General features: G+C 66.7%; 52 protein-coding genes and 2 tRNA genes (1 of these 54 cut by a window edge). 28 read left to right on the forward strand and 26 right to left on the reverse strand.

Annotated elements, in window-relative coordinates; genetic code table 11:
• Positions 1 to 227: 227 nt before the first annotated feature.
• Positions 228 to 2,399 carry a M3 family metallopeptidase gene (locus AC06E9_RS00005; protein WP_478055198.1) on the forward strand — a complete coding sequence of 724 codons (2,172 nt, stop codon included), beginning with the start codon at positions 228 to 230 and terminating at the stop codon, positions 2,397 to 2,399.
• Between the two features lie 65 nt (positions 2,400 to 2,464).
• On the opposite strand, the gene cfa is transcribed toward AC06E9_RS00005, so the two are convergent.
• From cfa to AC06E9_RS00020, 3 genes are all read right to left on the reverse strand, one after another.
• Complete coding sequence (cfa, locus tag AC06E9_RS00010; protein ID WP_478049324.1) at positions 2,465 to 3,583, reverse strand: cyclopropane fatty acyl phospholipid synthase; 1,119 nt, start codon at positions 3,581 to 3,583, stop codon at positions 2,465 to 2,467.
• Between the two features lie 14 nt (positions 3,584 to 3,597).
• The gene (locus tag AC06E9_RS00015) at positions 3,598 to 4,455 is read right to left on the reverse strand and encodes a DUF3298 and DUF4163 domain-containing protein (RefSeq protein ID WP_152152684.1); all 858 of its coding nucleotides are present in this window, start codon (positions 4,453 to 4,455) and stop codon (positions 3,598 to 3,600) included.
• A 65-nt stretch (positions 4,456 to 4,520) separates the two neighbouring features.
• Entirely contained in the window at positions 4,521 to 4,823 is a 303-nt protein-coding gene (locus AC06E9_RS00020) for a GNAT family N-acetyltransferase (RefSeq protein ID WP_121041132.1), read from the reverse strand.
• A 212-nt stretch (positions 4,824 to 5,035) separates the two neighbouring features.
• Here AC06E9_RS00020 and AC06E9_RS00025 point away from each other — a divergent pair, with 212 nt between their 5' ends.
• Positions 5,036 to 5,215 (forward strand): hypothetical protein, encoded by a 180-nt coding sequence (locus AC06E9_RS00025; RefSeq protein ID WP_121038054.1) that lies wholly within the window; start codon positions 5,036 to 5,038, stop codon positions 5,213 to 5,215.
• A gap of 110 nt (positions 5,216 to 5,325) precedes the next feature.
• Here AC06E9_RS00025 and AC06E9_RS00030 read toward each other — a convergent pair whose 3' ends face one another.
• Complete coding sequence (locus tag AC06E9_RS00030) at positions 5,326 to 5,949, reverse strand: rhomboid family intramembrane serine protease (protein WP_019182898.1); 624 nt, start codon at positions 5,947 to 5,949, stop codon at positions 5,326 to 5,328.
• Positions 5,950 to 5,956: 7 nt separating this feature from the next.
• Positions 5,957 to 7,519, reverse strand: coding sequence for a POT-type proton-dependent oligopeptide transporter (locus AC06E9_RS00035; protein ID WP_152152686.1), 1,563 nt, complete (start codon positions 7,517 to 7,519; stop codon positions 5,957 to 5,959).
• A 177-nt stretch (positions 7,520 to 7,696) separates the two neighbouring features.
• Here AC06E9_RS00035 and AC06E9_RS00040 point away from each other — a divergent pair, with 177 nt between their 5' ends.
• Positions 7,697 to 8,545, forward strand: a complete 849-nt coding sequence (locus AC06E9_RS00040; RefSeq protein ID WP_121038060.1) for an endonuclease/exonuclease/phosphatase family protein — start codon at positions 7,697 to 7,699, stop codon at positions 8,543 to 8,545.
• Between the two features lie 81 nt (positions 8,546 to 8,626).
• On the opposite strand, the gene AC06E9_RS00045 is transcribed toward AC06E9_RS00040, so the two are convergent.
• A complete protein-coding gene (locus tag AC06E9_RS00045; RefSeq protein ID WP_121038063.1) occupies positions 8,627 to 9,238 on the reverse strand; it encodes a superoxide dismutase in 612 nt (203 codons plus the stop codon).
• Positions 9,239 to 9,506: 268 nt separating this feature from the next.
• On the opposite strand from AC06E9_RS00045, the gene AC06E9_RS00050 reads away from it, so the two are divergent.
• Positions 9,507 to 9,980, forward strand: coding sequence for a guanyl-specific ribonuclease (locus AC06E9_RS00050; RefSeq protein WP_121038066.1), 474 nt, complete (start codon positions 9,507 to 9,509; stop codon positions 9,978 to 9,980).
• Complete coding sequence (locus tag AC06E9_RS00055) at positions 9,977 to 10,426, forward strand: barstar family protein (protein WP_478055199.1); 450 nt, start codon at positions 9,977 to 9,979, stop codon at positions 10,424 to 10,426. Before AC06E9_RS00050 ends, AC06E9_RS00055 begins: the two co-directional genes overlap by 4 nt.
• A gap of 105 nt (positions 10,427 to 10,531) precedes the next feature.
• Here AC06E9_RS00055 and AC06E9_RS00060 read toward each other — a convergent pair whose 3' ends face one another.
• On the reverse strand, positions 10,532 to 12,247 hold the full coding sequence (locus AC06E9_RS00060; RefSeq protein WP_478055200.1) for a hypothetical protein: 1,716 nt from the start codon (positions 12,245 to 12,247) through the stop codon (positions 10,532 to 10,534).
• 9 nt (positions 12,248 to 12,256) lie between these two features.
• Positions 12,257 to 12,856: an NfuA family Fe-S biogenesis protein gene (locus AC06E9_RS00065; protein ID WP_121038075.1), complete on the reverse strand. Its 600-nt coding sequence runs from the start codon at positions 12,854 to 12,856 to the stop codon at positions 12,257 to 12,259.
• Positions 12,857 to 12,946: 90 nt separating this feature from the next.
• On the opposite strand from AC06E9_RS00065, the gene AC06E9_RS00070 reads away from it, so the two are divergent.
• From AC06E9_RS00070 to zupT, 3 genes are all read left to right on the forward strand, one after another.
• Positions 12,947 to 13,288, forward strand: coding sequence for a 4a-hydroxytetrahydrobiopterin dehydratase (locus AC06E9_RS00070; protein WP_019182889.1), 342 nt, complete (start codon positions 12,947 to 12,949; stop codon positions 13,286 to 13,288).
• A 4-nt stretch (positions 13,289 to 13,292) separates the two neighbouring features.
• Positions 13,293 to 13,712: an energy transducer TonB gene (locus AC06E9_RS00075; protein ID WP_121038078.1), complete on the forward strand. Its 420-nt coding sequence runs from the start codon at positions 13,293 to 13,295 to the stop codon at positions 13,710 to 13,712.
• Between the two features lie 107 nt (positions 13,713 to 13,819).
• Positions 13,820 to 14,629 (forward strand): zinc transporter ZupT, encoded by an 810-nt coding sequence (gene zupT, locus AC06E9_RS00080; protein ID WP_019182887.1) that lies wholly within the window; start codon positions 13,820 to 13,822, stop codon positions 14,627 to 14,629.
• 63 nt (positions 14,630 to 14,692) lie between these two features.
• On the opposite strand, the gene AC06E9_RS00085 is transcribed toward zupT, so the two are convergent.
• On the reverse strand, positions 14,693 to 15,670 hold the full coding sequence (locus AC06E9_RS00085; RefSeq protein WP_478055201.1) for an RluA family pseudouridine synthase: 978 nt from the start codon (positions 15,668 to 15,670) through the stop codon (positions 14,693 to 14,695).
• 403 nt (positions 15,671 to 16,073) lie between these two features.
• Here AC06E9_RS00085 and AC06E9_RS00090 point away from each other — a divergent pair, with 403 nt between their 5' ends.
• Complete coding sequence (locus AC06E9_RS00090) at positions 16,074 to 19,439, forward strand: ribonuclease E/G (protein WP_478055202.1); 3,366 nt, start codon at positions 16,074 to 16,076, stop codon at positions 19,437 to 19,439.
• A 277-nt stretch (positions 19,440 to 19,716) separates the two neighbouring features.
• On the opposite strand, the gene AC06E9_RS00095 is transcribed toward AC06E9_RS00090, so the two are convergent.
• The 10 genes from AC06E9_RS00095 to AC06E9_RS00140 form a co-directional block, all read right to left on the reverse strand.
• Entirely contained in the window at positions 19,717 to 20,574 is an 858-nt protein-coding gene (locus AC06E9_RS00095) for an endonuclease/exonuclease/phosphatase family protein (RefSeq protein ID WP_458233634.1), read from the reverse strand.
• Between the two features lie 20 nt (positions 20,575 to 20,594).
• Entirely contained in the window at positions 20,595 to 23,777 is a 3,183-nt protein-coding gene (locus tag AC06E9_RS00100) for a discoidin domain-containing protein (protein ID WP_478055203.1), read from the reverse strand.
• Positions 23,774 to 24,610: a carbohydrate ABC transporter permease gene (locus AC06E9_RS00105; protein WP_019182882.1), complete on the reverse strand. Its 837-nt coding sequence runs from the start codon at positions 24,608 to 24,610 to the stop codon at positions 23,774 to 23,776. The genes AC06E9_RS00100 and AC06E9_RS00105 overlap by 4 nt, the downstream gene beginning before the upstream one ends.
• The gene (locus AC06E9_RS00110) at positions 24,607 to 25,488 is read right to left on the reverse strand and encodes a carbohydrate ABC transporter permease (protein WP_461770075.1); all 882 of its coding nucleotides are present in this window, start codon (positions 25,486 to 25,488) and stop codon (positions 24,607 to 24,609) included. Before AC06E9_RS00110 ends, AC06E9_RS00105 begins: the two co-directional genes overlap by 4 nt.
• Positions 25,485 to 26,801 carry a sugar ABC transporter substrate-binding protein gene (locus tag AC06E9_RS00115; protein ID WP_478055204.1) on the reverse strand — a complete coding sequence of 439 codons (1,317 nt, stop codon included), beginning with the start codon at positions 26,799 to 26,801 and terminating at the stop codon, positions 25,485 to 25,487. Before AC06E9_RS00115 ends, AC06E9_RS00110 begins: the two co-directional genes overlap by 4 nt.
• A 33-nt stretch (positions 26,802 to 26,834) precedes the next feature.
• On the reverse strand, positions 26,835 to 28,448 hold the full coding sequence (locus AC06E9_RS00120) for a glucoamylase family protein (RefSeq protein WP_121038093.1): 1,614 nt from the start codon (positions 28,446 to 28,448) through the stop codon (positions 26,835 to 26,837).
• 225 nt (positions 28,449 to 28,673) lie between these two features.
• Complete coding sequence (locus AC06E9_RS00125; RefSeq protein WP_478055205.1) at positions 28,674 to 31,733, reverse strand: TonB-dependent receptor; 3,060 nt, start codon at positions 31,731 to 31,733, stop codon at positions 28,674 to 28,676.
• Positions 31,734 to 31,822: 89 nt separating this feature from the next.
• Positions 31,823 to 32,860 (reverse strand): LacI family DNA-binding transcriptional regulator, encoded by a 1,038-nt coding sequence (locus AC06E9_RS00130; protein WP_121038099.1) that lies wholly within the window; start codon positions 32,858 to 32,860, stop codon positions 31,823 to 31,825.
• Between the two features lie 148 nt (positions 32,861 to 33,008).
• Positions 33,009 to 33,278, reverse strand: a complete 270-nt coding sequence (locus AC06E9_RS00135) for a BolA family protein (protein ID WP_121038102.1) — start codon at positions 33,276 to 33,278, stop codon at positions 33,009 to 33,011.
• Positions 33,275 to 33,574, reverse strand: a complete 300-nt coding sequence (locus tag AC06E9_RS00140) for a YciI family protein (RefSeq protein ID WP_478055206.1) — start codon at positions 33,572 to 33,574, stop codon at positions 33,275 to 33,277. The genes AC06E9_RS00135 and AC06E9_RS00140 overlap by 4 nt, the downstream gene beginning before the upstream one ends.
• A 346-nt stretch (positions 33,575 to 33,920) precedes the next feature.
• Between AC06E9_RS00140 and AC06E9_RS00145 the strand changes: the two genes are divergently transcribed.
• The 3 genes from AC06E9_RS00145 to AC06E9_RS00155 are packed head-to-tail and all read left to right on the forward strand — an operon-like array spanning position 33,921 to position 37,641.
• Entirely contained in the window at positions 33,921 to 34,829 is a 909-nt protein-coding gene (locus tag AC06E9_RS00145) for a segregation and condensation protein A (protein WP_121038105.1), read from the forward strand.
• Positions 34,830 to 34,844: 15 nt separating this feature from the next.
• The gene (scpB, locus tag AC06E9_RS00150; RefSeq protein WP_152152695.1) at positions 34,845 to 35,837 is read left to right on the forward strand and encodes an SMC-Scp complex subunit ScpB; all 993 of its coding nucleotides are present in this window, start codon (positions 34,845 to 34,847) and stop codon (positions 35,835 to 35,837) included.
• Complete coding sequence (locus AC06E9_RS00155; protein WP_478055207.1) at positions 35,830 to 37,641, forward strand: pseudouridine synthase; 1,812 nt, start codon at positions 35,830 to 35,832, stop codon at positions 37,639 to 37,641. The genes scpB and AC06E9_RS00155 overlap by 8 nt, the downstream gene beginning before the upstream one ends.
• A gap of 58 nt (positions 37,642 to 37,699) precedes the next feature.
• On the opposite strand, the gene AC06E9_RS00160 is transcribed toward AC06E9_RS00155, so the two are convergent.
• The 3 genes from AC06E9_RS00160 to AC06E9_RS00170 form a co-directional block, all read right to left on the reverse strand.
• Positions 37,700 to 38,134: a hypothetical protein gene (locus tag AC06E9_RS00160; RefSeq protein WP_478049333.1), complete on the reverse strand. Its 435-nt coding sequence runs from the start codon at positions 38,132 to 38,134 to the stop codon at positions 37,700 to 37,702.
• A 100-nt stretch (positions 38,135 to 38,234) separates the two neighbouring features.
• On the reverse strand, positions 38,235 to 39,041 hold the full coding sequence (locus AC06E9_RS00165) for an amidohydrolase (protein ID WP_461770329.1): 807 nt from the start codon (positions 39,039 to 39,041) through the stop codon (positions 38,235 to 38,237).
• A 17-nt stretch (positions 39,042 to 39,058) separates the two neighbouring features.
• Positions 39,059 to 40,207, reverse strand: a complete 1,149-nt coding sequence (locus AC06E9_RS00170; RefSeq protein ID WP_461770078.1) for a pyridoxal phosphate-dependent aminotransferase — start codon at positions 40,205 to 40,207, stop codon at positions 39,059 to 39,061.
• A 102-nt stretch (positions 40,208 to 40,309) separates the two neighbouring features.
• Here AC06E9_RS00170 and ccmA point away from each other — a divergent pair, with 102 nt between their 5' ends.
• The 11 genes from ccmA (at position 40,310) to AC06E9_RS00225 (ending at position 48,958) form a co-directional block, all read left to right on the forward strand.
• Entirely contained in the window at positions 40,310 to 40,939 is a 630-nt protein-coding gene (ccmA, locus tag AC06E9_RS00175) for a heme ABC exporter ATP-binding protein CcmA (RefSeq protein WP_088434712.1), read from the forward strand.
• On the forward strand, positions 40,936 to 41,631 hold the full coding sequence (ccmB, locus tag AC06E9_RS00180; RefSeq protein ID WP_121038121.1) for a heme exporter protein CcmB: 696 nt from the start codon (positions 40,936 to 40,938) through the stop codon (positions 41,629 to 41,631). The genes ccmA and ccmB overlap by 4 nt, the downstream gene beginning before the upstream one ends.
• Before the next feature lie 123 nt (positions 41,632 to 41,754).
• Positions 41,755 to 42,519, forward strand: coding sequence for a heme ABC transporter permease CcmC (ccmC, locus tag AC06E9_RS00185; RefSeq protein ID WP_121038124.1), 765 nt, complete (start codon positions 41,755 to 41,757; stop codon positions 42,517 to 42,519).
• Positions 42,516 to 42,701: a heme exporter protein CcmD gene (ccmD, locus tag AC06E9_RS00190; protein WP_019182865.1), complete on the forward strand. Its 186-nt coding sequence runs from the start codon at positions 42,516 to 42,518 to the stop codon at positions 42,699 to 42,701. The genes ccmC and ccmD overlap by 4 nt, the downstream gene beginning before the upstream one ends.
• A complete protein-coding gene (gene ccmE, locus AC06E9_RS00195; protein ID WP_121038127.1) occupies positions 42,698 to 43,159 on the forward strand; it encodes a cytochrome c maturation protein CcmE in 462 nt (153 codons plus the stop codon). Before ccmD ends, ccmE begins: the two co-directional genes overlap by 4 nt.
• Entirely contained in the window at positions 43,160 to 45,073 is a 1,914-nt protein-coding gene (locus tag AC06E9_RS00200; protein ID WP_478055208.1) for a heme lyase CcmF/NrfE family subunit, read from the forward strand.
• Positions 45,074 to 45,082: 9 nt separating this feature from the next.
• Positions 45,083 to 45,688, forward strand: coding sequence for a DsbE family thiol:disulfide interchange protein (locus tag AC06E9_RS00205; RefSeq protein ID WP_313212257.1), 606 nt, complete (start codon positions 45,083 to 45,085; stop codon positions 45,686 to 45,688).
• Complete coding sequence (locus AC06E9_RS00210; RefSeq protein WP_461770080.1) at positions 45,657 to 46,139, forward strand: cytochrome c-type biogenesis protein; 483 nt, start codon at positions 45,657 to 45,659, stop codon at positions 46,137 to 46,139. Before AC06E9_RS00205 ends, AC06E9_RS00210 begins: the two co-directional genes overlap by 32 nt.
• Positions 46,133 to 47,149: a tetratricopeptide repeat protein gene (locus tag AC06E9_RS00215; RefSeq protein ID WP_478055576.1), complete on the forward strand. Its 1,017-nt coding sequence runs from the start codon at positions 46,133 to 46,135 to the stop codon at positions 47,147 to 47,149. Before AC06E9_RS00210 ends, AC06E9_RS00215 begins: the two co-directional genes overlap by 7 nt.
• Positions 47,150 to 47,222: 73 nt before the next feature.
• The gene (gene metX, locus AC06E9_RS00220; protein ID WP_282261229.1) at positions 47,223 to 48,335 is read left to right on the forward strand and encodes a homoserine O-acetyltransferase MetX; all 1,113 of its coding nucleotides are present in this window, start codon (positions 47,223 to 47,225) and stop codon (positions 48,333 to 48,335) included.
• A gap of 8 nt (positions 48,336 to 48,343) precedes the next feature.
• Positions 48,344 to 48,958 carry a DUF1294 domain-containing protein gene (locus AC06E9_RS00225; RefSeq protein WP_478055209.1) on the forward strand — a complete coding sequence of 205 codons (615 nt, stop codon included), beginning with the start codon at positions 48,344 to 48,346 and terminating at the stop codon, positions 48,956 to 48,958.
• A gap of 52 nt (positions 48,959 to 49,010) precedes the next feature.
• Here AC06E9_RS00225 and cydC read toward each other — a convergent pair whose 3' ends face one another.
• The gene (gene cydC, locus AC06E9_RS00230; RefSeq protein ID WP_152152708.1) at positions 49,011 to 50,684 is read right to left on the reverse strand and encodes a thiol reductant ABC exporter subunit CydC; all 1,674 of its coding nucleotides are present in this window, start codon (positions 50,682 to 50,684) and stop codon (positions 49,011 to 49,013) included.
• Positions 50,681 to 52,411, reverse strand: a complete 1,731-nt coding sequence (gene cydD / locus AC06E9_RS00235) for a thiol reductant ABC exporter subunit CydD (protein ID WP_478055210.1) — start codon at positions 52,409 to 52,411, stop codon at positions 50,681 to 50,683. The genes cydC and cydD overlap by 4 nt, the downstream gene beginning before the upstream one ends.
• A 226-nt stretch (positions 52,412 to 52,637) precedes the next feature.
• Here cydD and AC06E9_RS00240 point away from each other — a divergent pair, with 226 nt between their 5' ends.
• The 5 genes from AC06E9_RS00240 to AC06E9_RS00260 all read left to right on the forward strand — a co-directional run bounded on the left by AC06E9_RS00240 (position 52,638) and on the right by AC06E9_RS00260 (position 55,882).
• Entirely contained in the window at positions 52,638 to 54,227 is a 1,590-nt protein-coding gene (locus AC06E9_RS00240; protein ID WP_478049339.1) for a cytochrome ubiquinol oxidase subunit I, read from the forward strand.
• A 15-nt stretch (positions 54,228 to 54,242) separates the two neighbouring features.
• Entirely contained in the window at positions 54,243 to 55,397 is a 1,155-nt protein-coding gene (gene cydB, locus AC06E9_RS00245) for a cytochrome d ubiquinol oxidase subunit II (protein ID WP_121038151.1), read from the forward strand.
• 30 nt (positions 55,398 to 55,427) lie between these two features.
• Positions 55,428 to 55,541, forward strand: coding sequence for a cytochrome bd-I oxidase subunit CydX (cydX, locus tag AC06E9_RS00250; RefSeq protein WP_019182852.1), 114 nt, complete (start codon positions 55,428 to 55,430; stop codon positions 55,539 to 55,541).
• 48 nt (positions 55,542 to 55,589) lie between these two features.
• Positions 55,590 to 55,666 (forward strand) — tRNA-Pro (locus AC06E9_RS00255).
• Positions 55,667 to 55,805: 139 nt separating this feature from the next.
• Positions 55,806 to 55,882: transfer RNA gene (locus AC06E9_RS00260), tRNA-Pro, on the forward strand.
• 30 nt (positions 55,883 to 55,912) lie between these two features.
• Here the strand turns inward: AC06E9_RS00260 and AC06E9_RS00265 are convergent.
• Both AC06E9_RS00265 and AC06E9_RS00270 read right to left on the reverse strand, forming a co-directional pair.
• Positions 55,913 to 56,353: a hypothetical protein gene (locus AC06E9_RS00265; protein WP_183073674.1), complete on the reverse strand. Its 441-nt coding sequence runs from the start codon at positions 56,351 to 56,353 to the stop codon at positions 55,913 to 55,915.
• 11 nt (positions 56,354 to 56,364) lie between these two features.
• Positions 56,365 to 56,587: the 3' portion of a hypothetical protein gene (locus AC06E9_RS00270; RefSeq protein ID WP_121038154.1), read on the reverse strand. It continues 164 nt past the right edge of the window; the window shows 223 of its 387 coding nt (coding positions 165–387); its start codon lies beyond the right edge, outside the window — the gene reads right to left on this strand; the stop codon is at positions 56,365 to 56,367.

Below are 56,587 nucleotides of genomic sequence, written 5' to 3' on the forward strand. Positions count from 1 at the left end.
GCCATGGATGGCGCACTACGAGCGTACATGGACGTATTCACAGCGTGCCCCGCCGGCCCCCACCCGCCCCGCGCCTCGCAGCAGCCCATCGCCGCTGTTGCTGTTGCTGTGACCGCGCCCTTTCGCAATGCCCCGGCCGTGGTCCGGCCAAAACATGCCTTTCGACACAAGCCCCTCCGCAACGGCTCGGGTTACCCTCAAAGACTTGTCTGACCGGAGAATTCCCCTTGACCACCCGTCTTGCCCTCGCCGTCGCCGTGACCCTCGGCCTTGCCCTGCCCGCCTATTCCGCCACCGCCGCCACCCCGGCCGCGACCACCGCCCAGCAGGCCAACCCGTTCTTCGCCGACAGCCCGCTGCCGCTGCACTTCCCGCAGTTCGACAAGATCAAGGACAGCGACTTCGCGCCCGCCTTCGACGCCGGCATGGCCCAGCAACTAAAGGAAGTCGACGCGATCGCCAACAACAAGGCCAAGCCGACCTTCGACAACACGATCATCGCCCTGGAAAAGAGCGGTGACACCCTGGATCGCGCCACCACCGTCTTCTTCAGCCTCGTCGGCGCCGACACCAACGACGCACGCAAGAAGCTGCAGGCCGATTACTCCGCCCGCTTCGCCGCGCACAGCGACGCCATCGCGCTGAACGGCAAGCTGTTCGCCCGCATCCAGAGCCTGTACGACGGTCGCGCCGCGCTCGGCCTCGACGCCGAAGGCGTGCGCCTGGTCGAGAAGTACTACGAGAGCTACGTCCGCGCCGGCGCCAAGCTGTCCGAAGCCGACAAGACCAAGCTGAAGGAAATGAACGCCGAACTGGCCAACCTGGGCACCACGTTCAGCCAGAACGTGCTGGCCGAAGTGAACGCCTCGGCGATCACCGTTGATGACGTCAAGGAGCTGGCCGGTCTCTCGCAGGAGCAGATCTCCGCCGCTGCCGAAGCCGCCAAGGCCCGTGGCCAGGACGGCAAGTACGTCATCACCCTGCTCAACACCACCGGCCAGCCGCCGCTGACCAACCTGGCCAACCGCGCGCTGCGCCAGAATATCTACGAAGCCTCCATCACCCGCGGCAGCCGCGGCGGCGAGTACGACAACACCGCCCTGGTCTCGCGCATCATGCAGCTGCGTGCCGACAAGGCCAAGCTGATGGGCTTTGCGAACTTCGCCGCCTACAACCTCACCAACCAGACCGCCAAGACCCCCGAAGCCGTCAACGCCATGCTCGGCCAGCTCGCCCCGGCCGCCGTCGCCAACGCCAAGCGCGAAGCCGCCGACCTGCAGGCCATGATCGACAAGGAACAGAAGGCCGCCGGCAAGCCCACCTTCAAGCTCGAAGCATGGGACTGGGCGTTCTACAGCGAGAAGGTCCGCCAAGCCAAGTACAACTTCGACGAATCCCAGCTCAAGCCGTACTTCGAAATGAAGAACGTGCTCGAAAACGGCGTCTTCCACGCCGCCCAGCTCGAATTCGGCCTGACCTTCAAGCAGCGCACCGACCTGCCGGTCTACCACGAAGACGTCACCGTCTACGACGTGTTCGATGCCGACGGCAGCCAGCTGGCGATCTTCATCTTCGACCCGTACGCACGCGCCTCCAAGCGCGGCGGTGCATGGATGAACTCGTATGTCTCGCAGTCCGAGCTGACCGGCTTCAAGCCGGTGGTCGCCAACCACCTCAACATCCCCAAGCCGCCGGCCGGCAAGCCGACCCTGCTGACCTGGGATGAAGTGACCACCACCTTCCACGAATTCGGCCATGCCCTGCACGGCATGTTCTCGAACGTGAAGTACCCCTATTTCTCGGGCACCTCGGTGCCGCGCGACTTCGTCGAGTTCCCCTCGCAGGTCAACGAGATGTGGGCCGATGATCCGGTCATCCTGAAGAACTACGCCAAGCATTACCAGAACGGCACGGCCATGCCGCAGGCCCTGCTCGACAAGGTCGTCGCTGCCGCCAAGTTCAACCAGGGCTTCGCCACCACCGAATACCTCGGTGCGGCCATGCTCGACCAGCGCTGGCACCAGATCGGCCCGGACCAGGTGCCGGCTGCCAAGGACGTGATGAAGTTCGAAGCCGAGGCCCTGGCCAAGGACGGCATCTTCTACGCGCCGGTCCCGCCGCGTTACAAGACCCCGTACTTCAGCCACATCATGGGCGGCTACTCGGCCGGCTACTACGCCTACATCTGGTCCGAAGTGCTCGATGCCAACACCCAGAAGTGGTTCCGCGAAAACGGTGGCCTGAGCCGCAAGAACGGCGACCACTTCCGCCAGACCCTGCTCTCCAAGGGCGGCAGCGTGGATGCGATGGAGCTGTTCCAGAACTTCGCCGGGCACGCCCCGCAGATCGAGCCGCTGCTCGAAAAGCGCGGCCTGACCTCGGGTGACAGCAAGAAGTAAGCGTCTGTTTCAAGGACGTGCAGTACGAAAAACGCCCGGCATTACCGGGCGTTTTTTTGTTGCCCTCACCGCGGCGCCACATACCCCCCCGGCACACCATCCGGCGACAACACCAACTGCCACAACTGCGCATGCCGGCAGCGGAAACTCGCCATCGAGCCGGCCAGATAGAACTGCCACATCCGGCGGAAGCGTTCGTCATAGCGCTGCGCATCCAGCCGTGGCCACGCCGCCTCGATATTGGCCCGCCACGCCTGCAGCGTCCGGTCGTAATCGGTGCCGAAGTTGTGCCAATCCTCCAACACGAACAGCCCCTCGAACGCCTCCGTCACCTGCGCGGCCGAGGGCAGCATCGAGTTCGGGAAAATGTACTTGGCGATCCACGGATCGGTACGATGCCGCGACAGATTGCTGCCGATCGAATGCAGCAGGAACAATCCCTCCGGCCGCAGGCAGCGCCGCGCCATCTCGAAGTAGCCGCGATAGTTCTTGTCGCCTACGTGCTCGAACATGCCCACTGACAGGATCGCGTCGAAGGACTCGTCCACCGCGTGATAGTCCTGCAGCCGGATCTCGATCGGCAGCCCCGCGCACAACTGGCGCGCATACTCCGCCTGTTCCTGCGAGATCGTCACGCCCACCCCGGACACGCCATAGCGCTCGGCCGCGAATTTCAGCGCCTCGCCCCACCCGCAGCCGATATCCAGAATGCGCTGGCCAGCGCGCAGCCCCAGCTTGCGGCAGATCAGATCGAGCTTGGCCTCCTGGGCGGCATCCAGATCCGTTGCCTGGCGCCAGTAGCCACAGCTGTAGACCAGGCGTTGGCCGAGCATCGCCTCGTACAGATCGTTGCCCAGATCGTAATGGCGCCGGCCGACCTCGAAACTGCCGGCCCCGGCCTGCAGGTTGAACACCCTCGCCTTGAGCGCATCGGCCAGATCGCGCCAGCCGTGCACGCGCTCGTCCAGATGCGCCTGCATCAGATGAAAGAGGACGTCATCCAGCGCGTGGGCATCCCACTGCCCGTCCATGTAACTCTCGCCCAGGCCCAGCGAGCCGTGGGCCATGACCCGCGCGTAGAAGCGCGGGTCGTGCACCGTGATGTCCTGCGGTTGGTCACCTTCCACGGTGATCCCCGCCTCATGCAGCAACCCTGTGACCCGTCGTTGCAGCCCAGCGTCCACATCGCCTCCGTCGATCAGCCCCGGGCGAACAACCCTGCGACATCCTGACCCACGTGCGGCACCAGCACGGCGGCCGGGACGTCCACGGTCTGCGTGCCGTCCGAGTACGGCCCTACCTGGTAGGGCGGGAACACGAAGCGTATCGCAGAGATGCGCCCGTCGGAACCGGTCAGCGGCTGGAACTGGCTGAAGTTGTCGGCACTTGGCCCGGTGCCGTCGGCGATCATCCGGCTGGCATTGCGCAGCGATTCCTGCATCTGTGCCGGCTCCATTTCATCGCCGCTCAACCGGGTCGCCACGCGCTCGCGCAGCTGGTCGGCCACGTAATCGCTGATCGCTTTCCAGCCCTTGGCATCGGCCACCAGCTTGTCGGCGGTCAGCATCTGCTGCTGCTCCGGCAGCCACACAAAGCGCGCCACCAGCGGCTCACCGTGCGCACCGCCGGTATAGCGGCTGCCATCGGCGGTCACCACCACCAGCTGCGGCGTTTCCAGCACCTTCTCGAAGGTCAGCGAAAGCTCGTAGGGCATGGTCGGCTTGTCGTTGCCCAGCCCGTCCAGCGCCTGCTGCAGCTCTGCCCGCGCACTGTCGGCATAGCCGCCCAGCGCCTTGGCCAAGCCCGGATACCGGGCGATGTCCGGCGGGTAGGTGATTCCGACCACGGCCTGCGGCGAGGTTTCGATCACATCGCGCAGCTCGACCGGTGCGTCGGGCGCCACCGCGGGCGCGACAGGTTCGGCAGCCGTGTCGACCGGCGCCGCCGGTGCTTGTGTGTCGCCGTCGTGCTTGTTGCAGCCTGCCAGCACCACCACGCCCATGGCCATGGCCAACGCGCTGGCGCGCAGCGCGCGACGGTTTCCTGCGATGTTCATCCTGAAATCCCCTTGTTGTAACCCACCATCATGATCGGCCATCCCTGAAGCATGACCCGCTGTCGTCATCGGACCAGCAGGTCGTCGTACTCCTCGTGCCGCTGCAGGAACGCCTCCGCGTAAGCGCAGGCCGGCACCACCTTGAATTTCTGTTCGCGCGCATAGCGCAGCGCCACCTTGGTCAACTCACCCGCCACGCCACGGCCGGCGATCGGCTCCGGCACCTCGGTATGGGTGATGATCATCCGCTTGCGCTTGATCTGGTAATCCAGCAGCGCCAGATGCCCTTTGACCCGGGCCTGGAAGCGGTGATTGGCCAGATCGTGCTCCACCTCGTAAGCCAGTCCGGGCGGCGTGACCGAAGCCATGAGCGGTGTCTCCTGCGGCGACTGCAGCGATAGTGCGCAGCCGGCCGCCATGATCGCGTGAAGCCTGAACAGGGGCAAGCAGCGACGTGCTGCGTCACATCCCGCCCTAAAGCCCGGCGCCCTCCGGCCGATACTGGAGTCGGACAGGGCGTGAAAGCTGGCATGGCTTTTGCGAAGACCTGCCTGTACGCACCCGCTTTCCGGAGGTCCGCATGGACAACACCGCACCTGCCCCCGCCCCCCACGGCGACGCCGATACCTCCCTGCTGGAAGGCTTGTTCCAGTTGGCCGTGAACGGCCAGACCCAGGGTTGGGAATTCGACCAGATCGACAACGAGGTCTATTCCCGCCTGCTCAGCACCTATGGCGTAGACGGAAAGAAGGCTGCCTGACGGCTGAGACGCTCACGCCTGACGGTTACCGGGCTCACGACCAACGGTCGTGAGCTACCCGCGCCAGGTACCACGTTGCAGGTACCGACCGTTGGTCGGTAGGCCCCGACTCAACCGCCGAGGCGGAAGGTCGGGTTGCTCAGCTCACGCAGGAAGTGGCTGAAGATGCTCGGCTGCATGGCCAGCATGAACAGCACACCGAAGGCCGCACCGGCCAGATGCGCGCTGTGGTTGATGCGATCGCCGCCGCGGCGGTCCATCCAGATGCTGTAGCCCACGTAGAACACCGCATAGATGATCGCCGGGGCCGGAATGAACAGCACCAGGATGATCGACCACGGCTTGATCAGGATGAAGGCGAACAACACCGCCGACACCGCGCCCGATGCCCCCAGGCTGAGGTAGTTGGGGTTCTTCTGGTTCTTCAGATAGCTCGGCAGGATCGACACCAGCAATGCACCCAGATAGAACGCCGGATAGGTCAGGTAGCTCCCGCTCAACTGCAGCATCACCTGTTCGATGAAGCCGCCGAAGAAGAACAGCGTGATCATGTTGAACGCCAGGTGCGACAGATCGGCGTGGATGAACCCGTACGTGATCAGGCGATCGTACTGACGGTTGCGGTCCACCGCCGGCGGCCACAGGATCAGGCGGTCGGCGAGCGCACGGTTCTTGAACGCCATCCACGACACGATGACGGTGATGGCGATCAGCAGCAGGTTGACTGGGGTCATGTCAGGCTCAGGCGGTGCGGTAGTTGTCGACCATACGATAGCGCTTGGCATACCAACCGAAGGCCAACGCCGCCAGGAACGCAAAGCCGGCGAAGAAGAACATCAGGAACGCCGCCTCACTCAAGCCGGTACTGGCGATCTGGTGGGTCACCGTATCGTTGCGCACCGCCGCGTTGGACAGCAGCACCCACAGGTTGCCGATGGTGGTGGTCAGGTTCCAGAAGCTCATCACCACGCCCTTCATCGCCTGCGGCGCCTGGCTGTAGGCGAACTCCAGGCCGGTGGCCGAGACCAGCACCTCACCGAAGGTGAGCAGCGCGTAGGGCAGCATCTGCCAGAAGATGGACATGACGTTGCCGCCATCCATCATCACCTGGATGCCACCGACCACGATCCAGGCCAGGCCGCTGAAGGCGATACCGGCGGTCATCCGGCGCAGCGCGGTCGGCTCGAAGCCGAAGCGGCGCAGCATCGGGTACAGCACCAGGTTGTTGAACGGGATGAGGATCATCACCAGCAGCGGGTTCAGCGCCTGCATCTGCGAGGCGGTGAACCAGCTCGGCATGGCCATCTGCTGGCCCTGCAACACCCAGGTCGAGGCCTTCTGGTCGAACAGCGAGAAGAACGGCGTGGTCAGCGCGAAGATCACCAGCACGCGCAGCACCGAGCGCACACCTTCCACGGCCTCGGCCGGATGCACTGCACGGGCGCGGTCCAGCTGGATCCAGGTGCCGCCACCGATACCGGCCAGCAGCAGGACCAGCGCGATGCACAGGCAGATCACGATGCCCAGGCTGCCCACCAGCCCCATCGAGGCCACCGCCAGCACCGCACCGAGGATCGCCAGCGTACGCCCCGGACGGCCCTTGCCCGGCACCTGCGCCGACAGCGCGGTGCGCACCACGTTGCCGAACGAATGCGGGTCCTTCGGCGGCAGCGGCACCAGCACATAGCGCTTGCGGCCCATCCAGAACACGAAGGTGGCCACGAACATCAGGATGCCCGGGATGCCGAAGGCCCACGACGGGCCCAGGTTCTTCAGTGCCAGCGGGATCAGCAGCGAGGCGAACAGCGAGCCGAAGTTGATGATCCAGTAGAAGGCATCGAACACGAGCTTGGCCAGATGCTTGTTGCTCTGGTCGAACTGATCGCCCATGAACGAGGCCACCAGCGGCTTGATGCCACCGGCGCCCAGCGCGATCAGGCCCAGGCCGACGAAGAAGCCCTGGCGGCTGTCCTCGAAGATGGCCAGGCAGGCGTGGCCGGCGCAGTAAATGAGGCTGAACCACAGGATGGTGTGGTACTTGCCGAAAAACTTGTCGGCCAGCCAGCCACCGAGCAGCGGGAAGAAATACACGCCGATCATGAAGCTGTGCATGATGTCCTTGGCCTCGCCGGCACGGCCATCGGCGGTGATCTCCTGCAGCAGCAGCGAGGTGATCAGGAACTGCACCAGGATGTTGCGCATCCCATAGAAGCTGAAGCGTTCGCAGGCCTCATTGCCGATGATGTAGGGAATCTGGCGCGGCATCTTTCCTTTGCCTGCGCTGGCGGCTGCGATATTGCTCATCCTGTGGGGCTGTCCTGCAAACACGAAAGGACCAAGATTACCGGAAGCCCCTACCCCAGCGCACGCTGCACAGCTGCATGACAGGCGGCGCCGGACATGGCAGGCAGGCCGAAAACGGCCGCGCGGGATGGCACCCATGTCACGGATCGTCGACGGCGGAAGCGTAAACTTATCGTTATGCGCACGCACATCACTGGTGGGACCCGACGTTGGACAGGCTGGATCCTGCTGCTGTTGCTGGCGGCCCCCGCCGCAGGCGCGCACGCACGCCAGGCCGAGGATGCCCTGCCCTCGCTGAAGATCGCCACGCTGGAACTGCCGACGCAGGACGATGCGCAGTGGCAGCAACGGCGGGACCAGGTGCTGCAGCTGCTCGAATCCATGCAGCCGGACGTGATCGCGGTGCAGCGCGTGCTGCAGACCCAGGGGCGTAACCCGGCCTGCTGGCTGGCCAGCCGTCTGCGCTACAGCTGCGATTTCGTCACCGCCGATCCGCCCAGCCAGCCGTTGCGCCATGGCAGCGCGATGCTGACCCGGTTGCCGGTCACCGACGACGCCGTCACCCTGCTGCACCCGCCCGGGCAGTTCAGCGCCGCCGGCATGGTGCGGATCAAGCTGCGCGAAGAGCTGATCAACATCTACGTGGCCCGGCTGCGGCCGGAGCCGGACGACGCGCAGATCCGCCGGCACCAGACCAGCGACCTGATGACCTGGATCGGCGCGACCGCCGAGGGCCTGCCCTCGCTGATCGCCGGCGATTTCTCCGCCGAGATCACCGAACTGGTGGGCAGCACGCCGGGCTTCCAGCCGGCCCGCAAGAACCCCGGCGAACGCGTGGATCCGCCCTCACTGGCCGGCGCGGCACGTGGGCACGGCCTGGACGTGCTGTTCCAGGTGAAGTATTTCGGCGGCATCCGCCAGGACAGCATCAAGCTGCCGGCCAGCGAAAGTGACCCCGCCACGATGCGTCTGGGCACCATGGCGACCCTGCGCCTGCAGACGCCGGAGAGCACCAGCGCGCCCTGACGTCGCAGGGCTCCCGGCGGCGCAACGAAAAACGGCCAGGCATCGCTGCCTGGCCGTTCTCGTTTCAGGTGACCCTGCCGATCAGGCAATGGCGTCCTGGTAACGACGCTCGACTTCATTCCAGTCGACGACGTTGAAGAACGCGCCGATGTATTCCGGGCGACGGTTCTGGTACTTCAGGTAGTACGCGTGTTCCCACACGTCCAGGGCCAGGATCGGCGTGTTGCCGTCCATCAGCGGGCTGTCCTGGTTGGCGCTGCTTTCCACCACGACCTTCTTGTCCGGGGTGACGCTCAGCCAGGCCCAGCCGCTGCCGAAGCGGGTCAGTGCGGCCTTGGTGAAGGCTTCCTTGAACTTCTCCAGGCCGCCCAGCTGCGAATCGATGGCCTTGGCCACGTCGCCCACCGGTGCACCGCCGCCGTTGGGCGACATCACGGTCCAGAACAGGGTGTGGTTGGCGTGGCCGCCGCCGTTGTTGCGCACGACGCCCTGCAGGTTTTCCGGAAGCGACTTGGTCTTCTTGACCAGTTCTTCCACCGGCAGATCGGCGAACTCGGTGCCTTCCAGCGCGGCGTTGACGTTGTTGATGTACGTCTGGTGATGCTTGGTGTGGTGGATTTCCATCGTCGCTGCGTCGATATGCGGCTCGAGCGCGTCGTAGGCGTAGGACAGCTTGGGGAGGGTATAGGCCATGTGGTTCTCCTGGTAGCTCACTCACCCGGCAAAGACCGGGCGTTGCGGAGTCGATGATGGGGATGGCCGATAAGCTTACCAAGGGCCATGTAAAGGAAACTTCGTCCTGTGCGGTCGGTCGCGTGTCCGGATCGTGACGCGACAGTGACGGTGCACGCCGGGCGAGGTGGGCTGCCTCGCAGCGCAGCACGCCTGTTCGGCTGGGCCTCACCGTGCGGGGCGATGATCGCAGTAGAGTAGTCGCCTCGCCCATCGCCCTTGGCCCCTCATGCGCAAGCCACTGCTGTTGTTGATCGCCATCGTGCTGCTGGTGGGCGGCCTGGCCGCCATCAAGCTGGCCCAACGCCCGCCGGCGCCGCAGTTCGCGCCATCGCTGACGCAGCCGGATGCCGCGCCGCCCGCCAGTGCCGCGACGTCATCACCGGCATCGGCCAAGGCAGCGCGCGATCCCCTGCCCCCGTTCCTGCCCGCCGAGGCGCGCGACACCATCGCACTGATCCAGCGCGGCGGCCCGTACCCGCACCGGCAGGACGGCAGCATTTTCAGCAACCGCGAACAGCGCCTGCCGCAGCGGCCGCGCGGCTATTACCACGAATACACGGTGGACACGCCCGGCGCCGGCAATCGCGGTGCGCGGCGCATCGTCACCGGCGGCACACCCCCTACTGGCTGGTTCTACACCGATGATCACTATGAAACGTTCCGCAGTTTCGACGTTCCACCTGCCGGGAGCTGGCAATGACGCATGACGGATTCGAGTTGGGCCTGCACGACATCAACAATGCCGGTATCTATGCGATCGGCAACGATGATGTCGCCCCCTTGTCGGCCGCGATGCGCGATGCCGGCCTGCGCGTGATCCAGATCGATCTGGACGGCTGCCACGACAAACGCACGCTGCTGATGCGCCTGGCTGCACGCCTTGATTTTCCAACCGGCTTCGGCGGCAACTGGGATGCGCTGACCGATAACCTGCGCGACCTGGCCTGGCTGCCGGCGAACGGCTATGCGCTGTTCTTCAGCGACGCCGATGCCCTGCGCAGCGATGCCGGTGCCGATTTCGACACGCTGCTGGATGTGCTCGACGAAGCCAGCCGCTACTGGAGCGACAGCAACGTGCCGTTCTGGGCGTTCGTGGCCCTGCGCGATGCAGACGTGGAACTGAACGAGGACGCCGCGACGCCGTAACCCCCTCTCCGGGCAGAGCCACGCCATGCTTTGCTGTGACGCCCCTGATGCCTGACCCCAGGGCGGCCACCCCTGGGGTGGCTCTACTGCCGATGAGGCACAGCCTCATCGGCTGCCGTTGTCTTCCTGCAGTTCTTTCTTGAACGGGATGTCCGGCGGCGGGCGGGCGATGGCCGGCTGGTCCTGCATGTTCGGATCGCTCAGGCCGCAGCCGCCACCGAACTGCAGCACGGAAATCACGCAGGAAATGGACGAACTCGTGCCTGGGATCGGAATCTCGACGGCCTTGATGCCCTTGCGTACCCACTCGGCCAGCAGCGATTCGTTGGGGGCCCAGTACTTGTCGAACGAGGTCGGCGTGTAGTCGTACGGCGGGCGCTTGAGCCATGTGCCGGACTGCGCGATGCGCTCCTTGCTCCAGCCGTCCTTATCGCCGCCCGGCGCGCCACGCTCGCTGTTTGCGCGCCCCTCCTGGCCAGGCACGCGCACGCTGCCATCGGCCTTGAACAGGCTGCCGGCATTGCCTTGGGTCGCACTCACGGCCCTGCCATTGAGGTCGGCATCCTGCGGATGATTGGCCGCACCCCAGTCGTCGGAACGGTTGGGCGTGGCCCAACTGCCCGGGGGCGCCTTGGAGGGGCTCGCCGGGGCGCGCGCTGCAGCGGACGCCGTGGACGCACTCGCAGCACTGCTGGCATTGCTCGCCGCCGCCGGTGATGGCGGTGCCGGGCGCGGGGCGGCGTTGGGCACCGCGCGCTCGCGCACGGCGACATCCGGCGTTCGACCGGACACAGCCACCTCGCGCGCGGGCAATGTGGCCACGCTCACCGCCGGCGCGCTCACCGGCCGGATCTCGCGTTCGCGCACCTGCACGTCACGTTGGGGCACGGTGGCCTCCACGCGCGGCCCGGGAATGGCCACGGTGGGTGTCGGCGCTTCGACCACGGTGACCTGCCGCTCCTGCACGCTCAGCTCGGGCGTGCGCACCTGCGGTTCGGCCGGGCGCGGCGCCGGTACGGTGGCACGCGGCGTCGGCGTCTCCACCGTGACCACGGTGCGCTCACGGACCGCAATGTCCTGCGGTTCGCGCGTCATCACACGTACTTCGGTGCGCGGGACGCTGGTCGGCGGCACCACGAAATCGGTGGTGGCCTCGGCCACCTCGGTCGCCTGGACGGGCTGCTCCACCGCGGGCGTCGCCGGCGCGGGTGGCGCCGGTTGCGGCTCGCTCGGTGGCGCCGGCGCTGCGGTCGGCTGTGGGGCCGATGCTGTCTGCGCATCGGCCTCGGCCTGCGCCATCGCCTGGGCATTGGCCATCGCCGCAGCGATCGCAGCTTCCGCCGTGGCCGGCTCGGCAGTGGCAGGTTGCGCGCCCTCTTCCTGCTGCGGCGCGCCGCGTCCAACGAACGCCACCTGCACACGCCCGCTCTCACCGCCTTGTTCCGGTTCGCTGGGCGGCCGGATCAAGGCGACCCACAGCAGCGCCAGGGCGAACAACAGATGCAACAACGCGCTGATCACCGCCGAGGTCCAGCGCATCCAGCGCTGGTCGCGCGGGGCCGGTTCCCAGCCCTGCCAGAGCAGCCGGCGCATCGCCTGCACGAAACTCAGCGCCGGCAGCCGCCCGCCGTGCCGTACCGGCTCACGCTGGGCCAGCTCGGCCAGCACTTCGCTGGCCCGGAACGGACGCGGCAACGGCGACAACGCACGCAGCCACAGGCCCCACCCATAGGGGAGGCCGGTGGTTTTTTCAAGAAAGCGCGTGTCCGGCTGGCGAGCCAGCAGCCACTCGAGGATGTCGTCAGCCCGGCGCAGTGGCACGCAGCGGGATCAGGCTGCCGTGCCGCGGGGAATGTACGGCGCGTCGCCACTGTCGTGGTCGGTCGCATCGCGCACCGCGGTGATGCCGGGCACCCGCCCCATCAGGGTCTTTTCAATGCCCTGCTTGAGCGTGACGTCGGCCATGCCGCAGCCCTGGCAGCCACCGCCGAAGCGCAGCAGCACCACGCCATCGGCCGAGACTTCCTGCACCGCGACCTTGCCGCCGTGCGAGGCCAGCTGCGGATTGACTTCATTCTCCACCACCCAGCGCACGCGCTCGACCAGCGAGGAGCCTTCGGTCGGCGCCTCGCCCTTGATCTTGGGGGCCTTGATGGTCAGCTGCTGGCTGCCGGTGGCATTGGTGACGAAGTCGATCTCGGCGCCATCGACCCAGGCCACACTGGCGGCGGCCACGTAAAGGGTGAAGCCATCGCAGTCCACCGCCCACTCATCACCCAGCAGTTCACTGGGATCAGCGAACTCCAGGCGGGCATCGGCGCGCGGGGTACCCGCATCGACGGCGGTCAGGCGCACACCCATGCCGGGCACGGCCTCACGTTCGATCAGCTTGCGGAAATAGGATTGGGCAGTGTCGGATATCTGGATCATCGGGCTATTCTAGCCAATCCCTTGTTATGCGCTCATTCGGTTTATACACCGGACCGCGCATTGTTCAGTCATCCAGATGTGGAGGAACCCATGGCCGACCTGATTCCGCTGGCGCAAGCGCACTGCGTGCCGCGCAAAGGCAGCGACCACAAGCTCGGCACCGCCCGGGTCACCGAGCTGCTGGCGCAGATTCCCGGCTGGGAGCTGGCCGAGGCCGGCCAGGCGCTGACCCGCACCTTCCGCTTCGACAACTACCACGGCACCATGGCCTTCGTGAACGCCTTGGCCTGGGTGGCCCATCGCGAGGACCACCACCCGGACCTGGGCGTGCATTACGACCGCGCCGTGGTGCGCTTCTCCACCCACGATGTGGGCGGCCTGAGCGAGAACGACTTCATCTGCGCGGCGAAAGCCTCGGCCCTGACGGAGTAAGCCCATGAAATTGCAGTACATCATGCTGTCCAGCCTTGCCCTGGCCGCCCTGGCCGGGTGCAACAAGACGCCCGCCGAACCGGCCGCCCCGGTCGCTGCGCCCACCGAGGTCGCCGCGGTCAAGACGCCCCCGCCGGAGTACCCGATCGAACTGGCCTGCCAGGGGATCGGCGGCACCAGCACCTTCAAGGTGACCATCGCCGCCGATGGCCAGCCCAGCCAGGTCCAGCTCGCCAGCGGCAGCGGCAATGCCCAGCTCGACGAGCAGGCACAGAAGGCCGTACAGGCCTGGCAGTTCAAGGCGGCCACCCGCGCCGGGCAGGCGGTCTCGACCACGATCCAGGTGCCGGTCAGCTTCAACCCGCCGCAGCCCAAGCCCGACCAGTGCTTCGCGGTCGAAGAACGGCTGCGCCGCGGCGGCTGATCGTCGCGTTGTATTGAGGTCAGCCGCCGCAAACCTCGTGCTCCCTACTTCGCGCCCCGGTGTTGTTGCCCGGGGCGCGCTGCACTTCTACAAGGACGCGTTGGCGGATGCCTGATATTTCCAGTGAAAACGTATGGATCGCCCTGGCGGTCACCCTGGCCGCCGGCCTGGCCACCGCGCTGGGCAGCCTGATGGTGCTGTTCTCGCGCCGGCCCAACCCGCGCCTGCTGGCGTTCGGGCTGGCCTTTGCCGGTGGCGCGATGGTTTTCGTCTCGCTGACCGAGATCCTCAACAAGGCGATCGACTCGTTCACCCAGGCCTATGACGCCCGGCTGGGCTTCGCCTACGGCACCGCGGCCTTCCTGGTCGGCGTGCTGCTGATCGTGGTGATCGACCACCTGATCCCGAACCCGCACGAGAGTCTGGACAAGCAGGACCCGCTGTTCCGCGACAACAACAAGGCCTACATCAAGCGGGTCGGCCTGCTGACGGCGGTGGCGATCACCGCGCATAACTTCCCCGAGGGGCTGGCAACGTTCTTCGCCACGCTGGAAAGCCCGTCGGTGGGCATGCCACTGGCCTTCGCCATCGCCATCCACAACATCCCCGAGGGCATCGCGATCGCGGTCCCGGTGTATTTCGCCACGCAGAACAAGTTCTACGCGTTCGGCGCCAGCCTGCTGTCCGGGTTGGCGGAGCCGATCGGCGCGGCGATCGGGTATGTGGCCCTGTCGGGGGTCCTCAACCACGCCACCTTCGGCTGGGTGTTCGGCATCATTTCCGGGGTGATGGTGTTCCTGGCCCTGGATGAACTGCTGCCGGCGGCCAAGCGCTACGCCAAGGGCCACGAGACCGTGTACGGCCTGGTGGCCGGCATGGGCAGCCTGGCGATCAGCCTGGTGTTGTTCAAATGGTGACGGTGCAGAGCCGGCCAGCGGCCGGCACTACCCTCCGTTCGGCACGGCGTTATCTGCCGGCGCTCACTTCAACCGGTTCAACACCTCGACCAGCTCCTCGGCGAGCGGTGCATTGATCAGGTACGGCGTCTTGCCCGCGTCCAGGGCGAACTCCAGCGAGGCCGCGTGCAGGAACAGCCGTTTCAGGCCGATCTGCTCACGAAGCCGCTTGTTGACGTCCGGATCGCCATACTTGTCGTCACCGGCCACCGGATGACCCAGATGCTGGGCATGTACGCGGATCTGGTGGGTGCGGCCGGTTTCGATGCGGACCTCACAGTACGAATGCCCGCCCTTGCGCTCCAGCACCTTGAAGTGGCTGATCGACTCCTTGCCGATCGGATTGACCTGCACGTGCCGCTCGCCGCCCTGGCGCAGACCCACGTGCAACGGGGCATCCACGGTCATGGTGCCATCGGGCATGCGGCCGGCCAGCAGGGTCAGGTAGCGCTTGCGGATGCCGGCACCGTGGTCTTCGCGCAGCAGCGCCTGCAGCTCGCTCAGCGCCGAGCGCTTCTTGGCCACGACCAGCAGGCCCGAGGTATCCCGGTCCAGCCGATGCACCAGTTCCAGGGTCTTTCCCGGACGCAGGGCGCGCAGCGTCTCGATCGCGCCGAAGCTGATGCCACTGCCGCCGTGGCTGGCCACGCCCGACGGTTTGTTCAGGGCCAGCAGCCGATCGTCTTCGAACACGATGGCATCTTCCAGCCGTTTCATGAATGCCGCGGGCGGACCCGCCTTGTCGCCTTCCTCGTTGAGACGGACCGGCGGGACCCGGACTTCGTCGCCGCCTTCGAGCTTGCGCTCGGCCTTGGCGCGGCCACCATTGACGCGGACCTGGCCACTGCGGACGAGCTTGTAGATCAGGCTGCGCGGTGCACCCTTGAGCTGGCCGAGCAGGAAGTTGTCCAGGCGTTGCCCGGCGCGGTCGGCCGGGACAGTGATGATACGTACGCTGGTCATGGCTTCAGCGGCTTTGGGGGTGGGCTCGGTAACGGTCATTGGCCTTTTATTCTGTTACACTCGGCAGGCGAGATAAGGGATTGATTTCGTTGGAAGTTGCTCTGGGCCAGAAGCCCGACTTCCCGCGATTCCGGCACAGTGCGCAGCCACCGCCCCCGGGGCGGCCATGTTAGCGGCTCACCGGCGGTCCCGGCCATCGCCGGATGTCTGACACGCATTCGCGCTGAACATGTCCCTGTGGCGCTCCAGCCTGGCTGAAAGCTGCCTCCGGCCCCGTTACACCCAAACCAAAACAAATGAAGCGCTCCCGCGGCCTGCCGTGGTGTTGTAGCGCTGGAAACCCAAACCGCCCTCCCCGCGCATGCGCGATGGGCGGTGAAGCGTGACCAGAAGCGAAACCCCATGGCGTTCCGCGCGGTAGCAGCGCGCGAGGAACGCAAGAATGAAGCGAATGCTGATCAATGCCACGCAGGCTGAAGAGCTGCGGGTAGCCATCGTGGATGGCCAGACGCTGTACGACATCGACATCGAACAGCCGTCCAAGGAACAGAAAAAGTCGAACATCTACAAGGGTCGCATCACGCGCCTTGAGCCTTCACTGGAAGCGGCCTTCGTCGAATACGGCGGTGAGCGCCATGGCTTCCTGCCGCTGAAGGAAATCTCCCGCGATTACTTCCAGGCCGGCGTCGACCACAACAAGGCCGGCATCCGCGAGCTGCTGCGTGAGGGCCAGGAAGTCGTGGTCCAGGTGGACAAGGAAGAACGCGGCAACAAGGGCGCTGCCCTGACCACGTTCATCTCGCTGGCCGGCCGCTACATGGTGCTGATGCCGAACTCGCCGAGCGCCGGTGGCGTCTCGCGTCGCATCGAGGGCGAAGACCGCGCCGCGCTGAAGGAAGCGCTGGACAAGCTGAACATCCCCGACGACATGGGCGTGATCATCCGCACCGCCGGCGTCGGCCGCGATGCCGAAGAGCTGCAGTGGGATCTGGATTACCTGCTGCAGGTCTGGAAGTCGATCGCCGAAGCGGCACTGACCAAGCCGGCATCGTTCCTGATCTACCAGGAATCGCGCCTGATCGTGCGCGCCCTGCGTGACTACCTGCGCGCCGATGTCGGCGAGATCCTGGTGGACACCGAAGAGCTGTACGAGACCGCCCAGGAGTTCATGCAGCAGGTGATGCCGCAGACCCTGCGCAAGCTCAAGCATTACAAGGACGACATCCCGCTGTTCAACCGCTTCCAGATCGAATCGCAGATCGAAGGCGCGTATGAACGCAACGTCCGCCTGCCGTCGGGCGGCTCGATCGTGGTCGACCAGACCGAAGCGCTGACCGCCATCGACGTCAACTCCTCGCGCGCCACCAAGGGCAGCGACATCGAGGACACCGCGTTCCAGACCAACCTGGAAGCGGCCGACGAAGTGGCCCGCCAGCTGCGCCTGCGCGATCTGGGCGGCCTGGTGGTCATCGACTTCATCGACATGGCCTCCAACAAGCACCAGCGCGAAGTCGAGAACCGCCTGCAGAACGCGCTCAAGTACGACCGTGCGCGCGTGCAGCTGGGCCGCATCTCGCGCTTCGGCCTGATGGAAATGAGCCGCCAGCGCCTGCGTCCGAGCCTGGGCGAATCCAGCCAGATCGTCTGCCCGCGTTGCGACGGCCATGGCCGCATGCGCAGCGTCGAGTCGCTGTCGCTCTCCATCATCCGCGTGGCTGAAGAGCATGCGATGAAGGAGAACACCGGGCAGGTGCTGGTCCAGGCCCCGGTCGAGATCGCCAACTACCTGCTCAACGAAAAGCGCAGCGCGCTGCGCGAGATCGAACAGCGCCATGACGCGCCGATCGTGATCGTCGCCGATGAGCAGTTGCACACCCCGCATTACGAAGTAACCCGCCTGCGTGAGAACGAGCTGGGCGAAGAAAGCGGCAAGCCGAGCTACCAGCGCGGTACCCCGCGCAAGCTGCCGGTGCACGCGCTGACCAAGGCCCAGCTGAACATCCCGGTCGCCCCGGTGGTGACCCAGGTCAAGCACAGCCAGCCGGCCCCGGTGCGTGACGCCCCGGAACCGGAAGCCGCACCGGCCCCGGTCGCGGCCCCCGTTGCCGCCCCGGCGGCAACCGGCGTGGTGGGTTGGCTAAAGCGCATCTTCGGTGGCGAACCGGCCCCGGCCGCCGCACCGCAGCCGAGCAACCGCTCGGGCCAGGACGGCAACCGCAACGGTCGCAACAAGGATCGCAACGGCAAAGACCGCAACGGCCGCCGCGATGAGCGTGGCGAACGTGGTGGCAACGGCAATGCGCAGGCGCAGGGCCGTGGCAAGGACCGTGGTGAGCGTGGCGAACGTGGCCCGAAGGGCGAGCGCCGTGAGGAGCGCCGCCAGGACACCGCCGCACCGGCCAATGGCAATGCGGCACAGGTGCAGGCACCCGCGCAGGGCAAGCCGCGCAACGAGCAGCAGCCGGCCAAGCCGCGCAATGAACCGCGCAATGACCAGCAGCAGCCGAAGCTGAAGCAGAAGCAGGGCCAGAACGGCCAGGCCAAGCCGCAGCAGAACGACGGCGACAAGCCGGCCATGAGCGAGAAGCCCGCGCGTCAGCCGCAGGCCGATGCACCCAAGCCGACCACCGCCGCACCGGTCGCTGCCGACGCCGCCGTGATCGCTGCGGCTGCCGTGGTCGCCACCGATGGCGCCGCGCCGGCCGCCCACGTCCAGGAAACGGCCAAGGCCGCTCCGGCCGAGGATGCACAGCTGGGCGACACCGACGCCACCGAACAGGGTGACGCGCCGGCCAATGCCGAAGACGGTACCGGCGAAGGCGCTTCGCGTCGTCGTCGTGGCCGTCGCGGTGGCCGTCGTCGTCGTCGTGGCAACGGTGAGCAGGCTGCCGGCAGCGATGGCCTGAATGGTGACGACAACGGTCTGGATGACGAGGGCGACGACCAGGACGGCGATCAGGACGGCGATACCGCCGCCCCGGCCGAGCGCCAGGTCGCCAATAACGGTCAGCCGCAGCCGGAGTTCGAGTTCGACGACGAATCCGGCAACGCGCCGGCCGCTGCCCCCGCACCTGTCCAGGCCCCGCGCCCGGCCCCGGTGGCGGCAGTGGCTGCCGCCGCTCCGGTCGCCGTGGTCAGCAGCCCGGTCGTGACCGCTGGTCATGCCGAGCCGACCCCGGCCCCGGTGGCCGAGAAGGCACCAACCCCGGTCGTCGAGAAGGCCGCTGCGCCGGCCGTCGAGCCGGTCGCTGAGAAGGCCCCGGCCTCCTACAACGACCCGGTGCCGTTCGTGGAAAGCCCGAGGCCGGCTCCGGCGGCTCCGGTTGCTGCTCCGGTGGCTCCGGCTCCGGTCGCTGCTCCGGTGGCTCCGGCCCCGGTCGCTGCTCCGGCAGCTGCTCCGGCAGCTCCGGCTCCGGTAGCTGCTCCGGCGGCGACCGCCCCGGCCCCGGTGGCTGCTCCGGCGGCTCCGGCTCCGGTTGCTGCTCCGGCGGCCCCGGTTGTTGAGGCCGCCCCGCAGGAAGTGAAGGAGCCGACCGTCGCACCGGTGCAGACCAGCATGCTGGATGCCGTCGATGCGACCCAGGCGCCGGCACAGCCGGCAGCCCCGCAAGCCCGCACCGAATCGGCCCCGGCCGGCCCGGTCGTGCACAACGGTCAGTTGTTCGGTTCGGCCGCCAGCGACACCCCGGCGGCGACCAACGCCGCCGAACAGGCCGCGCAGGCCGAAGCGCGCGAGGACATCCCCACCGATGCCCCGCAGGCCGAGGAAGGCGACAAGGCCGACCAGGAAAAGAAAGACACGCTCTGATCCTGAGTGAGTGACGCAACAAACAGACAGCGGCCTTCGGGCCGCTGTCTGCGTTTGGGGGGGGGGATGGCGCATGCAGTGGCGTGCGTCAACCGGTCATGATGGCGGCGCTGAGCGCATCCACGCATGGCGTGGATCTACACGGGCCATCGGATGCATCAAGGGTAGACCCACGCCACGCGTGGATCCTGCACGGAATACGTCAAGGGCAGATCCACGCCATGCGTGGAGGCAGCCGGTCGCGCGCTACGCCATCACCGATGACGCGGCGCGCGCCTCAGGGCGTCGTCGCGCCGGCGTTTCCGGTGGCCGGCGCGAACTGCAGCCGGGTCCACACGCCGTAATGATCCGAGGCCCAGCGGCCATCGGCGTACGGCTGGTCGAACAGGATCTTCGCCTCACGGGCAAGCAGTCGATCCTGCTGGAAGAAAATATGGTCGATGCGCGAGGGCGCGTCGTAGTAGTGCCGGTTGAGCGTGCTGACCTGGGCCAGTTCGTTGTTGACGTGCACGCTGCCGTAGCTGTCGCCGTAGTGATTGCGCAGCTCGCTCAGGTCCCCGGCGTCCACCAGCGCGTTGAAGTCACCCGCCACGACCACCGGCGCGTCGCCTGCGCTCTGCGCGATGAAGGCCAGCAGATCCGCCACCTGTTCTCCACGGATGCGGCTGCCGACCTCGTCCGAACGCTCGTTCAAATGCGTGGCATAAACATTGACCGGGCGACCGTCCACATCGATGCGCAGATGCGCCACGGTCCGGTAGTCGCCCAGCGGCGCCAGCAGATGGTCGTTGCGCGACAGCACCGGCCGCCGGGTCAGCAGGGCATTGCCGTAGCGCTTGAAACGCCCCGGCGGATCGGTCGAGACGAACTGATACTCATAGCCCAGCTTGCGCGCCAACCATGCGGCCTGGTTGCGCACATGGGGCTTCTGGATCACTTCCTGCAGCGCGATCGCATCGGGCTGCAGTGCCTGCAGTTCACGCAGGATCACCTGGCGGCGGGCCGGCCAGTTCTCGCGGTCGTGGTGAAGATTGAAGGTGACCATGGTCATCTCCTGCGCGGGCGCCGCCACGGTGCCCTGCGCCAGTGCCACCAGCGGCGCGGACGCCAGCACGGCGGCCAGTAGGCCGCGCATCATCATCGTCATCTGCCGCATTACGGTGCCTTGCGTTCCGCCCGGCGTACCGACGCCGGAATCTCGATCTCGACCTTGGCCGGCACCTGCATCACACGCAGTTCGCCGCCCACCCATTCCGCCGGCTCACCATTGACGGTGGTGGCGCCAGGCTCGCCGCTGTACGGCCACGGCAGCACCACGCCACCGGCCGGCGGCACCAGGCCGGCCGACACGGTCAGGGTGAGCTGCTTGTCGTTGCGGATCAGCGCGTAGTTGAGCTGCCCGTTCGGTGTGCGCAGGCCCTGCACGCCCACGCCCTTGCCTTCCAGCCAGCGCGACGGCACGCCCGCGGCCAGCACCAGGCTGTCGTCGATGTCGCGGCTGTAGGCGAACATGTCCAATGCCGAACGCACGAAGTCCGAGGCCACCCACGCATGTGGCAGGTCACCCAGGAAGAACGGTTTGCGCGGCGTGCGCGAGACCACTTCGGCCCACTGGTTCCACGGCTGCGGTGCACGGTCCTTGAAGAAGAACTCGGTCGCCTGCCAGGCGCGGTCACGCCAGCCCAGGCGCACGAAGGCGGCCACGTTGCGCCACTCGTACGGGGTGTAGTCCTTCCACTCGCGCTTGCCATCGCGGCGCGCTTCGAACTCGCTCCAGTAGCGCTCGAAGGTGTTGTTCAAGTACGGCTGCGGCAGGCGCCCCTGCTCGCCGGCCGGCGCCAGTGCGATGGTGGTCGAGGTGGCATCGAAATCGCCCAGTTCGGCTGAACCGGGCAGATAGTCGATCTTGTGCTGCGCGGTCGCCGCCAGCAGCGAAGCCTGCAGGTCGTCACGGAACTGATCGCGCGATTCACTGATCTGCAGCGCTTCGGCCTTGCCCAGCGTGCTGGCGATGATCGCCGCGTCCTTGTAGCCACGCAGCGCCCAGAAGTTGTCCCAGTACGAATGCATCGGCTTGGCCGAATACCCTTCGTGACTGATCGAGACCGGCATCATCCCGTAGAAGGCGGGGTTGCGCGCGCGGTTGTCTTCGGTGCGCTCGCTCAGGCGCAGCTGCTCCATGTACTGGTAGGCGCCCTGCACATGCGGCCACATCAGCTCCAGGAAGGTGGAGTCGCCGGTGTAGCGCCAGTACTCGGCGATGTTGAAGATCAACTCGCCGTGGCTGTCGTTCTCCGGCACCGGGTCACTGCCGCGCGAGTCCACGCAGCACGGCACCTTGCCATTGTCGAACTGATAGGGCGCATACCAGTTCACGTACTGGCGCACCGCATCACTGCGGCCCATCCGCAGCAGGCCTTCGGAAATCATCGCGCCATCGCGGATCCAGCTGCGCGAATACGAACGCGTGCCCGGCTGCAGGCTGGGGCCGATGCGCGAAATCAGCATGTGCGCCAACGCGGTGCGCAGCGTATCGGCCAGCGGCTTGCCAGCCGCGGGGACCTGCAGCGTCACCTGGTCCAGTTTGGTCCGCCACATCGAAGCGACCTGCTGCTGCGCCTTGGCCGCATCGAAGGCCTTGGGCATCGCCCAGTTGCCGGTCTGCGGCAGCACGATGGCGACCTCGCGGCTCTGGCCAGGCTCCAGCTTCCAGCGGTACAGCAGCGCACCCGAGGCCAGGCCGGTGCTGTCCTTCACTTCGGTGGTGCCTGGCAGCTTGCCGCTGGCCAGGTGGACCACGTCGAACTTGCTGTCGAACGCGGTGGCGAAGGCCGCGTCCGGTGCCTGTGCCGGGTACAGGCGCGGAGTGCCGTTGACGTCGACATGGGTCGGGTCGAAGGACAGGTTGTCGATCCGGCTGACGCCGCCGACGGTATTGAGGAACTGGGTCGGCGGGTTCACCTGCCATGGGCGCACGGCCAGGGCCAGGGTGTACTCGTGGGCCACCTTGTCCGGGTTGCGCAGGGTGTAACGACCGACCAGCTGCGCGTTGTCCGGCGTGCCCTGCACGAAGCCGGTCACCTGCAGGCCAGCCTTGTCGTGGGTCCAGCCGACGTTGGCGATAGGCAGGTAATCGTCCTGCAGCGCTTGGCTGGTTTTTACGTCGGCCCAGCTCAGCAGTTTGTTGTCGACCAGCACGAACGGTTCGACGCTGAAGCTGGACTTGGCCACTTCCAGCGCACCGTCTTCGCCGATCAAGGCCTGCTCGCGACCGCCATCCAACCCGAGCAGCGTCCAGTACGGCTGCTCGCCGGTGAAGCCACGTGGCACCGAACCGCGTGGCAGGTCGGCACCGACCGAGCGGACGAAATCATTCGGGGTATCGGCGAACTCGAGCGGCTTGAGCGTGATATCGCGGATACCGTAGCGCCAGCTCGGGCCGCCCTTGAGGTCGAAGCGCAGGTACCGCGCTTCCGTATCCGGCAGCGCCAGCCAGTCGCGGCCACCGCCGCCGGCGGTCACCTCGCGCAGCGTGTTCCAGTTGCGCCCATCGGCCGAGGAACGCACCACGTAACGTGTGGCCTCCAGCCCGGGCAGCCATTCGATCACCGCCCCGCCAAACTCGCGCACCTTGTGCAGGTCCAGGCTGATGGTCTGTTCGGCCACACCGCCGCTGATCCAGACCGTGTCCGGCTTGCCATCGACGATGCGGTTCTGCAGCGCGGTGGCGGTATCGGCGATCACCGAGGGGCTCAGCGAAGATGTATCGGCCGGCGGCAGGCCCTGCAGCGTGAGCCGGTCGAAACAGACCGTGCCCTTGCCACCGACCTTGCTGTAGATCGTGAACTCCATCGCAGCGCTGCGCTTGAGCGTCTTGTCCGTCTCCGGGCCCCAGGCCTTGTCGATCTGGCGCTTGCGGTACTGCACCGGCGTCCACGCCTTGGGGAACGCATAGCCGGGGCGATTGACCCACCACACGTTGTCGCCACTGGCATCGATCAGCTTGAACTGCAGATCGTTGGCGGGGGAATCGCCACGCAGCTGGAAGCCGAACTGGTAATTCTCCGGGTACTGGATGCCCAGCTCGCGGCGTATGCCGACATAGCCGGACACGTTGTGGAAGTCGTAATCCACACACAGCGCGCGGCCACCGCCACTGCCGGCCACGCTGCGCAGCGAGCCGCTGACCTGATCGGAGACGACCAGCTTCCACGGGGTCATGTCATCGAAGCTGTCCAGCACCTTGGGTGCGGGCAACACCGGCGTCGCCGGCGGTGCGGCCGAGGCCGCCAGTGACCAGACCAGACCCAGACCCACCGCGACGACGGCATGCTTCACCCTTTGACACTCCCCAGCAACAGACCTTGGATGTAATAACGCTGCAATGCCAGGAACAGCAGCAGCACCGGAACCACCGTGACCACCGCGCCGGCCATCATCATTTCAACGTCCATGATGTGCTCGCGCGAGAGCGTGGCCAGGGCCACCGGGAGAGTGTAGTGCTCCTGGTCGGTCAACACGATCAAGGGCCACATGAAATCGTTCCAGGCCGCCATGAAGGTGAAGATCGACAGGGTCACCAGCACCGGCTTGAGCATCGGCAGCACGATCTGGAAGAAGATCCGCAGCTCCCCTGCCCCGTCGATGCGGGCCGCTTCGAGCAGCTCATCCGGGATCGAACGGGCGTACTGGCGCACCAGGAAGATGCCGAACACGGTGGCCAGCGCCGGCACGATCACGCCACCGAAGTTGTTGACCAGGCCCAGCTGCTTCATCAGCAGGAACAGCGGCAGCATCGCCACCTGCGCCGGGATCACCAGTGCGGCCAGCAGCAGCTGGAAGATGCGCTCGCGGCCGGCGAAGCGCAGCTTGGCGAAGGCGTAGCCGGCCATGGTGTTGAGCAGCAGCGAGCCGAAGGTGATGGCCAGCGACACCATCAGGCTGTTGACGAAGTTGTTGGCCATCCCGGTGCGCGCGAACAACTCATGGTAGTTCGCGGTGGTCAGCGAGGACGGCAGCAGCGGCGGCGGGAAATGCGCCGCCTCGCCGGTCGGCATGAACGACACCGACAGCATCCACAACAGCGGCGCCAGGCTCAGCGCGGCAAGCACCAGCAGGCCACCATTGACCCACCAGGCATGCCAGCGCGATTGACCGATTTCACGACTCATACCAACTGCCTCTTGCGGCCGAAACGCAGCATGACGCTGGTCACGCCCAGGATGATCAGGAACAGCAGGAACGCCACCGCGGAGGCGCGGCCCAGGTTCCACCACTTGAAGCCTTCTTCGAACATGAAATACAGCACGCTGACCGTGCTCTGCAGTGGGTCGCCACGCGTCATCACGTAGGGCTCGGCGAACAGCTGGAAATAACCGGAGACGGTGATCACACCGACCACCAGCAGCACCGGGCCCAGCATCGGCAGGGTGATGTGCAGGAACTGCTTCCAGCGCGAGGCACCGTCGATGCGCGCGGCCTCGTACAGGTCATGCGGGATCGCCTGCAGGCCGGCCAGGAAGATCACCATGTTGTAGCCGAAGTTCTTCCACACCGCGAACAGCATGATGGTCGGCATCGCCCAGTTCGGGTCGCCCAGCCAGTCGATCGGGCTGATGCCCAGATGGCCCAGGCCGTAGTTCACCAGGCCGTAGCTGGTATGGAACAGGTAACGCCAGATCACCGCCACCGCCACCAGGGTGGTCACCACCGGGGCGAACAGCGCGGTACGGAACAACGCCTTGAAGCGGGCGGCCGGCGCGTTGAGCAGGATCGCCGCGCCCAGCGATACCGCGATCGACATCGGCACGCCGACGATCACGAAGTAGGTGGTATTCCACAGCGACTTCCAGAACATCGGGGTCTGCAGCAGATCGATGTAGTTGCCCAGGCCGACGAAACGCAGGTTTTCGCCATCGGCCAGTGCGTACAGATCGAAATCGGTGATGCTCAGCGCCAGCGCCGAGAACACCGGCAGGCCGAAGAACACCGCGATGACCAGGATGGCCGGGCCGGCAAACATCCAACCGGCAAGCGAACGCTGCTTCATGGTGCCGCCTCCGTTGCGACCGCACTGGAGTGCTGCTTGTCGCTTACGCCAGACGAGTCCTGGCGGTGCTGCTCATGCATCCAACGGCGTTTGGCGAGGACCTTGTCCACGCGCTTGTCCAGTTCTTTCACTGCTACGTCCTGATCCATGCCACCACGCACCACCTGTTCGGTGATGATCCGCATTTCCTGCACGATGCGCTCCCACTCCAGCACCTTCGGCGTGGGCTTGACCCGCTCGAGCTGATCGCGGAACGGCTGCGCCAACGGGTCGTTGGCCAGCGAGGGGTATTCCCAGGTGCTGCGCCGTGGCGGCAGGTCACCGATGATCGAATGGAAGCGCTCCTGGATCGCCGGGCGCGACAGGAACTCGATCAGTTTCCACGAGGCTTCCTTCTGCTGCGAAGAACGGAAGATCACCAGGCTGGTACCCCCGGCGATGCCGGCGCCGGGGCCGTCCGGACCCGGCAGCGCAGCGGTGCCCCACTGCCCCTCCAGCGCCTTGGGCTGCAGCTTCTTGAACTCGCGGATGTTCCAGGGGCCGGACACGTAGAACACGTTGAAGCCGCGGAAGAACTCATCCCAGACGTTGGAGATCTGCGTCTCGGACATGCGCGGGGCCCAGCCCTGCGCGAACATGTTTTCGTAGAAGCCCAGCGTCCTGCGGAAGCCGGGGCTGCTGAAGTTGCCACGGGTGTCATCGTCACGCAGCAGCGGATCGGGCTGCTGCAGGGCGAAGGACAGCTGCTGCTCGAACTCGTTGATCGGCATCAGCACCGCATAGCGGTTCGCGCCCTGCATCTTCTTGATCGCCGCCATCATCTCGTTCCACTCGCCCCAGGTACGCGGCGGGTGGTCATAGCCGGCCCTGGCCAGCATGTCCTTGCGGTAATACAGCAGGCGCGTATCGACGTACCACGGCACGCCGACCAGTTCGTCATGGATGACGTTGGTGTCCCAGATGCCCTGGAAGTAGTCGGCCGGGTCCACCACCTTGGACTGTGCCACATAGGGCTGCAGCGGGGTCAGGGTGTTGAGCTCGGCGAACTCGGGAATCCAGGTGTTGCCCAGCTGGCACACATCCGGCAGCCCGTCGGCCGCGAATGCGGTCAACAGTTTTTCATGCGCGGCCGTCCACGGGATGTTCTGGACATCCACATGAATGCCCGGGTTTTCCGCTTCAAACTCGCGGATCAGGCCGGTGACCACTTCGGCCTCGCGGCCCATCGCCCAGAAACGCACGGTGACCCCTTCCGGTTCTTTCCGGCAGGCACTCAACAACAGGCTGCCGACCAGCAGCAGCAACAGACTCAACCCCAGCTTCGGGCGCGACGACGATGGCACTGCTTACTTCCCCTGCTGCTGGTTGCGGTTCGAATTGGAATTGTTCTTCTGTTCCTGGGCGGCCGCCGCGCGCGATTCGGCGATGCCGACCGAGCGGGCCGAGGCCGCCTTTTCATCTTTCTGCAGTTCCATCGGCTGATCCTCGCCTTCCGGAGTCAACCAGCCACCACTGAAGCCGGCACGCTCCAGACCCTTGCGGATATGGGCGTTCTTCTTCATCACATCCCAGACGAAATCGTTCCGGTAGTTGGCGATCATGGTCAGGATCGGGCCTTGGTCGATACCGATGTAATCGCTGGCCACCCAGCCGCGATCCGGCACCAGGCGACCGGTCTTGATCGGGATGTCGTAGTTGAAACTCGGGTTGAACGAATCCAGGAAGCCGTAGCTGGAATAGATGTAATCGCCATAGCGCTTGTGCATCTCCACCGCGGCCGGGATGACTTCTTCCGGCGCGAACACGATCGAGGCGATCGCCGCGGTCGGCGCGATGGTGCCGTCATCGAAGTTCTCGCGCAGGCCGGCGCCGCGCGAAGAGTAATGGCGGAACTGGCGCTGCTCGCCCCGGTATTCCTGGGTGGTGTTCTGCGGACCGTCGCTGGCGGTCAGGCCCCATACGTTCTGGCCGTAATCCTTCCAGTTCATCGGGTTGGCGATCGCGTACTCGCGCTGCGCCAGGGCGGCCGAACGGCTGTTGAGGAAGTAGGTACTGCCCCGCTCGCGCATGTAGGCATCCTGGATGTCGCGGAAGTCCACCCACACATGCGTGTACTGGTGGCCGAACAGCGGGCCGAAGGACAGGTATTCCTGGCCCTGGTAGACGCCCCAGTCGTTGTCGTAGGTACGCGTCCAGACCGTCCAGGCGTCCGGGCTGACCGGGTGGGTGGGCGAGCCGAGCGCGAGGATGTAGACCATCATCGCCTCGTTGTAGCCCATCCAGTCGTGGTCGATGAAGCCGCTTTCCGGGAACCAGCCCATCGAGATCAGCGGCGCGCGCTGCTGCAGCCACGGCCAGTCCACGCGCTTGTACAGCGTATCGGCGATCTCGCGGATCTCTTTTTCGCGCGCGTCGTCACCGTCGTAATAGGACTGCGCGAACAGCACGCCCATCATCAGCAGCGCGGTATCCACGCTGGACAGTTCCACCCAGCTGTCATAGCGGCGGCCTTCCTGCATGTCCAGGAAGTGGTAGTAGAAGCCTTTGTAACCGCCCTTGCCGGTGCGCTGCGGGCCCATCGGCAGGTCGCGGAAGAACTTCAGCGTCAGCAGGGTGCGGTCGATCGCCTGGTTGCGGCTGACCCAGCCGTTCTCGATGCCGATCGGATAGGCGGTCAGCGCATAGCCCACCGAGGCGATGCTGGCGAACGGGCGCGACGGATAACGGTCCGGGCTGAGCCCGTTGACCTCGTTGGTGGTATCCCAGAAGAACTGGAAGGTGCGGCGCTCGATATCGTCGAACAGCGGCGGCAGCTCCGGCTTCATCGGCCGCGGCGGCACGTCCGCCTCGACCAGGATCACGGGCGGCTTGGGCTTGGCCGGCTCCTGCTGGGCCTGCGGCTGGCAGGCAGCGACGGCGAGACTGATCGTCGCGGCGGTCAACAGGTGGCGTGCCTGCATGGGCCAACTCCTTCTACAGTGTTCGTGACTGGGAAGCATAACGTCCAATGACCTGAAATCGTTTACAGAACGCGGCCTAAAAAAACCACGCAGGCGTGGTCCAAAGCCGCGGTCATTGCCCAGGCCGCTGCCACCCTCCGTGGCACCGGCCTGGACAATGGACTGGCCCGAGGGCCAGCCATTGCCATGAAACCGGCCCCGTCCGAAGACGGGGCCGTTGTTGCATCAGAAGCGGAAGCCGACTTCTGCCTTGACCTGACGCGGCGTACCGATGATGTCGCCGGTCTCGTTGTAGCTGGCCTGCAGCTTGCCGTTGGTCTTGACGTAGTTGTAGGTGGAGAAGTTGTCGAAGTTGAACACGTTGATGATGTCGATACGCGCGTACAGCTCGGTATCGCCCGCCATCTTGAACGTCTTCGTCGCCTGCAGATCGACCGAACGGTAGCCGAAGATCTTGCCACCCAGCAGGAACTTGCCATTGGCGTTGGGCACCGCGGCCTGCGGCGTCGGCAGGTCGTAGCCGCTGGCCTGCGGCACGCCGTACCAGTCGTTGACGGCCGTCGGGGTGGCCAGGGTGACCTTGCCGCCGAAGGTGATGCCCCAGAAGCCCGCGTACGAACCGGTGACCACCAGGCGGTGGCGCGGCGCGCCGTTGGAACGGATGGTCGGGTAGTCCTCGATCAGGCCGCGGTCGAACGCGTACTTCTCGTTGATGTCGCGGTTGTGGCGCGCGGTGGTCCAGGTGTAGGCCACCGAGGTGCCCCAGCCGCTTTCCTGGGTGAACGGCTTCTGCGCCGACAGCAGGACCTGGGTCGCACGGGTCTTGATGCCCTGCTGGCCGATGATCAGGCTGCCGAAGCCCGGCACGTTGCAGCTCCAGGCCTGGCTCAGGCCCGGGTCGGTGCCGCCGCACAGGCGCGGGTCATCGAAGAACTGGCCGGTCGGGTAACGGTTGCCCAGGGTGAAGGCGAACCCGTCGTAGCTCAGGGTGCGGGAGATGGTGGCATCGGTCAGCCACTCACCCACCTGGTTGCTCATGCCGAAGCTGAACTGATCCGAGTACGGCACCTTGAGGTTGTTGTTCAGCAGGTCCACTTCCAGACCGGCATTGCTGGTCGAGCCGACCAGGGTCTGCAGGTTGCCGATCCCGTTGAGCAGGTTCGGGTTCCAGTCGTAGCAGGCGGCCTGGCCGTTGATGCAGGTGCCGGTCGACGGGTTGCGGAAGTAGATGGTCGGCTGCGGCAGGGCCAGCTTGGTGGTTTCCAGCTGCAGGTTGTCGAACAGGTCGCGATCGTACGAACGACCGGCACCACCGTGGAACACGTGCTGCTCGTCGGCGTTGAGGTCATACGAGAAGCCCAGGCGCGGCTGCCAGGCATCCTTGAACGCCTTGCGGTTTTTGCCGGTGCTGATGTAATCGCCGATGTTCAGGCCACCCAGCGCCAGCGAATCGGCGTAGGTCTGGCCAGCGGCCGCGCGCGGATCCTGCGAGTAGATCGCGTCGACCACCTGCTGCGGGGTCACGAAGTCCAGGTAGGACGGCGTCTTCTCGTAGTCCCAACGCAGGCCGAGGTTGAGCTGCAGGTGGTCGTTGACCTGCCAGTCGTCCTGGATGAACAGGCCGATCTGCTTGGACTTCGAACGCACTTCGCCCGACACGCCCGACACGCCGGTCACCGGCTTGACGAACTGCGCCTTGTACGGGATGGAATCCGGGAAGTCCGGATCGCCCAGGGTGTAGGTGAAGGTCGGGTTGATCTGCGCAGCATCGGATGCGTACAGGTCGATCTGCTTGTACTTGGCGCCCATCTTGATGGTGTGGTCGCCCGCCCACTGGATGCCATCCAGGGTCAGGTTGTCTTCGATCGACCAGCCCTTCTGGCCCTTCACCTGCGAATCCAGCGCCGATGCGCCACCGATCTTCACCACGGTGCGGTCTTCGGTGCCGTCCGGTGCGGTGTAGGTGATGCCGTTGGCCAGGGTCAGCGGGGTCGGGTTGTTGAACGAATCTTCGTGGGTGACCATCAGTTCGTTGTAGTAACGCTCGCCGCTGTGGTTCCAGCGCAGGGCGTAACGACGGTCGGTGTTGACCACTTCACGGCCGGCTTCCGGCGCGGTCTGGCCGCTGAACTGCGACTGGGTTTCATCGCGGTCCTGGAAGGTCAGCTCGATGCGATCGTTGTCGGTCGGCTCGAAGTCGACCTTGGCGAAGATCAGATCCTGCTGGAACGGCTGGCTGGCCGGGCCGAGGCCGGCGGCGCCTTCCGGCGGCAGCAGGGCGGCAGCTCGGCCGACCGCGCCGTCAGGCGCGATGGTGACCGGCAGGTCGAAGCGCTTGGCTTCATAGGTCACGAAGAAGTGGGCCTTGTCCTGGATGATCGGACCACCCAATGCAAAACCGTATTCCTTCTCGGCCGATGCCTCTTTCGTCTGGCCAGCCTGACGCTCGGCCGGGGTCTTGGCGCGCATGTCTTCGTTGGTGTAACGGTAGAAGGTTTCACCCTTGAACTCGTTGGTGCCGGACTTGGTGGCCGCGGTCACGGCCGCGCTCGACACCTGGCCGTACTCGGCCTTGTAGTTGCCGCTGATGACCTTGTATTCGCCGATCGCCAGCTGCGGGAACGGGTTGCCGGCGCTGCCGGACTGGCCGGCCACGCCGCCGCCCTTGACGTAGCTCTTCTGGCCCACGCCGTCGATGTAGACGTTGGTGCCGTCGGAGTTGGTGGCACCGCCGCGCAGGGAGGTGTTGCCCTTGGCATCACGGGTGAAGATCAGGCCCGGCACCGCGTCGGCGAATTCCAGGAAGTTGCGCGACACCTGCGGGGTGGTCTGGATCTGCTGCAGGCTGACGGTCTTGCCCACTTCGGAGGTACGCACTTCCTGCAGCAGGGTCGGCGCAATGACGTTGACCGTGTCCAGGTTGGTGGCGTTGGCGGTGCTGCCGTTGGCCGGCGCGCCGCTGAAGTTCAGGGTCGCGGTGGAGGCCACAGTGACCGTCACCTTCTGCGTCTGGCCATTGGCCACGACGTCGTAGGTGCCCGGGTCCAGGCCCATCAGCGAGTAGCTGCCATCGGCACGGGTGGTGGCGCGGCGCACGGTGCCGCTGGCCACGTTGGTGGCGGTGACTTCGGTGCCGGCGGCAGCCTCGGCGACCTGGCCGCGCAGCGACGAGGTGGCCGACTGCGCCATCACGCTCGGGGCGGCGCCCAGCATCAGGCAGGTGACCAGCGCGCTGGACAACAGACTGCGTGCGGGCGCGCGGTTGCGGTGATTGGAATACGTCATGTAACTCTCCGGGTGGTGGTGGCCGTCTTTGCGGCCCCTGTCGTTTTATGTGGTGCGTTTTTTAGGGCGTCACGACCAACGGTCGTGACCTACTGCTGGGTTCTGGCTTTGCTCGAATCACGCACGATCAGGGTCGGCACGAGCGTCTGCTTGTCGCCGGCCCCTTCTGTGTTGTTGCCATCCATCAACTGCAACAGGCGCGTCGCGGCCTTATCGCCGAGGTCGGCGATACTCACCTGCATCGTTGTCAACGATGGGTGAACGAAACGTGCCAGCGGAATGTCATCGAAACCCGCCAAGGCGACATCGGCCGGCACCCGGACACCTGCCTGCGCGAACGCATACAGACACCCCAGCGCCATCATGTCGTTGGCGGCGAACACCGCATCGGGCAGCGTGCCGGCTGCCAGCAACTCCTGTCCGGCGCGATGGCCGGAAGCTTCGTCAAAGTCACCGGGCAACTCGATCCCTTCGGCAGCATCGCCGAAGGCCGCCAGCGCATCGCGGAAACCGCGCAGGCGCTCACGGGCGTCGTAGTTGAGGTCCGGACCGGAAATGAAGGCGATGCGCCGATGCCCGACGTCCAGCAGGTGACGGGTCATGGCCATCGCGCCGGCATGGTCATCGATGCTCAGCACCGGATGATCCTGCTCGGGCAGATACGTGTTGATCAGCACCGTGGGCAACGACTGCGGCAGGTTGTCGGTCAGGAAGCCGGGGCTCTCGGCATACGGCGAAAGCACCAGCAACCCATCGACACGACCGCGCATGGCCCGCAGGGCCGCGCCCTGCTGCTCCTGGTCACCGTGGTAACTGGACACGAGCAGATGCTGGCGACGCTCGCGGGCCACCCCATCGATGCCACGCATCAGTTCGGAGAAGAATTCGCCATAGAGATCGGGCAACACCACGCCAATGGTGTTGGTCCGTCGGCTGCTCAGGCTCCGGGCCGCTGCATGCGGGGTGTAGCGCAGTCGCGCTGCCACCTCCAGCACCAGCTTGCGCACGGGCTCGGCAACATTTTCATGGCCATTGAGTGCGCGCGAGACCGTGGCAACAGAGACACGGGCTTCACGGGCGACATCTTTGATAGTGATCGCTGCCTTGTTCACTTCGCCGCCCTCCACGGCTTAGAGATCTGGGCTTGGCGCGGAATGTAAGCGTTTTCAAACCCGAATGTAAACACTACGTTAGCCTCATGTCGTACGGCGGTAACCAAAAGCTGTCCATGTCGGCCCCTTTCGGGACTGGCCAGGACAAGGCGGGACAAGGGTTTCAGCGGTTTTTGACCGGTGTCTCGGCACGGATGGACAACGCGTGGATATCGGTCTCCATCATCGTTCCCAGGGCCGCATAGACGGCCCGATGGCGCGCCAGCGGGAGCTTTCCTTCGAAGGCTGCGCTGACCACGTGCACCTTGAAGTGCCCCCGGCCGTCACGCGCGCCCTCATGGCCGGCGTGGCGGTGGCTGTCATCCTTGACCTCCAGCAGTTCCGGATCCAGTGCCTGCTGCAGCGCCTGGCGGATGCGCTCGACCCGGTTCATGGCAGGACCTTGCGGAACGGACGCACCTGGATGCGCACGTAGACGCCCGCCTCTACATACGGATCGGCGGCGGCCCAGTCCTGGGCGTGGGTCAGCGAATCGAACGCGGCGATCACCACGCTGCCACTGAAGCCGGCCGGGCCGGGATCTTCGCTGTCGATGGCCGGGCACGGGCCGGCCAGCAGCAGCCGTCCTTCGTCCTGCAGGGCCTGCAGCCGGGCCAGATGGGCCGGGCGCGACGCCAGACGGGCGGCCAGCACATCGGTGCCGTCATAGCCTTCAATCACATACCACACGGGCAACTCCGAGGTCTTGTTGAATCAATCCCGGGCATTCTAGCGGGGCTGGCTGGACACTGGCGCGGCAACCCCGTAGTCTTATGTCCATTGCACGTGGCTGGATGCAGCGCCCCGTCGGCAACCGGCTCTACCGCCAGCCGACGACCGATCCACTGCCCCACACCAGCACACGTAGACGACCTCCCCGTAGTTCTGTCGCTGCCCATCGCGGCGCGCCTTGCTGTTTGAAGTGTGGAATCGCGCCGACCCAGGCGTGTCATGGCTTGCCATCCTGCCGCCCGGGACCGTTCCGGACGCTGGCATGGTGCGGCGACCGGTCCGTTGCAATACTGACGTCTATTTGATGACTGCCGAACTCGCGCCCGACGCGAACCCGCCAATCCGAGTGCCCGCCCCACAGCAGCAGGAAATGCCGCTGGCCGTGGTGCATGGACAGCCGGTCCTGCAGATTCCGCAGGACCTGTACATCCCGCCGGACGCGCTGGAAGTCATCCTGGATGCGTTCGAGGGTCCGCTGGACCTGCTGCTGTACCTGATCCGCCGGCAGAACCTGGACATCCTGGATATCCCGGTCGCCGAGATCACCCGCCAGTACGTCGAGTACATCAACGTCATGCAGGAGCTGCGCTTCGAACTGGCGGCCGAGTACCTGGTGATGGCGGCGATCCTGGCCGAAGTGAAGTCGCGGATGCTGTTGCCGCGGCCGCCCAGCATCGAGGGCGAGGAAGCCGATCCGCGCGCCGAGCTGGTGCGCCGGCTGCAGGAGTACGAACGTTTCAAGCAGGCCGCCGAGGACATCGACAGCCTGCCCCGCCAGGACCGCGACACCACCGTGGTCCACGCCTTCGTCCCTGACCGCGCGGCCGTCAAGCTGCCGCCGCCGGTGGATCTGAAGGAAATGCTGATGGCGCTGCACGACGTGCTCAAGCGCGCCGAGCTGTTCACCGGCCACGCGATCAAACGCGAGGCACTGAGCGTGCGCCAGCGGATGGGCGACGTGCTGGGTCGTCTGGAAGACGGCAGGTTCTACCGGTTTGAAACGCTGTTCACCGCCGAAGAAGGCAAGCTGGGGGTGCTGGTCACCTTCCTGGCCCTGCTGGAACTGGCCAAGGAACAGCTGCTGGACATCGTCCAGGAAGCTCCGCTGGCGCCGATCTACGTCAAGTCCCTGGCCGCCGGCAACACCAACGAACCGCTGCAGTTCAACAGCGAGTTCGACGACAACGACGCCGCCGCCAACGAATCCGACTGAGCACCCGACCCACGCATGGATCAACCGCTGATCAACCGTATTGTCGAAGGCGCCCTGCTGGCGGCCAGTGAGCCGTTGACGCTGGCGCAGCTGCAGGGCCTGTTCCCGGAAGAGGAACCGGCACCGCCGGGCAGCATCGAACGCGCGCTGGAACTGCTGCGCGAAGGCTGCCAGGACCGCGGCGTGGAGCTGGTCGAGGTGGCCTCCGGCTTCCGCTTCCAGGTCACCAGCGAAGTGCATGGCTACATCACCCGGCTGTGGACGGAGCGCAAGACCCGCTACACCCGTGCCACGCTGGAAACGCTGGCATTGATCGCCTACCGCCAGCCGATCACCCGCGGCGAGATCGAACAGGTCCGCGGTGTGGCGGTCAGCAGCAACATCATCCAGGCCCTGGAAGAGCGCGAATGGATCCGCGTGATCGGCCACCGCGACGTGCCCGGCAAACCGGCGCTGTTCGGGACCACCAAGGGCTTCCTGGATTATTTCGGGCTCAAGCGCCTGGACGAACTGCCGCCGCTGTCCGAGCTGCGCGACCTGGGCGAGCTGGAACCGCAGCTGCCGCTGGACAGCGAAGGCCAGCCGGCCGGTCGCCTGCCCGCCGGCGCGGCGACCCCGGAGGCCGAGCTGGAGACGGACGCGGCCAATGACGACGCCACTCCGGCACCGGCGGACCCAGTGGACCCTGCAGCGGCCCGGTTGGCAGCCCGCGTGGCGCTGGCCTCGGCGCGGCTGGCAGAGCAACCGGCAGAACCGGACAATAGCGAGGCGCCCGATGCTGCGGACGCCACCGACACCCCATCCCATGCGCCGTTGTCGCTTGCCGACGACGACGCGGATACGACCGCCAGCGATGGCGAACCCGATACCGCGCCGGGAGAGCGCGCGGCGCCCCAGAACGAAACCGGAAACAACGCCGTCGCGAAGACGACCGTGGCTGTTGACGAAGCCGATCCCGAACCAGAGGCCGACGCATCCGTTGCCGGCCGGAGCCAAGTAAATGAGTGACACCCCCCGCAAGCCATCGTTGAACAAGCTTTCGCTCAAGCGCGAATCCGCCTCCGAACAGCCCAAGCTCGAAGAGCGCCTGCACAAAGTGCTGGCGCAGGCCGGCCTGGGTTCGCGCCGCGCGCTGGAACAGCGCATCGCCGATGGCCTGGTCAAGGTCAATGGCGAGGTCGCGCAGACCGGCCAGTCGATCAAGAGCGGCGACAAGGTCGAGCTGGACGGCCGTGGCTTCGTCGCCACCGCGCTGACCGAAACCTCCCGCGTGCTGGCCTACAACAAGCCGGAAGGCGAAGTGACCACGCGCGAAGACCCCGAAGGTCGCCCGACCGTGTTCGAAGCGCTGCCTGCCCTGAAGGGCGCGCGCTGGATTGCGATCGGCCGCCTGGACATCAACACCACCGGCCTGCTGCTGGCGACCACCGACGGTGAGCTGGCCAACGCGATGATGCACCCCTCCTACGAGGTCGAGCGCGAGTACGTGGTGCGCGTGCGCGCCCCGGAAGGCGAAGAGAAGGTGCCCGACAGCATCGTTGACCGCCTCGCCCGTGGCGTCGCGCTGGAAGACGGCCCGGCCAAGTTCGACGAGATCGAACGCATCGGCGGCACCGATTCGCACGACTGGTTCCGCGTGGTGGTCAAGGAAGGCCGCAACCGCGAAGTGCGCCGCCTGTGGGAATCCCAGGGCTGCCAGGTCAGCCGCCTCAAGCGCACGCGCTACGGCAAGGTCAGCCTGCCGCGCGAACTGCTGCGTGGCCAGTCGGTCGAACTGCCGGCCAAGCAGGTTGAAGCGCTGCGCGCCGAACTGAAGCTGGAAGAAGGTGCCCCGTCGGCACTGACCCTGCAGCCGGTGATCGGCCAGCGTCGTGCCGCCAAGACCACCGTGCGCGTTTCGCGCGACGGCGGCCGTGGCAACGCCTACGTCAACGGCCACAACTCGGCCGATGAAGGCCGCGAACTGCGTCGTTTCGACAACGTGCGCGAAGAGCGCGGCCGTGGCCGCGGCGGCAAGGGCGGCGGCTTCAAGGGTGGCCTGACGGTCAGCGGCGAAGCAGCGGCCAAGCAGTCGCAGCGCCCGTTCAAGGCTCGCCCGGACAAGGGCAACCGGGCACTTCCGGAAGGCAACCCGGCGGCGTTCCGCAGCTGGTACGTGCCGGACGGTGTCAGCACCGGGCCGAGCGGCCACCGCAATGCCGGCCCGGGCGCTGCCCGTGGTCCCGGCGCGCGTGGTCCGGGCGCCGGCGCAGGTGCCGGTGGCCAGGGCCGTCCGTATGGCAAGCCGAAGGGTCCGGGTGGCGCAGGCGGCCCGGGGCGCGGCAGCTACGGCGGCGGTGCTGAAGGTCGTGGCGGTTACGCCGGCGGTGGCGAAAGCCGTGGCGGCTACGGTGGCCAAGGCCGTCCGGCCGGTCCGGGTGGCGGTGGCAACCGCGGTGCCCAGGGTGGCCAGGGTGGCCAGGGTCCGTCCCGCCATCCGTACGGTCATCCGGGCAATGCCCCGAGCTTCCCGTCCGATCACGCCAATCCGGGCGCCAGCCCGTACGGCAGCGCGCGTCCGGCGGGTAACCGCGGTCCGGGTGGTCCGGGTGGCAACCGTGGCCCGGGTGGTCCCGGCGCACGCGGCCCGGGTGGCGCCAGTGCGCGCGGCCCCGGCGGTCCCGGTGGCAACCGTGGTCCGGGTGGTCCGGGCGGCAACCGTGGCCCGGGTGGCCCCGGTGCTCGTGGTCCCGGCGGCCCGGGCGGTCGCCCCGGCGGCAACCGCGGCCCGGGTGGCGGCGGTCACCGTGGTGGCGGCCCGCGCGGCGGCTGATCAGTGACACAAAAAAACCCCGGCTTCGGCCGGGGTTTTTTGTTGGGTCAACTCACCCTCAACGGCGTTCGATGGTGAACCGCCCCACCCCAATGCCCAGATCCCAGCCCTTGCCGGTCCCGGCCAGGGCCAGCGATACATCGCCCTTGGTCATCACCTGCGCATTGCTGGATTTGTCCGCGCCGGCGTGCGCTTCAACGGCCGCATAGGAACCGATCAGGTCGTTGACCGAGTAGGCACCGGAGAACTTGCCCTTGCCGTCGACGATCTTCGACTTGCCCACGGTGAGGCCGCCGCCCTTGGCGGTGATCTTGACCGGGATGCGGGTGCCGTTGTCGCACTGGATGGTGCCGGTGCCCGAGGCGGTCTTGTACAGCACCGACCAGCCGGCCAGGGTGTAGTGCAGCTCGCAATCAATGTTGCCGGCGGCCTGTGCGGCCGGGACGGCCGAGATGCCAGCCAGTGCGATCAATGCCAGGGAGAACTTCTTCATGCAGGTCCGCTCGTACTGAAGGGGTAACGAGCCGAATCTAGCAGCGCGCGCGTGTGGCGCGGATGATGCGTATCGCGCGCCTCCGGCATCCGTTCAGCCATCAACTGCGTTCCTGCAGGCTGAAGCTGTCCGCATCGAGCATCGCCGGGAAGCGCGCCCGGTGCGCGGCCAGTGCCGCCGCCGAGATCGTGGTGGTGACCACCTGCTCGCGCTCGCGTACTTCCACCTGCGGCTGGCCGAGGAAATCGATCACGGCACTGTCGCCGGCGTAATGCAGTTCGTTGCCGTCCACACCGATCCGGTTGACCGCCGCCACATAGCAGAGGTTCTCGATCGCGCGCGCGCGCAGCAGCGTCTTCCAGGCATAGGCGCGGGCCGACGGCCAGTTGGCCACGAAAATCTGCAGATCGAAATCCAGCTGGTCGGCACGCTCGACGTTGTAGCGGTTGCGGCAGAACACCGGGAAACGCAGGTCGTAGCAGACCTGCGGATTGATCCGCCAGCCTTTCCATTCCACGCACAGGCGCTCGCGGCCAGCGGCATAGCGTTCGTGCTCGCCGCCGTAACGGAACAGGTGGCGCTTGTCGTAGTACTCAAGCTCGCCCTCCGGCGTGGCCCACAGCAAGCGGTTGTAGACGCCCTCGCCCACCCGCAGCTGCACGCTGCCGGTGACCGCCGCGCCCAGCCGCACAGCCTGCTCGCGGATCCAGGCGACGGTGGGGCCGTCCATGCCCTCGGCCTTGTCGATGGCCTCGTTGGAGAAGCCACTGGTGAAGGTCTCCGGCAGGATCACCAGATCGGTCCGCCCGGCCAGCGGCGCCAGCAGCGCACCGTAATGCGCGCGATTGCCCGCCGGGTCGTGCCAGCGGGTGTCGCCCTGGATCAGGGAAATGCGCAGATCCTGCAGCCCGGTCACGGCACTCATCACAGGGCCCGCAGGCGTTCGATCGCCGCGTCCATCGTGGCGTCGTTCTTGGCAAAGCACAGGCGGACCAGGCGCTGGCCGGCCGGGGCGGTCTCATAGAACGGCGACAGCGGGATCGCCGCCACGCCCTTCTCGATGGTCAGCCATTTCACGAATTCGTGGTCTGGCAGATCGCTGACGGCCGAGTAATCCACCAGCTGGAAGTAGCCGCCCGGCACCGACAGAGGTGTCAGGCGCGTGGTCAGCAGCTGCTCGCGGAAGCGGTCGCGCTTGGCCTGGTAGAACGCGCCCAGCTCCAGATGGTGCTCGGGCTCATCGCGGATCATGGCAGCGAAACCGTATTGGGCCGGGCCGAAGCTGGTGAAGGTGTTGTACTGGTGCACTTTGCGGAACTCGGCGGTCATCGCCGGCGGCGCGATGGCATAACCGATCTTCCAGCCGGTGCAGTGGTAGGTCTTGCCGAAGCTGGAAATGACGAACGCGCGCGCGCGCAGTTCCGGATGGCGCAGCGAGGATTCGTGGCGACGACCGTCGTAGATGATGTGCTCGTACACCTCATCGGAAATCAGATAGATATCGGTACCGCGCAGCACATCGGCCAGCGCCTGCATGTCCTCGGCGGTCAGCATCGCGCCGGACGGGTTGTGCGGCGTGTTGACCATCAGCAGGCGGGTGCGCGGGGTGATCGCGGCACGCACGCGGTCCCAGTCGACCGCGAAGGTCTGCGGGTCCAGCGGCACGTGCACGGCCCGCGCGCCGGCCAGGTCGATCGCCGGCTCGTAGCAGTCGTAGGCCGGATCAAGCACGATCACTTCCTCGCCGGGGCGGACCACGGCGTGGATGGCGTTGAAGATCGCCTCGGTGGCGCCACTGGTGACGGTGATCTCGGTATCCGGATCCACCTGGGCGCCGTACAGATCCAGCGACTTCTGCGCGATGGCCTGGCGCAGCGGCGCCACGCCGGTCATCGGCGGGTATTGATTCAGACCGCCCTGCATCGCGGCGATGGTTTCATCGATCAGCCGCTGCGGTGCGGAGAAATCCGGGAACCCCTGGCCAAGGTTGACCGCGCCGTGTTCGGCGGCGAGCTGGGACATCACGGTGAAGATGGTGGTGCCCACCTTGGGCAGCTTGGTTTGCGGTTGCATCGGCAGCAGAGAAAGAACCGGGGGAACTCCCAGTGTACGCAAATCATCCAGCCCGTTCCCCCGATACAATGGCGGCCCATTCCGGTGCAAAGATCCCGCCCCTTGAACGCCCCTCCGTTGCTGGCCGCGCATGGCCTTGGCTTCAGTCGCAACGACGAACCCGTCTTCGGCCCGCTGGACCTGCACGTGGATGCCGGCGAAGCCCTGCTGGTGCAGGGCGACAACGGCGCCGGCAAGACCACCCTGCTGCGGGTGCTGGCCGGCCTGCTGCGCGCCGGCAGCGGCCAGGTCGAGATCGATGGCAAGCGCGCCGGGCACAAGGAGCGCGCCAACTACGTGGCCTACCTGAGCCACCTGCCCGCGCTGAAGCCGGACCTGGACACGCTGGAGAACCTGCATTTCCTGTGCGGGCTGCACGGCCGCCGCGCCCGCCAGATGCCCGGCAACGCGCTGGCGATCGTCGGCCTGGCCGGCTATGAGGACACCTTGGTGCGGCAGCTGTCGGCCGGGCAGAAGCGCCGCCTGGCACTGGCCCGCATCTGGCTCTCGCCCGCGCCGCTATGGCTGCTTGACGAGCCGTACGCCAATCTCGATCTGGACGGCATCAACCTGGTGAACCGCATGATTTCCGCGCACCTGCGCAGCGGCGGTGCCGCCCTGGTCACCACCCACGGCGCGTATGCCGCGCCACCGGTGCGTACGCGCCTGCTGACCCTGGGAGCGGCGGCATGATCGCCCCGGGTACCGAACCGGGTCTGTGGCAGACCGCACGGGCGCTGGTCGGCCGCGACATGCGCCTGCTCTGGCGCCGCCGCGGCGATGCGTTGCAGCCGTTGCTGTTCGCGTTGCTGGTGGTGGTGCTGTTCGCATTGGCACTGGGCCGCGACCCCGAGGCGATGGCACGCGTCGCCGCCGCCGTGATGTGGCTGGCGGTGCTGCTGGCCGGCCAACTGGCCCTGGATTCACTGTTCCGCAGCGACGCCGAAGATGGCTCGCTGGAGCAATGGCTGCTGGCCCCGGTGCCGCTGGCCTGGCTGGTGCTGGTGCGGGTGCTGGTGCACTGGCTCACCACCGCCCTGCCGCTGATCGTGATGTCGCCGCTGCTGGCGGAAATGCTGCATCTGCCGCATGACCAGCTGCCGATGTTGCTGGCATCGTTGCTGCTGGGAACGCCGCTGCTGAGCCTGATCGGCGGGGTGGTCGCCGCGCTGACGGTCGGCATCCGGCGCTCTGGTATTCTCGTGGCGCTGCTGGCCCTGCCGCTGTATGTGCCGGTGCTGGTGTTCGGCGCGGGCAGTGTGGCGGCGGTCGCCCGCGGCCAGGACCCGATCGGCGCGCTGCTGATGCTGGGCGCCGGGCTGGTGGTGGCGCTCGTGCTGGCCCCGCTGGCGACGGCCGCGGCGATCCGCATCTCGCTGAGTTGAGCGGTATGGCGTACTGTCGGTGGCGTGCGCTGCGTTGTGAGCGTCACCTGCCTCCGCGTCATCCGTTACCGAGCCACTCCACGTCCGTTCCATCGTCGCCCTTCGTTGGATAGCCACTGCCGCATGCACCCGATCGTCCGCTGGTTCCACCAACTCGGTTCGCCGCCCACCTTCGACCGCTTTGCCGCGCGCTGGTCGCGGGTGTTCTATCTGGCGGCGGTGCCGGTGCTGCTGGTCGGCATCTGGCAGGCGCTGGCCGTGGTGCCGGCCGATTCCAAGCAGCTGGACAGCTTCCGGATTCTCTACATCCACGTGCCGAGCGCGTGGATGAGCCTGTTCGTGTTCGCGCTGATGGCGCTGTACGCGGCGATCGCGCTGATCTGGCGGATCAAGACCTGCGAAATCCTGGCAATGGCCTGTGCCCCGCTCGGCGCTGGCTTCACCCTGATCACCCTGCTCACCGGCAGCATCTGGGGCAAGCCGACCTGGGGCACATGGTGGGACTGGGACCCGCGCATGACCACCGAGCTGATCCTGCTGTTCCTGTACCTGGGCGTGATCGGCCTGTACCACGCCATCGAGGACCGCCGCAGCGCCGCGCGCGCAGCGGGCCTGCTGGCCATCGTCGGGGTGAGCCTGCTCCCGGTGATCCGCTATTCCGTGGAATGGTGGGGCAGCCTGCACCAGGGCCAGACCATCCGCCTGTTCGGCGCGTCCACGCTGGATGCCAGCATGGCACTGCCACTGTGGCTGATGGTGATCGGCACCAAGCTGTGGTTCGCCGGCTCGCTGCTGGCCAAGGCCCGCGCCGACAACCTGCTGCGCGAGGCAGGCAAGGCCTGGGTCGCCGCTGGCACCCGTGCCCCGCTGGAGGACAGCCGCCCGTGACCCACCTGCCCTATGTGATCGCCGCCTACGCGGTGTTCGTGCTGGTACTCGGCAGCGATGCCATCGGCTCCTGGCTGCGCCTGCGCTGGGCGCGCCGCCTGGCCGCGCGCCGCCAGCAGCGCCAGCAGGCCCGCACTGCAGCAGGCAGCGCACCGCCGCTGGCGCCGGAGCTGACCCGATGAATCCGGTCCGGCGTCGTCGCCTGCTCTGGGTGATGCTGCTGGTGCTCGCCTCCGGCCTGGCGACCGCGCTGGTCGCGATGGCCCTGCAGCGCAATATCGCCTACCTCTATACCCCCTCCGAAGTGCTGCGCGGCGATGCCGGCGATCACGCCCGGTTCCGCCTGGGTGGCATGGTGGTCAAAGGGTCGCTGCAGCGCGCGCCCGGTTCGCTGGATGCGCACTTCGTGGTCACCGATGGTGACGCGACCCTGCCGGTGATCACCTCGCGGATCCTCCCGGACCTGTTCGCCGAAGGCACTGCCGTGGTCGCCACCGGGCGCCTGCAGGACGGCCGTTTCGTTGCCGAAGAAGTGCTGGCCAAGCACGACGAGACCTACATGCCCAAGGAAGTGGCCGACAAGATGGGGCAGGCGCATATCAAACACGATGTGCCCGTGCCGGCGCCGGAGACGTACTGAGTGCTGCCGGAACTGGGGCAGATCCTGCTGGTCACCGCACTGTTGATGGCCGTGCTGCAGACCGTACTGCCGCTGTGGGGCGCCCATCGCGGCCGCGCCGCGTGGATGGCGGTGGCGCGACCGGCGGCCTACGCGCAGCTCGCGCTGCTGCTGGGGGCGTTCGGCGTGCTGACAGCGGCGTTCGTCACCCAGGATTTCTCGGTGCGCTATGTGGCGGAGAATTCCAACTCGCTGCTGCCACTGGCCTACCGCTACTCGGCGGTGTGGGGCGCGCATGAAGGCTCCCTGCTGCTGTGGGCGCTGGTGCTGGCGCTGTGGTGCGGCGCCGTCGCGCTGTGGTCCAAACGCCTGCCGGCCGAGGTGTCCGCCCGCGTACTGGGCGTGCTTGGCATCATCAGCATTGGCTTTCTCGCCTTCCTGATCTTCACCTCCAACCCGTTCGCGCGGCTGCTCCCGGCGCCGCTGGAAGGACGCGACCTCAATCCGCTGCTGCAGGATCCCGGGCTGATCATCCACCCGCCGATGCTGTACATCGGGTACGTGGGCTTCGCGGTGCCGTTCGCGTTCGCGATCGCCGCGCTGCTGGAAGGGCGCGTGGATGCGCGCTGGCTGCGCTGGACCCGGCCGTGGACCAATGTGGCCTGGGGCTTTCTGACCATCGGCATCGCACTGGGCAGCTGGTGGGCGTATTACGAACTGGGCTGGGGCGGCTGGTGGTTCTGGGATCCGGTCGAGAACGCCAGCTTCATGCCGTGGCTGGCCGGTGCGGCACTGATTCATTCGCAGGCGGTTACCGAGAAACGCGGCAGCTTCGCCAGCTGGACGCTGCTGCTGGCCATCGCCGCGTTCGCACTGTCGCTGCTCGGCACCTTCCTGGTGCGCTCGGGCGTGCTGACCAGCGTGCACTCGTTCGCGGCCGATCCCTCGCGCGGCACCTTCATCCTGATCTTCCTGGCGCTGGTGATCGGCGGCGCGCTGCTGCTGTACGCGCTGCGGGCTGGCGCGCTGACCAGCGAGGATCCGCGCCGCGGCTTCCTGCCGACCTCGCGCGAGACCCTGCTGCTGGCCAACAACCTGCTGCTGGCCGCCGCCTGCGGCATGGTCCTGCTCGGCACGCTGTATCCGCTGCTGGCCGATGCGTTGGGCCTGGGCAAGGTCTCGGTCGGGCCGCCCTACTTCGGCACGCTGTTCGTGGTGTTGATGGCGCCGCTGGTGGCGCTGCTGCCGTTCGGGCCGCTGGTCAACTGGCAGCGCGACCAGGCCTCGCGGCGGTTGGCGATGCTGGCACCGTGGGCCGGGCTGGCGCTGCTGCTGGGCGTGATCGCGTATTTCATGGCGCCGCAGGGCGCGTTGAAGACCGCAGCCGGCGTGACCGGCGCGGCCTGGGTGGCGTTCGGAACCGCGCGGTTCGTCTGGACCCGCCTGCGCGGCAACGGCAGGTTCACCGCCGAGATGATCGGCATGCTGCTGGCCCATGGCGGCGTGGCCGTGTTTCTGGCCGGTGCGCTGCTGGTGGAAGCGTTGAACGTGCAGCGCGAAGTCGCACTCGCCCCCGGGCAATCGCTGGTGGTGGGCACCTACGAAGTGCGCTTCGAAGGCGTGGACCATCAGCAAGGCCCGAACTACGTCGCCGATCGCGGCCACCTGCGCGTGTTCCAGCACGACCGCCAGCTGGCGCTGCTGCATCCGGAAAAACGCCTGTACGCCAGTGGCGGGCAGGTGATGACCGAGGCTGGCATCCATGCCCGCCTCAACGGCGATGTTTACGTGGCACTCGGCGAATCGCTGGGCAACAATGCATGGGCCGTGCGTGTGCACATCAAGCCGTTCGTCCGCTGGATCTGGCTGGGCGCGCTGCTGATGGCACTGGGTGGCTTCGTCACCGCCGCCGATCGTCGTTTCCGTCGTCCCTAGGAGTTTCCCGTGTCCGATCCCCGCCCTGCCTCCCGTCCGCTGCCGCCCGTGGCCATCGTCATCGGGGTGCTGTTCTTCTTCGGGCTGCTGGGGCTGATGATCTACGGGGTGATGAAATCCGGCGCGCCGGACCGCGACGTGCTGCCTTCTGCACTGATCGGCAAGCCGGCACCTGCCTTCGAACTGCCGGTACTGCACGATCCGCACATCAAGGTCAGCAGCACTGAATTGCGCGGCGCTCCCTATGTCCTCAACGTGTGGGGCAGCTGGTGCGCAGCCTGTCGCGACGAACATCCGATCCTGACCAGGTTCGCCGAAACCAAGCGCGTGCGCGTGATCGGCTACAACTGGAAGGACGAGCCGGCCGATGCCCTGCGTTGGCTGGAACAGCTGGGCAATCCGTTCGTGCTGGTGCTGAGCGACATCGAAGGCCGCACCGCGATCGACTGGGGCGTCACCGCCGCGCCGGAGACCTTCCTGGTCGATGCCAGTGGCGTGGTGCGCTGGAAGTACAGTGGCGCGCTCAGCCAGCGCGTGATCGATACCCAGCTGATCCCGGAACTGGAAAAGGTGGAGCGTGCCAATGCCCAGCCGCAGCTGCCCGCCTCGCCGTAAGCGCAGGATCCACGGGCCCGGCGCGGCGCTGCTCGCGCTGTCGCTCGCCCTGGCCTCGCCGGTGATGGCGCAGGCCGTCTCCGACCCGACTCCGTTGCAGTACCGCGATGCCGCCGAGGAAGCCCGCTTCCACGCGCTGGCCGCCGAGCTGCGCTGCGTGCAGTGCCAGAACCAGTCGCTGGCCGATTCCAATGCGCAGATCGCGCACGACCTGCGCCGCGAAGTGCTGGTGCTGATGCAGCAGGGCAACAGCGATGCGCAGATCAAGCAGTTCCTGGTCGATCGCTATGGCGAGTTCGTGCTGTACCGGCCGCCGATGGAAGCACGCAATGCGCTGCTCTGGTTCGGGCCGCCGGTGGCGCTGCTGCTCGGCGCGGGCGTGCTGGTCTGGGTGGTGCGCCGTCGCAGCCGCGGGATCGAACCGATGGACAAGAGCGAGGAGCGCTGGTGAGCCTTTGGTTGGCCCTGAGTGCCGCGGTCGTCGCCGCTGCCGTGGCGGCACGCGTACTGTGGCCGCTGCGTGCAGGCGGCCAACGCCGCCCCTTCGTGATCGCGATGCTGGCCCTTGGGTTGGCCGGTGGCGCGCTGTACCTGCTGGTCGGCACGCCGGATGCCGCCGAGCGGACGGCGGCCAGCGACGAGCCTGCCACGCTGGAGGATGGCGTGCAGGCGCTGCAACAGGCGCTGGCGAAAGACCCGCAGCGCGCTGATGGCTGGGCTCTGCTTGGCCGCTCGCAGCTGGCCTTGGGCAAGCTGGCCGAGGCCACGGCCGCGTTTGACCGCGCGGTGCAACTCGCCCCGGACGACCCCGGCGTGCTGGTCGAAGCAGCGCAGGCGCGCGCACAGGCGGCCCCGGGCAAACAATTCGATGACCAGGCCCTGCAATGGCTGCGTCACGCCAACGCACTCGCGCCGGAGAGCGAACGCGCCGGCTGGCTGATCGGCATTGCCCTGCGCCAGCGCGGGCAGGACGCCGAAGCGGCGGCGGCCTGGGAAGCGCTGCTGCCACGCCTGGAGCCGGGCGCGGCGCGCGCGTTGCGCGAGCAGATCGCCATCGCCCGCGGCACTGCCGGGCTGCCGCCCATGACCGGAACCTCCGTCCCTGCGGCGGCGGGCAACCACGCCCTCACGGTGCAGGTCCGGTTCGCACCCGGAACCACGTTGGATCCCGCGTTGGCCAACGCGAGCGTGTTCGTGATCGCGCGCGCACCCGATGGCCCGCCGATGCCGATCGCGGTGCAGAAGCATCCGGCCAGCCAGGTGCCGCTGCTGGTCACCCTTGGCGATGGCGACAGCCCGATGCCGACCAGCACGCTCTCGCAGGTGCAGGAGGTTGAGGTCATTGCGCGGCTGTCGCGTTCGGGCCAGGCCAACCGCCAGCCGGACGATCTGGAAACCACGCCGGTACGGGTGCGTCTGCCGCATGCCGGGCCGGTGCCTCTGGTGTTTGATCACCCATGACCGATGCGCGGCCGCGACGCAGCGTGCCGCTCACCACTACGGCGCCATCGCGGCGCCCGGCTAAACTGCGCGCATGACTGAATTCATTCCCCCCGGCACCCGTTATCACGCCCTGCCCTCGCCGTTCGCGTTCAAGCGTGGCGGTGAACTACGCGGTGCGCACGTTGCCTATGAGACCTGGGGCACGCTCGCGGCCGATGCCGGCAATGCAGTATTGATCGTCACCGGGCTCTCCCCCGATGCGCATGCCGCGGCCAACGCCGACAACCCTGCCGCCGGCTGGTGGGAGGCGATGGTTGGCCCAGGCAAGCCGATCGATACCGACCGCTGGTTCGTGATCTGCGTGAACTCGCTGGGCAGCTGCAAAGGCTCCACCGGGCCGGCCAGTCTCGATCCGGCGACGGGCGAACTGTATGGTCTGCGCTTCCCCGAACTGTCCATCGAAGATGGCGCGCGGGCGGCGGTGGAGGTGGTGCGCGCCTTGGGCGTGACCGAACTGGCCTGCGTGATCGGCAACTCGATGGGCGGGATGACCGCGTTGGCCCTGCTGATGCTGCACCCGGGCCTCGCGCGCAGCCATATCAATATTTCCGGCAGTGCCCAGGCGCTGCCGTTCTCCATCGCGATCCGCTCGCTGCAACGCGAGGCGATCCGGCTTGATCCGCAGTGGAATGGCGGGCGCTATACCGACCAGGCCTACCCGGAATCGGGCATGCGCATGGCGCGCAAGCTCGGCGTGATCACCTACCGCTCCGCACTGGAGTGGGACGGCCGTTTCGGCCGCGTGCGGCTGGATTCGGACCAGGCCGATGACGATCCGTTCGGCCTGGAGTTCCAGGTCGAAAGCTATCTGGAAGGCCATGCCCGCCGCTTCGTGCGCTTCTTCGATCCCAACTGCTATCTGTACCTGAGCCGCTCGATGGACTGGTTCGACCTGGCCGAATATGCCGACGGCGACGTCATGGCCGGGCTGGCGAAGATCCAGGTGGGCAAGGCGCTGGCGATCGGCGCCAACACCGACATCCTGTTCCCGGTGCAGCAGCAACAGCAGATCGCCGAGGGCCTGCGCGCCGGCGGTGCCGATGCGCAGTTCATCGGGCTGGATTCGCCGCAGGGGCACGATGCGTTCCTGGTGGATGTCGCGCGGTTCGGGCCGGCGGTCAGCGGTTTCCTGTCTTCACTCTGAGTTTACCCATGCGCCTTCAAGGAAAGATCAGCGAGTGGAACGAGGCGCGCGGATTCGGCTTCGTGCAGCCCAATGGCGGCGGCGAGCGATGCTTCGTACATATCCGCGCATTCTCGGCACGCGATCGACGCCCGGTACTGGGCGATGTAATCACCTATGACGTGCAGACCGATGCGCAGGGGCGCCGCAACGCGGGCGCGGTGCGGTTTGCGCTGGACCGCGATGGGGGCCGCCCTGCTGCACGCGCTGCGGTGCGGGGTGCGGGGCCGGATCGATTGCCACGTACGGCCATCGCGCTGGTGTTCCTCGCAGGCCTCATTGCCGTGGCGATGTGGCAGCACTGGCCGACGTGGGTACCGGGTGCCTACCTCGCCCTGAGCGTGGTGACATACCTCTGGTATTGGCATGACAAATCCGCCGCCCGGAATGATCGCCAGCGCACACCGGAAAGCACGCTGCAGGGCCTGGCCCTGCTGGGCGGTTGGCCGGGTGCGTTGATGGCGCAGGCCGTGCTGCGCCACAAGAACCGCAAGGCCTCCTTCCAGCGAGTGTTCTGGGTGGCGGTAGTGATCAACATAGCGCCGCTGGGCTGGCTGATCCACAACGGCAGCATCCCAGGATAGATCCACGCCATGCGTGGATGCTTTACACGCTGCGTGCGGATCGCCCTCGCCGCTACCCTTCCAACCGCCCATCCCGCAAACGATAGCTGCGATGCACGATGCCCTCCGGCAGTTCGTCGTGGGTGATCATCAACAGACTGCGGTTGCCCAGCGCCGCCACCATGTCCTGCAACAGCGCATGCGCGGTATCCACATCCAGGCCTTCGGTGGGCTCATCCAGCAACAGGATCGGTGCGTCACGCAGCAGCGCGCGCGCCAGCGCCAGGCGCCGTGCCTGCCCGGCTGACATGGTCGCGCCGTTCTCGCCCACCCACGCCGCCAACCCACCGATCTGCTCGGCCCACGCGTGCAGACGGACCTCCGCCAGTACCTGCCACAATCGTGCATCGCTGGCCTGTGCATCGCCGAGCCGCAGGTTGTCCGCCACGGTGCCAGCGAACACCGGCGCGTTCTGCGGGAGCCAGGCGATCTGACGGTGCCAGTCGGCCTGCGCGACACTGCGGATATCCGCATCGCCGTAACGCACGCTGCCGGCCTCCGGATCCCATAGTCGCAGCAGCAGCGAGGACAGCGTGGTCTTGCCACTGCCGCTGTCACCGCGGATCGCGATCCGTTCGCCCGGTGCGAGTTCCAGTTGCACATGGTCCAGCAACACGCGCGCCTGGCCGGGCCAACGGAACACCACGTGATCGAATCGCAGCGTTGCGGGCACGGATGGCACAGCCACCGGCGCGGCGGCTTCCACCACGCCCGGCGCCTGATCCACGATCGCCTCCAGCCGCACCGCGGCGACGCGGCCGGACAACCACGATTGCCAGGCCAGCCCGATCCCGGCCCACAGCTCCAGCAGTGCGACGGTCAGGAACACCAGTGCCGCCGCCAGCGCGGCATCCACGCTGCCACGCTCGAACGCATGCAGGGCCAGCCACAGCATCGCCACCAAGCCACCCGCGCCACACAGACCATGCAGCGCATTGCCACTGATCAAGCGCCAGCGGCGACGCTTGTCACGCGACTTCAGCTGTTTGGCTGCCACCAGCACGCGCTGGTTCCAATGCTCGCGCGCCTGCAGCGCAGCAAGATCGGCCGCGCCTTCCAGCCCTTCGAAGGATTGGGTACGCAACTGCGCACGGTGCAGCGCGCGGTCGCGCTCCTGGTCGGCGGCGCCACGCACGGTCAGCCACGGCACGCCCACCCCGATCAGCAAGGCGAGCACCGCCAGCAGCCCGGCCGCCGGCAGATAGATGATGCCGGCCGACACCACCGCCACCAGCGAGATACCACCGAGCGCCAGCAGCGGGCCGATCGCACGCACCAGCAGGCCATCGACCTCGCCGATATCGGACATCAGCCGCGCCAGCAGTTCACCGGTGCGTACACCGGCCAAGCGCGCCGGTGCGAGTGGCAGCGCGCGACGGAAGAACCACACCCGTAGATCGCGCGCGATGCGCAGGGTGACATCGTGGCCGACCAGTTTTTCGAAGTAGCGCGACACGATGCGCGCCATGGTCAGCCCGCGGATGCCCGCCGAGGGCGAGAAGAAGTTGAAGCCGTTGCCGAGTCCGGCCGCACCGGCCAAGGCGGCGGCAGTGAGGAAACCACCGGACAACCCGAGCAGCGCGGTGCCGGCCAGCATCGTCGTCCACAGCAGCAGCACGGTCAGCAGCAGGCGGCCGCGATGCCGGGCGAACACACCCTTCAGCGAATCGATGTGCGCGGCCTTCATGGCGTTAGCTCCGAGGCCAGGCGCGCGCCGCCGGCGGTCAAGGTCAGGCGGGTGTCTGCCCAGCGCATCGCGGTCTCGCTGTGCGTGGCGATCACCACGCTGCGCCCACGTGCGAACGCGGCCAGGGTACGCAGGAGATCGGCTTCGGTATCGGGATCGAGGAAGGCGGTCGGCTCATCGAGCAGCAGCAGTTGCGGATCGCGCAGCAACAGCCGCGCCAGGCCGATACGGCGCGCTTCGCCACCGGACAATCCGAAGCCGCGCTCACCGATCACCGTATCCAGCCCCTGTGGGAGTGCGGCGGCAAACCGCATTACCTGGGCGGCCTCGGCCACGGCGCGCAGTTGCGCATCGGTCGCGCCGGGTGCGGCCAGGCGCAGGTTGTCGGCGATCGTGCCGTGGAACAGATAGGGGCGCTGCCCGGCGTAGCCCACGTCCAACCCGGGGCGCAGCACGATGCTGCCCTCGCGCGGGGGCAACCAGCCGGCCAGCGCTTCCAGCAACGTGCTCTTGCCACTGCCGCTGGGGCCGACCAGCGCCACGCGCTGCCCCGGCTCGATCTGGAACGAGAGCTGCTGCACCACATCGTGATGCGCACCCAGTGGTCGCAGGCTCACCCCGCGTACGACCACCGGAGGGGCACGCTGTTCCAGCAGTTCCGGAGCGCGCGCACTCGCAGGCGGGGCCTCCCCGGCTACGGGGGCCTCCGGCAAGTCGCCGAGCAGCCGCTCTACTTCGGCCGCCGCGGCCAGCGCGTTGGCGCGATCGTGGTAGTGCGCGGCCAAGCGCCGCAGCGGTGCATAGAACTCCGGTGCCAGCAGCAGGCAGAACATGCCCACGCCCAGCGTCGGCACCTGCGCATGCAACGACATCAGGCCGAGATAGCTCAGGCCCAGATACAACGCGACCATCGCCACGCTGACCGACGCGAAGAACTCCAGCACCGTCGAAGAGAGGAAGGCGATCCGCAGCACTTTCAAGGTGCGCTCACGCACGCCTTCGGCCGCCGTGGCCACACCGTCCAGCTCGGCCTCGCCCCGCCCGTACAGGCGCAGCAGGCCGAGCCCCTTGATGCGATCAGCGAAGTGGCCGCTCATCCGCGCCAGTTCGCCCAGCTGCGCACGGCCGGCGGCTTCTGCGCCCCAACCGACCAGCATCATGAAGAACGGCACCAGCGGCGCGGTGAACAAGAGAATCAGCGCGATCACCCAATCGGTCCAGGCCACGGCGATGGCGATCAGCAGCGGGACCACCACTACTTCGATGCGGACCGGCTGATAGCCGGAGTAATAATTCTCAATCGCATCGGCGTGAGCGAGCATCAGTTCGCCGAGTTCGCCGGTGCGTTGCTGGCGCAGCCACAGGGGCCCGCGCCCGAGCAGCCGCTGATAAACCCGTTCACGCAGCGCCAGCCGCGCCGCATCGGCGACATCACCGGCTGTTGCCTGGGTCGCACTGCCCAACAGGGTGCGGATCCCCAGCACCGCCAGCAACCCCAGCAGCACGGGCGTAGCGTCGGCCAGTGGGCGGTGATCGACCAGCACCGCCTGGATCAACCAGGCGATGGCGGCCGCCTGCCCGATCAGCAGGGCGCCGGACACGCAGATGCAGATCGCCGCCAGCCGCTGCTTGCCGCGGGCGGCCGCCGCCAGCCCACCCAGCCAGTGCAGGCGAAGGCGGCGCAGGGCGGTTGTCTCAACAATGGACGCGTCGGGGGGTATGCTCAAAACAAGTCACTGGCGGCCACAGGGAGGTTCCGTCGATTGTAGTAGGTGCTGGCCCCGCCCCCGTGCGGCCAGCCGTCGCAGGGGTGGGATGCATACGATCCCTGCGCCGGTCTGTTTGTACATTGATCTGAATCAAGGCTGTTTGAAGTTGCTGGTCACAGAATTCACCCCGTAGACCCCCCTTCCCGCCACCTGAAACGGCAAAACCCAACGAGGTAGCCAGGCCATGATTGATCAGACAGTCGTAGAACTGTCGCGGCTGCAATTCGCTCTGACCGCGATGTACCACTTCCTTTTCGTTCCCCTCACGCTTGGCCTGTCCTTCATGGTGGCCATCATGGAGAGCGTCTACGTCATGACCCGCAAACAGGTCTGGCGGCAGATGACGCTGTTCTGGGGCACGCTGTTCGGCATCAACTTCGCCATCGGCGTCGCCACCGGCATCGTGATGGAATTCCAGTTCGGCATGAACTGGTCGTATTACAGCCATTACGTCGGCGACATCTTCGGCGCACCGCTGGCGATCGAAGGCCTGATGGCGTTCTTCCTGGAAGCGACCTTCATCGGTCTGTTCTTCTTCGGCTGGAAGCGCCTGACCCCGGTCAAGCACCTCACCGTGACCTGGCTGATGGCCCTGGGCACCAACCTCTCGGCGGTGTGGATCCTGATCGCCAACGGCTGGATGCAGAACCCGACCGGCGCGATCTTCAACCCGGAAACGATGCGCATGGAGGTGGTGGATTTCGCCGCCGTGCTGTTCAACCCGGTGGCCCAGGCCAAGTTCGTGCATACGGTCAGTGCCGGCTACGTGACCGGTGCGGTGTTCGTGATGTCGATCAGCGCCCTGTTCCTGCTGCGCAACAAGCACAAGGACATGGCACGCCGTTCCTTCGCGGTGGCGGCCGCCTTCGGCCTGCTGTCCTCGCTGTCGGTGGTGGTGCTGGGTGACGAAAGCGGCTATGCCGCCAGCGAACACCAGAAGATGAAGCTGGCCGCGATCGAAGCGATGTGGGAAACCGAGCGTGCGCCGGCCGACTTCACCGCCTTCGGCATTCCGAACCAGACCACCCACACCAACGATTACGCGATCAAGATCCCGTACCTGATGGGCCTGATCGCCACCCGTTCGCTGGACCAGCCGATTCCGGGCATCCTGGAACTGGTGGGGCGCGCTGAAAACCGCATCCGCGGCGGCCAGCTGGCCTACGGTGCGCTGGAACGCGTGCGCAAGGACAAGAACGACGTCGAAGCGCGCGAGATGTTCGACCGCCATTGGCAGGATCTGGGCCACGGCCTGCTGCTCAAGCGCTATCGCGAAGACATCCTCAACGCCACCCCGGAAGAAATCTCCAAGGCCGCGATGGATACCGTGCCGCGGGTCGCCCCGCTGTTCTGGACCTTCCGCATCATGGCCGGGCTGGGCTTCTACCTGATCGCCTTCTTCGCGCTGGCCTTCTACTACTCGTGCCGCCACAACTTCCAGGACAAGCGCTGGTTCCTCAAGCTTGCCCTGTGGTCGCTGCCGGCGCCGTGGATCGCGATCGAATGCGGTTGGTTCGTGGCCGAGTACGGTCGCCAGCCGTGGGCGGTGGACGGCGTGCTGCCGACCTTCTACGCCGCCTCGGGCCTGGCCCTGCATGAAATCCTGACCACGTTGGCCGTGTTCACCGCGCTGTACACAGTGCTGCTGATCATCGAAGTGAAGCTGATGCTCAAGGCGATCCGCAAGGGCCCGGACGACATCCTGCCGTCGCTGCAGGCTGCAGCCACGTCCCTTTCCCCCAATGCCGCTGCGCCGACCCACGGTCGGGCGTAAGGCAGGAGAACCCAGATGGAATTCATTGGACTCGATTACACCACGCTCCGCGTGATCTGGTGGCTGCTGCTCGGCATCCTGCTGATCGCCTGGGCGGTGATGGACGGTTTCGACCTCGGCGTTGGCACGTTGCTGCCGTTCGTGGCCAGGACCGATGACGAACGCCGGCTGGTGATCAACACCGTCGGCCCGGTATGGGAAGGCAACCAGGTGTGGCTGGTGCTCGGTGGCGGTGCGATCTTCGCCGCCTGGCCGCCGCTGTACGCGGTCAGCTTCTCCGGCTTCTACCTGGCGGTGTTCCTGATGCTGTTCGGGCTGATCCTGCGCCCGGTCGCCTTCAAGTACCGCAGCAAGATGCCCGGCAAGCGCTGGCGCGAGAACTGGGACCGTGCGCTGTTCGTCGGCGGCCTGCTGCCGGCACTGATCGCCGGCGTGGCGGTGGGCAATGTGCTGGTCGGCGTGCCGTTCCACTTCGATGACAGCATGCGCATCTTCTACACCGGCACCCTGATCGGCCTGCTCAACCCGTTCGCGCTGGTGGCGGGGTTGGTCAGCGTGGCGATGGTGGTCTCGCACGGTGCCGCGATGCTGGTGCTCAAGACCGATGGCCCGGTGGCCGAGCGCTCGGCCCGCTACGGCAGCGTCGCGGCGGTGCTGACCTTCGTGCTGTTCGCCCTGGCCGGCGTCTGGGTGGCCTTTGGCCTGCCGGGCTACCAGATCACCTCGCAGGTGGTCACCGATGGCCCGACCAACCCGCTGCTCAAGACCGCGGCCGTCGGTGCGGTGGCCGGTGGCTGGCTGCGCAACTACCAGAGCATGCCGCTGACCCTGCTGGCCCCGATCCTCGGGCTGGTGGGTGCGCTGGCCAGCGCAGTGCTGCTGCGGGCCCGCCGTGGTGGCCTGGCGTTCCTGGCCTCGGGGGCGTCGATCGCCGGCATCATCCTGACCGTCGGCTTTGCGATTTTCCCGTTCCTGCTGCCCTCCTCCAGTCAGCCGGGCTCCAGCCTGACCGTCTGGGACAGCTCCTCCAGCCACCTGACCCTGGGGATCATGCTGATCGCCACGGCCATCTTCCTGCCGATCATCATCGCCTACACCTCCTGGGTCTACCGCGTGATGAAGGGCAAGACCACGGCCGAAGAGATGGGCGACAACCCCAACGCTTACTGACGCGCCCCACGGCGCCATAGGAGACTTACCATGTGGTACTTCGCTTGGATTCTGGGTGCAGGGCTGGCTTCGGTCGTGGCCATTCTCAACGGCATGTGGTTCGAAGCCCGCGAGCAGAGCCGTACGGATCACGAAGAAGGCTAAAAAAAGGTTGCCGATCGGGTCTTCACACCGTATCCTTGTCGGCTCCTTCGGGGTGTAGCTCAGTCTGGTAGAGCGCTACGTTCGGGACGTAGAGGTCGCAGGTTCGAATCCTGTCTCCCCGACCACTTCGGTGGTCGTATTGAAGCCTGGGAACACGTTTCCAGGCTTCTTTATCAAGGGCCGTGGCAACACGGCACCGAAGGCGAAAAACGCGATCCCCCCTTGCCGCCGACCGGCGGGATCGATACAATAGGCGGCTCCTTACGGGGTGTAGCTCAGTCTGGTAGAGCGCTACGTTCGGGACGTAGAGGTCGCAGGTTCGAATCCTGTCTCCCCGACCATCTGATGGTCACAATCAAGCCTGGAAGACGTCACTGTCCTCCGGGTTTTTTTGTGTCTGGCGATTGGCAGGCCGGGTAGCGGCTGCGGATCTCCCCTCCGCAGCTGCCGGTGTAGCGGTAGCCCTTCCCCAGCATGCACCGTTGTGCCGCGTAGAGCTTGTCGCGTGAAAGATGGGCGGTTTCCTCACCCGTGGCACCTTGCCGGTCTGGGGAGATGTTCCCGCTGCGTTGGCCGCCGCAGGCCTGCCAGTCCGTATCACGCACCAGGGCACCTGCGTCCGGCCTGCTCCAGTCGTGGCCCGGCGGCACCAGCTGCCGGGTTGCGGCAGGGTTTCCATTCATCCACATCCCACCTGCACCACAGGCGGTCAGCCCGAACAGCATGCCGAGCACCACCGTCGCACGACCGGTGTGCCGTTTGGCGGGATGCTTGCGACAGATGAACCCCCTACGGACGAACAGCAGTGTCATGCGCATCGTATTCACTCCACCGGAAACCCACGACGCACGAACTCGAACCCCTCGCCGGCCATGCATGCATCATGGAGCTGGCCCAGCCGAGCGGCGATCTCTTTGCGCCGCTTCTTCTGTGCCGAGGTACGTTCGGCATGCCAGATCTTCGTGATCACGGCGCTCTCCTTGAGAAGCCCAACGTACTCGTCGGTGTTGCGCAGGTGCTGGCTGCATTGCTGCCGGGCCAGGTCC

Source organism: Stenotrophomonas sp. Steno-Z10-BAI, assembly GCF_056393115.1.

What these genes read in the sequence shown, in the direction of transcription:
- AC06E9_RS00015 (WP_152152684.1), bottom strand. Translation starts at nt 4,455, where the DNA reads ATGAACATCGCAGGAAACCGTCGCGCGCTGCGCGCCAGCGCGTTGGCC.
- AC06E9_RS00020 (WP_121041132.1), bottom strand. Translation starts at nt 4,823, where the DNA reads ATGGCTTCGGTCACGCCGCCCGGACTGGCTTACGAGGTGGAGCACGAT.
- AC06E9_RS00025 (WP_121038054.1), top strand. Translation starts at nt 5,036, where the DNA reads ATGGACAACACCGCACCTGCCCCCGCCCCCCACGGCGACGCCGATACC.
- AC06E9_RS00030 (WP_019182898.1), bottom strand. Translation starts at nt 5,949, where the DNA reads ATGACCCCAGTCAACCTGCTGCTGATCGCCATCACCGTCATCGTGTCG.
- AC06E9_RS00035 (WP_152152686.1), bottom strand. Translation starts at nt 7,519, where the DNA reads ATGAGCAATATCGCAGCCGCCAGCGCAGGCAAAGGAAAGATGCCGCGC.
- AC06E9_RS00040 (WP_121038060.1), top strand. Translation starts at nt 7,697, where the DNA reads ATGCGCACGCACATCACTGGTGGGACCCGACGTTGGACAGGCTGGATC.
- AC06E9_RS00045 (WP_121038063.1), bottom strand. Translation starts at nt 9,238, where the DNA reads ATGGCCTATACCCTCCCCAAGCTGTCCTACGCCTACGACGCGCTCGAG.
- AC06E9_RS00050 (WP_121038066.1), top strand. Translation starts at nt 9,507, where the DNA reads ATGCGCAAGCCACTGCTGTTGTTGATCGCCATCGTGCTGCTGGTGGGC.
- AC06E9_RS00055 (WP_478055199.1), top strand. Translation starts at nt 9,977, where the DNA reads ATGACGCATGACGGATTCGAGTTGGGCCTGCACGACATCAACAATGCC.
- AC06E9_RS00065 (WP_121038075.1), bottom strand. Translation starts at nt 12,856, where the DNA reads ATGATCCAGATATCCGACACTGCCCAATCCTATTTCCGCAAGCTGATC.
- AC06E9_RS00070 (WP_019182889.1), top strand. Translation starts at nt 12,947, where the DNA reads ATGGCCGACCTGATTCCGCTGGCGCAAGCGCACTGCGTGCCGCGCAAA.
- AC06E9_RS00075 (WP_121038078.1), top strand. Translation starts at nt 13,293, where the DNA reads ATGAAATTGCAGTACATCATGCTGTCCAGCCTTGCCCTGGCCGCCCTG.
- zupT (WP_019182887.1), top strand. Translation starts at nt 13,820, where the DNA reads ATGCCTGATATTTCCAGTGAAAACGTATGGATCGCCCTGGCGGTCACC.
- AC06E9_RS00085 (WP_478055201.1), bottom strand. Translation starts at nt 15,670, where the DNA reads ATGACCGTTACCGAGCCCACCCCCAAAGCCGCTGAAGCCATGACCAGC.
- AC06E9_RS00090 (WP_478055202.1), top strand. Translation starts at nt 16,074, where the DNA reads ATGAAGCGAATGCTGATCAATGCCACGCAGGCTGAAGAGCTGCGGGTA.
- AC06E9_RS00095 (WP_458233634.1), bottom strand. Translation starts at nt 20,574, where the DNA reads ATGCGCGGCCTACTGGCCGCCGTGCTGGCGTCCGCGCCGCTGGTGGCA.
- AC06E9_RS00105 (WP_019182882.1), bottom strand. Translation starts at nt 24,610, where the DNA reads ATGAGTCGTGAAATCGGTCAATCGCGCTGGCATGCCTGGTGGGTCAAT.
- AC06E9_RS00110 (WP_461770075.1), bottom strand. Translation starts at nt 25,488, where the DNA reads ATGAAGCAGCGTTCGCTTGCCGGTTGGATGTTTGCCGGCCCGGCCATC.
- AC06E9_RS00120 (WP_121038093.1), bottom strand. Translation starts at nt 28,448, where the DNA reads ATGCAGGCACGCCACCTGTTGACCGCCGCGACGATCAGTCTCGCCGTC.
- AC06E9_RS00125 (WP_478055205.1), bottom strand. Translation starts at nt 31,733, where the DNA reads ATGACGTATTCCAATCACCGCAACCGCGCGCCCGCACGCAGTCTGTTG.
- AC06E9_RS00135 (WP_121038102.1), bottom strand. Translation starts at nt 33,278, where the DNA reads ATGAACCGGGTCGAGCGCATCCGCCAGGCGCTGCAGCAGGCACTGGAT.
- AC06E9_RS00145 (WP_121038105.1), top strand. Translation starts at nt 33,921, where the DNA reads ATGACTGCCGAACTCGCGCCCGACGCGAACCCGCCAATCCGAGTGCCC.
- scpB (WP_152152695.1), top strand. Translation starts at nt 34,845, where the DNA reads ATGGATCAACCGCTGATCAACCGTATTGTCGAAGGCGCCCTGCTGGCG.
- AC06E9_RS00155 (WP_478055207.1), top strand. Translation starts at nt 35,830, where the DNA reads ATGAGTGACACCCCCCGCAAGCCATCGTTGAACAAGCTTTCGCTCAAG.
- AC06E9_RS00160 (WP_478049333.1), bottom strand. Translation starts at nt 38,134, where the DNA reads ATGAAGAAGTTCTCCCTGGCATTGATCGCACTGGCTGGCATCTCGGCC.
- AC06E9_RS00170 (WP_461770078.1), bottom strand. Translation starts at nt 40,207, where the DNA reads ATGCAACCGCAAACCAAGCTGCCCAAGGTGGGCACCACCATCTTCACC.
- ccmB (WP_121038121.1), top strand. Translation starts at nt 40,936, where the DNA reads ATGATCGCCCCGGGTACCGAACCGGGTCTGTGGCAGACCGCACGGGCG.
- ccmC (WP_121038124.1), top strand. Translation starts at nt 41,755, where the DNA reads ATGCACCCGATCGTCCGCTGGTTCCACCAACTCGGTTCGCCGCCCACC.
- ccmE (WP_121038127.1), top strand. Translation starts at nt 42,698, where the DNA reads ATGAATCCGGTCCGGCGTCGTCGCCTGCTCTGGGTGATGCTGCTGGTG.
- AC06E9_RS00210 (WP_461770080.1), top strand. Translation starts at nt 45,657, where the DNA reads ATGCCCAGCCGCAGCTGCCCGCCTCGCCGTAAGCGCAGGATCCACGGG.
- metX (WP_282261229.1), top strand. Translation starts at nt 47,223, where the DNA reads ATGACTGAATTCATTCCCCCCGGCACCCGTTATCACGCCCTGCCCTCG.
- AC06E9_RS00225 (WP_478055209.1), top strand. Translation starts at nt 48,344, where the DNA reads ATGCGCCTTCAAGGAAAGATCAGCGAGTGGAACGAGGCGCGCGGATTC.
- cydC (WP_152152708.1), bottom strand. Translation starts at nt 50,684, where the DNA reads ATGAAGGCCGCGCACATCGATTCGCTGAAGGGTGTGTTCGCCCGGCAT.
- AC06E9_RS00240 (WP_478049339.1), top strand. Translation starts at nt 52,638, where the DNA reads ATGATTGATCAGACAGTCGTAGAACTGTCGCGGCTGCAATTCGCTCTG.
- cydB (WP_121038151.1), top strand. Translation starts at nt 54,243, where the DNA reads ATGGAATTCATTGGACTCGATTACACCACGCTCCGCGTGATCTGGTGG.
- cydX (WP_019182852.1), top strand. Translation starts at nt 55,428, where the DNA reads ATGTGGTACTTCGCTTGGATTCTGGGTGCAGGGCTGGCTTCGGTCGTG.
- AC06E9_RS00265 (WP_183073674.1), bottom strand. Translation starts at nt 56,353, where the DNA reads ATGACACTGCTGTTCGTCCGTAGGGGGTTCATCTGTCGCAAGCATCCC.